The sequence below is a fragment of the Nitrospira sp. T9 genome, assembly GCF_052156535.1.
Taxonomy (GTDB): domain Bacteria; phylum Nitrospirota; class Nitrospiria; order Nitrospirales; family UBA8639; genus Nitrospira_E.
On record NZ_JBQKUP010000026.1, the window covers coordinates 1 to 57,671 of the forward strand.

Sequence of the window (57,671 nt, forward strand, 5' to 3'; positions counted from 1 at the left end):
ACTTTTTTGATACGCTCCCGTGCCAGAGGGATTCCCATTTCCCGCATCAAGAATATGGCCATCGGCTTGCAGCGTATTGAATGATGGGGTGGCAAAGTTGGGGGCCGTGCCATAGCCGTAGGCCCCATCCAGGAGGTAGGAGCGCTCATAGGCATGGGAGTGTCCCGCGATAACCAAATCAACGCCACCAGCTTCTAGAATGGGGAGAATGGTTTCGCGCATGTCGACCAGACGTCCCCCGGAGTCGGCAGCATTGTCCGAGTCGTGGCCTTTCGAATAGGGGGGATGATGCCAGAAAGCGATCACCCACTCCTGCCCGGTCGAAGCCAGATCATTTTGTAACCAGGTCACCATCGGCGAGCCCGGCGCCCGGCTATTGTCCATCGAATCCAGCACAATAAAATGCACATTGGCGTAATCAAAGGCATAGTAGGCCTCGGTGCCGGAGGCTACCCCTCCTGCTTGGCCGCTGGTCGGCAGGACATGAGCCTCGTAATAGGGGCCAATGCCAAGGGAAGTTGTGACCGACAGGGCCTCGTGGTTGCCCAGCGTCGGCCAAAGGGGCGTCTGGCGGAGAATATCTTGATAGATCGCAAAATGCCTGCTGGTGAATTCCGCGTCGGTGCCGCTTTCATAGGCGATGTCTCCCATGTGCAGGATAAGGTTAGGAGTAGGGGGATTCAGTGTGGTTTCGGTCAGCATCGCATCCCGCACATTCCGTTGGTTGACACTAGCGTCGCCGGAGTCGCCAAGCACCCATGCTCGAAAAGGCGTAGTCGACCCGACGGGGGGCGCCGTGACAAAAAAGTGATTGGTCGTGCCACCCGCTTGTATCCCGTCGCTCGCGGTGCCGACGTTATAGAAATATTTCGTGGCAGCCGTCAGGCCCGTAATGGTAACAATGTGATCCTTGACGTTGAGCCCGGTCCGGGTGACCGCCGTTCCGGTTGCCGTTTGGGTCAGGGAGCCGGACACCATGCCGTATTTTACCTGGCTATTGTCCGCTGAATTCAGGTCGGTACGCCAGACAATCGTAATGGAGGTGGGGGTGACAAGCTGTAGGTAAGGTTGCCGCACAACAGCTGCGGCGGCGGGCACCACAGAGGCCACCAGCACAAATAGTGCACAGCTAAGTGACACTATAAACCATTCTGATTTTTTTAAGTATTCCAAGTGCTTAATTTTCGGCGTGGGGGCTATTGGCAAGGGGCTATCGGCTCTCTAATGTTTTTAAAAGTTCATTGGCCTCGTCAAAATGCGGAGTCTTTTTAATGGCCACACGGAGATCATTTTTCGCCTCTTCAATTCGACCCATAGCTTGATAAACTTGAGCGCGAGCAAGTAATTGCATGGCTGTCTGGCGTTTTCCCAGTACCCGATTGGCTTCAGCTAATGCCTGTTCATTGGCGAGTTTGGCCTCGTCTGGTCGACCCATATGTTCTAGGATTTCTGCCCGTTTGAGGTGCCAGGATGTTTTTACTGAGGAGTCAGCGATCTCTTCGTCTACCAAGGCTAGCGCTTCACTGTATTGTTTTTGAATCATCCGCACACGAATAAGGCCTTTCTTTAGTAAGATGGCATCTCCCAGTTTGCCAAGACCATCCTGATATCCTGCCGCCGCATCCTCAAGCTTTCCCAAGGTTTCTTGGAGCTTCCCCCGAACAAGGTAAAGCTCAATTGTAGGTTGCAGCTGAATGGCTGAGGTGAAGTCGGTAATGGCCAGTTCGGTTTGACCGTTACGTGCATGAATGCTCGCGCGTTCGGCCAAGGCAAAGACTCGTTTCGGGTCTGACTCTTCCTGAAGAAAATAATCTAAGGCGCTTTCGGCTTCCTTGTCACGGCCCAAGGCAGAGAGAGTCAGTGCGCGTTGTAAGACAACAGTACGGTTCTCGCGGTTCAGCAGCCAGGCCCGTTCTAAATCAAGCAAGGATTCGACGTATTTCCCATTGGACCGATAGACTTGTCCACGACGAACTAGCAAATCCACACTATTTGGATCCTTGATCAATTTCTCAGTGATTTCCTGAATCTCCGGCTCAAGCCCTGAATGGGCGGTGGCCAGCTTAATGAAACTAAAACAGCCAATTGCCAGTGCTAAGCAGGTCATTCCCACGAGGCAAGATCTGTGTGGAGATCTGATTGTCTGGCCTATTTTTCCATCAAGGGGATTGAAACGTTTCGGTCTTTTATTGGTAACTGGGGTCATTTTGTTCATCTGTGGACCTCCTAATAAGTAGATCGCTTCATCTTGTGCTTCTTCAGAGTTGGAACCGTTTGGAAATTCGGTAGGGTCGGCGATTAACTTTTCATGGATTTGACGAGTCTCTCTCCAAGAATAATAGCCTCTTGGACTAAGGCAATCATCTTTTTGTAATTAGCTTATTATAAATTGTAAAGGAAGCCAAGCTTAGGAAGTAATACCTTTCTGAAATAAGTAATTCATGCGCAATGCCTCCTTTGCCCTATTTGGGCAGCTTCTGTTTGGAAGGAAGGTGGGTTAACCGTCGCGCTTGACTCAGTAGTTAGGCAATTGTGTTCACCAAATCACGGCCCTGACAAACCAATAACAACTATTATTGGGTGGCTCGAAGGATCCCCGGTTACATTTGGATCTCGTTGCGCTACACCTCAATGGTCAATGACGGCAACGAGGCCTCTCTGATTTTTTAACAGACCAACAACCTCCACCGTCCATGTTTCTTCTCCTATTGTTTATTAATACCAAGAGCAGAAATGTAAAGCGCTTTCCCTTCCATGTTCAATCCTGCAGGGCGAGCCAGCCACCCGGCACTGCTGAAATGCCAGGTAGAGAGGGGTAGCCGGCGGCATTCATATCCCCCCTGGCATATCGTGTTGTGATAGAAGATTCAGTGTCGCGTTCAAAAGCAAGCAAAATACATCTTTTTGTCCGCTCCAAACCACTAGTCTGACGTGGGGATTGCTGAGATCTGTTGGTAACCGAATGATTGCCGGAAATTCGGAAAGGAAAATCACAAGGAGAGCGCACATGTTTTATTTATCGTTTCTTCTGGGCAAATACCGGTATGATTTGGCCACCAATCAAAATCCGCAGTCCTGTCGCTCGGGGACATATTGACAGGCGGCAGAAATTATAGGTCTCACGCTCTCAGAATCTGTCCGCCCCCCAACCAGCGAAATCCGGAACAATTCAGATGTCTGGGCGATTATAGTTGTAAAAAAATACCGCCAATGGAGTCTAAGGGCTAATGGTGGATGACAAATACATTCCGTGCTGTTTTTTTTGTGTGCCAAAGAAAAAATGGTTTGGAGTAAGACGTTGAGTTAGTTGAATTTTCTGATATGATCTGATGAAAGGAACAAAAGATAAAATGTCTGACTCGCAGTGGTATCTCGTTCATAGTAAAGCCCGTCAGGAAGACGTCGCGGAGTTCAATCTACGATTGTTGGGGATTGAAACCTTTTGTCCGCGTTTACGGGAATTGAAATCCACTCGAAATAAGGCTCAGTGTGAGGGAGAGGTATTATTCCCAGGGTATTTCTTTGTAAGAGTTAACATGAAGACCGGATACCGGAAAGTGACTTATGCTCATGGGGTTCTGAGGGTGGTCAAGTTTGGTATGGGCCCCGCAGTTGTGGAAGAAGAAATCATTGACTCAATTAGGGAGAGAGTTCACAATGGATTTGTTCTCCCACCCCCTTCAGTTTCCTTGGAATCTGGACAAATAGTTCGTATTCATAAAGAGCCTTTTCATGGCTTTGAGGCAATTTTTGAGCAAGAACTGAATGGGACGCAACGGGTCGCCCTTCTTATGAAAACCGTGACATTTCAAGTTCGTATGGTTCTTGATCGCGATTGTGTGGTGTTGTAATGAGAATTTTATTGGCTAATTTGGCGATTGTGAGAATAAAGTGGTTAAAATAAGACCAATCCACAAATCTAGCCAATAGGTTTCTCCAAAAAACAAAATTATACTCCTCGATTTGTCCTTAGTTTTTGCTTCATGTTTGAAAACGCGTGCAAATTTATAGGCTAAGTATTCGCAAGGCTAATTAAAAAAACTTAAGGAACAAGCAGCTATTTCAGGGCATAGATCATTAGGATAGTTAATAAATTGAATTAGAAATGCTTGTAGCGTGCTTTCTAGGATACTCCCATTTGTCCTCATTGCGGTCTGAATAGTTTCGGTATTTGTTGGAGCGGGAACATTTGACGATAAGCAGATTAACCCAGTTAGCTGGGAATGGCGGCAGCTTGTCTATTTTTGGCAATGGCCTTGAGTTTTTATACCCCAAAACAAATAGTGAAGGCGTTTTATTAATGAACTAATAAATTTGATGAAATTGCCATTATTTAGAATTGCATTCCTGGTTTTCTGACTTTTTTTAGGAGAACTGAAAATGCCAAGCAGGAATTTAGAAAAACTGAAATGGATGGTTTGACGAAAATGCGATAAACATTTTCTTTTTTCTCCCCTGGAGAAGATTAAGGAGGACCTATTTTATAATTCATTCCCCCTATGATGGCCCCGGCCAAAGTGTCCGGGTATTATTCTTCCCCTGATTGTTTTTATTTTAAATGGCAAGAACGTCATAGGCATCCTTCATAAGGTCAATTCTGTCAGGGTTTTAGGGCTTAATAATTCTTCTCGAATTTGTTGTAGTTAGAAAATGGCAATCTCAGACTTTCTGGGCATTGGTGTCGGAATCATTGGCATGAATATAGCCCGACAACTGAAACGGCAATTTTCCGATGCGACCGTGACTGTTATTGAAAAGGAATCACTGTGGCGCTCACGCCAGTGGTCGGAATAGCGGGGTGTTGCATGCTGGTTTGTATTATTCGCCTGAAAGTCTGAAGGCCAAGGTTACTCGTCTTGGAAATAAACGGCTAACGGAATATTGTGAATCCAAGCAGATACCGATGAATAGGTGTGGAAAGCACGTTGTTGCCAAAGATTTTAGTGAACACCCAGCTCTTGACGAACTTCTCAGGCGAGGAAAAGTAACCGACATTAATTTACAAGCCATTACCGAGGAGGATGCCAAATTTATTGAGCCCCATGTGAAAACTTGCCAGCGAGCCCTGTTTTCTCCAACAACATCAATGGTGGACCCTACTTTTGGAATTAATGACTAGCGATGCCATACATGAAGGAGTAGAGGGTTCGTTGCGGGGTTCAGTATCTCAAGAAAACCCTGGAGGGAAATTTTGCGTCAGCCGGTGACTTTAAAGTCGGGTATCTCACTAGTGCGGCCGGTCTGTATGCAGACAAAATTGGAAAGGATTTCGGTTTTTTCCAAAAATTATAAATTCTGCCATTTTAAGGACTCTACCTCTACTCGGATGACCCAAAATGAGCCATCCGAACAAACATTAATCCAGTCCCAGATTTGCGGAATTCGTTTCTCGTAGTCCAGTCACTGGCACCTCGGAGTGAAAAGCTAAAATTGGACCAACGGCGATTCCTGCCTTTTGGCGTGAACAATATTAGGGAATTGAGAACTTTAGCGTTCAAGAGTGTGAATCTCACCTTAAGGAAGATGCATCTTTTAGGGTTTTCTAGCTTTGACTTTAAAAATCTGGCCTTTCAAGAATTGAGAAAATACTCCCGCAGCCATCTGGTCACTTTGATTTCTGCTTTGATCGATGGGTGCAGCCAGGGCAGTACTTCCTGGGGAAGACCAAGTATAAGAGCACACCTGATTAAGATGAAGGAGAAGAGCCTCCAAATGGATTTTGTCCTTGAAGGAGATAACAAATCCAAGCATATTTTAAATGCGGGCTCTCCTGGATTTACATGCTCTATCCCTTTTTCAAAATCAAAATATGTCGTTGAGAGAGTTCAGGTGTCTAAGAAAACCGCCTGAGAGCAATTATGGTTGATGCCGGAAACTCATGCCGAAGTGCATGGGAATGTGTTGAAATTTGATTGATTGCCTCATGTTCGATGGCAGCGAATGAATGAGGTCGGGATATACGGAATGCGTGGCTTCTGAGTTCTTTGGTTGTCCATTTTTTTAAGCACTTATGTGTTGTCCTAAGCTTGGGTGGTATTATTGACGAGAAAAAAAGAAAAGGGACAGAATTATGAAAGCTATTATTTTAGCAGGTGGATTTGGAACTCGATTTTCTGAGGAGACAGCCTTAAAACCAAAACCCATGATAGAGATTGGAGGGAAACCGATTCTTTGGCATATCATGAAAGTATATGCTGCGTATAATGTCACCGAGTTCATCGTGGCTTTAGGGTACAAGGCTGAGGTTATTAAGGAATACTTTTTAAACTTTTATGCTATCAATAATGATCTTACGATTGATTTAGCGAATGGAAAAACCACGATACATGACGGCAAACAGCCAAACTGGAAAATTCATCTTGTTGATACTGGAATGCAGACGCAAACTGGTGGAAGGCTCAAACGTCTTAAAAAGTGGTTAGGTGATGATGAAACTTTTTTGTTTACGTATGGTGACGGCGTGGCGGATCTTGATATTGAATCGGTGATTAAGTTTCATCATTCACATGGGAAACTGGCAACCGTAACCACTGTACGTTCACCAGCCCGGTTTGGACGAATCGGGTTTGAAGGAGATAGGATCTGTAACTTTCATGAAAAACCTGAATCAGGAGAAGGATGGATAAATGGTGGATTTTTTGTGTTAAATGGTAAGGCTATTGATTACATCCGAGATGATGAAACATCCTGGGAGAAAGAGCCGTTGGAAGGTCTGACCAAAGATGGACAAATGATGGGATATCGGCATTTTGGCTTTTGGTCCTGCATGGATACCTTAAAAGAGAAAAATTATTTGGATGAATTGTGGAATTCTGGACAAGCTCCCTGGAAGGTGTGGAAATGAGCATGATGTGGCGTGAAAGCCGGGTTTTAGTCACGGGCGCAACCGGCATTGTCGGTTCCTGGCTGGTGAAAAGCTTACTTGAAAAAGGCGCTTTTGTGGCCACCCTCGTAAGAGATTGGAATCCTCAGAGCGAGCTCATACGGAGTGGCGATGTTCAAAGAACGACGGTGGTTTCAGGAGAATTGGAAAATTATCAGGCTCTGGAGCGTGCCATCAGCGAGAATGATATCGATACGGTGTTTCATCTGGCGGCCCAGCCGTTGGTAGGGATTGCTCTGCGAAGCCCACTGCCTACGTTCGAAGCGAATATTCGTGGCACATATCATGTACTGGAAGCGTGTCGGATTCATAAAAACCTGGTCAAACGAATTGTCGTGGCCAGCAGTGATAAAGCCTATGGTGATGTTGAGGTCTTGCCTTATACGGAGGATATGCCGCCGTTGGGACGGTTTCCCTATGATGTGAGTAAAAGTTGTACCGACTTGCTCGCGCGCTCGTATAGCCAGACCTATGATTTGCCTGTCACGATTGCAAGGTGTGGCAATATTTATGGAGGAGGCGATCTGAATTGGAGTCGCATTGTGCCTGGCACGATTCGAAGCTTCTTGAAGCAGGAATGCCCCATCATTCGAAGTGATGGAAAATTTACACGGGATTACATCTTCGTCCTGGATGTCGTGCAAGCCTACATGCTTCTGGCCTTACATGCCCAGGAGGAGGGGGTTCGTGGTGAGGCGTTTAATTTTAGCGGAGAACGACCGTGGACGGTCCTGGATGTTGTGAGTGAAATTCAGATACTGATGGAGTGCCATCAGTTAGCCCCGATCGTGATGAATCAGGCCAATGCCGAGATCCGGGATCAATATCTCGACTCCAGCAAAGCCAAGAGAATTCTCAATTGGGCTCCCTTGTATAATTTGGGAAAAGGGCTGGCTGAGACGATTACATGGTATAAGGAATTTCTCGAGCAAAAAAGTACGACGAAGTGTTAATGAAGAAAAGCCCTACATTTGGCCCTGTTTATAATCTTCCTCCAAATACACAATACGTGGATGGTAGTTCGTTGAAATGATTCGTTTCTGGCGTGAATTGCCGCCGACCGAACAATTCCCGGTTTCCGGAGTGGAGGCGGTCGACTCATGAAGGGAAAACTATGAAAAATTCTCAGTCTTGTCGGTTTTGCGGTACGGTACTAGAGCATACGTTTCTTGATCTCGGGACTACCCCTTTTTCAAATTCCTATGTGAAAGGCGAATGCTTGGGTGAGATGGAGCCGTTTTTCCCATTGTATGCCTTTGTCTGTAGCCGGTGTCTTCTGGTGCAGTTAAAAGACTGTTCAAGCCCTGAGCGAATCTTTAGCGATTATGCCTATTTTTCTTCCTATTCTGACCTGTGGCTTCAACACGCATCCGCGTATACAGACATGATTCAAGAGCGGATAAAACTGGATGAACGCAGCCTTGTGGTTGAGGTTGCCAGTAATGACGGGTACTTGCTTCAATATTTCGTTAAAAAGGGTATCCCCGTTTTGGGAATCGAACCGGCGGAAAATGTGGCCAAAGTGGCTACGGAAAAAGGGATTCCGACACGAGTTTCATTTTTTGGGGAACGTTCGGCTCAATTGTTGGTTGAGGAAGGGAGACAGGCAGATTTATTGATTGGCAATAACGTCTTAGCTCATGTCCCGGACTTGAATGATTTTGTTTGTGGGCTTCAAACGCTGCTCAAACCTCAGGGTGTCATCACCATGGAATTCCCCCATGTGATGCGCCTCATGGAGGACAATCAATTTGACACGATTTACCACGAACATTTCTCGTATTTCTCTTTAGGTACCGTAGAACAGGTATTCCGGAAGCACGGCTTAATCCTTTTCGATGTCGAAGAACTCCCCACGCATGGCGGATCCCTTAGAATTTATGCTTGCCATGAAGCCGATCACACAAAGCCGGTCGAGGCCAGAGTGGCGGCCTTACAGGATCGGGAAAAAAAGGCAGGCTTACAAACCTTAGATCATTATCTTTCTTTTTCCGAAAAAGTTCATCATACCAAGAGGCAACTCCTTTCCTTCTTGATTGAGGCGAAGGAAAAGGGGAAGACTATCGTAGGGTATGGTGCTCCGGCCAAAGGGAATACCCTCTTAAATTATTGTGGAATTCGTACGGATTTCATTGATTACACGGTTGATCGTAGCCCCCACAAGCAAGGGCTTTATCTGCCCGGAACGCATATTCCAATCTATGCCCCCGATGCGATCAGGGAAACCAAGCCTGATTACCTGTTGATTCTGCCCTGGAATTTAAAAGAGGAAGTAATGCAGCAAATGGCGTGTATCCGCGAATGGGGCGGGGCATTCGTGGTGCCGATTCCGGAGGTCAGGGTGTATCCATGATTTTCACCGAATCAACAATCAAGGGAGCCTTCCTCATTGATCCGGAGCCGATTGAAGACAGTCGCGGGTTTTTTGCCCGAACGATGTGTCAACGAGAGTTTGAGGCCCATGGAATTACATTCAGCCAGGTGCAATGCAATCTTTCTTTTAATAAAAAGAAAGGGATCCTCAGGGGAATGCATTACCAATGTGCTCCGCATGAAGAAGCCAAGATTGTCTGGTGCGTCAAGGGTGCAATTTATGATGTGCTGATCGATTTGCGGCCTTTATCTCAAACGTATACTCAACATGCGGCGGTCGTTCTCACGGCGGAAAACCGGCGGATGCATTATATCCCGGAAGGATGTGCCCATGGATTTCAGACTCTAGAAGATAATACGGAGATTTTTTACCAGATCTCCGCGTTCTACAATCCTCGATGTGCCAAAGGGGTGCGGTGGGATGATTCTGCGTTTGGGATTCAATGGCCGGCCGATGAGCGGCTCATATCTGATCGAGACCTAGCTTACCCAGATTTTATCGAATCCCAACATTGAACACGATAAGGCTGCATGGTCATATGATTGATGAAATTTCAAAACACGTCGGACATGAGATGTATCAGTTTCTTGCTGAACTGTATCCCATCTGTCGGAGTATTACAGGTCATGGCGTTCGGGAGACCCTACAAGGAATTGCCCGCCATATCCCTGTGAGGATGCATGAGATTCCAAGCGGAACCGAGGTGTTTGATTGGACAGTGCCACAGGAGTGGAATATTCAGGATGCGTATATAAAAAATAAAAAGGGAGAACGGATTGTCGATTTTACGCAATCGAACCTGCATGTTGTCAGTTATAGTCAGCCCATTCACACCACGATGACGCTGGAAGAATTAAAACCCCATCTGTATTCATTGCCCGAACATCCTGATTGGATTCCCTACCGAACTTCTTACTACAAGGAAAGCTGGGGATTCTGTCTGACGCATCGGCAATTGATGGCGTTGAAAGAGGAGGAATATGAGGTATGTATCCATTCAACCTTAGAATCCGGGCATTTAACCTATGGTGAATACGTCATAAAAGGGGAAACTGAAGAAGAGATCTTGATCTCCTGTCATACCTGCCATCCATCCTTGTGCAATGACAACCTGTCCGGAATTGCCGTTACTACGTTTCTGGCCAAGGCGTTGAGCGGGCGATCTTTGCGATATTCTTACCGCTTTCTCTTTATTCCAGGTACGATCGGGTCCATCGCCTGGCTGGCGTTGCATGAAAACCACGTGTCCACTATCACCAATGGCATGGTGGTGACCGGTGTGGGAGATCCCGGAGCGTTAACGTATAAAAAGAGCCGGCAAGGCAATGCCGGGATCGATCGGGCCTTCACGCATATACTGAAAACCTCCGGGTTGGAACATACCATCATCGATTTCTTCCCCTATGGGTATGATGAAAGGCAATATTGTTCTCCGGGCTTCAATTTGCCCGTGGGCTGTTTCATGAGGACACCTCACGGAGAATATCCCGAATATCATACGTCGGGAGACAATTTAACGTTTGTCCAGCCTCAGCCGTTGGAAGAGTCCTTGATCTGTTGTATGAGGGCGTTAAATCTTTTGGACAGGAACAAAACATTCCTCAGTCAAAACCCCAAATGCGAACCCCGTTTAGGAAAAAGGGGCCTCTACCGAGCAATTGGTGGTGAATCGGAAGGCGCGAAAAGGGAGATGGCGATGTTGTGGGTGTTGAATTTTTCGGATGGAACGCATTCGCTCTTAGACATTGCCGAACGATCTGGATTAGAGTTTGAGGCTATTGACAAAGCTGCTGAATCGTTGGAAGAGCACGGACTCCTAAAGAAAGTCTCATTGTGACACGTCCAATGAATTCTCTGCGGACATCTAAGAGGGTGGAGGGGCAGTGGAGAGAAAAAACGACTTGTGCGATGGTTCAAATGAGAAATACTTCGGCAGGGTACCTCGATCACGCAAAGGATGGCCTTGTCCATGTGGTCGGGTGATGAGCGATGACCTCTCCTAATCAAAACCCCCTGGTGGAAACGACCACGTCATGGAAACCTTGCACCGTTATGGTCACCGGTGCCAGCGGCTTTTTGGGATCGCATTTGTGCCGTCATCTAGGCATGCGGGGTGGGGAGGTACATGCGATATCTCGATTTCAACGGGACCGTCAGAAAAGTGGACCCATCTGGTGGGAATCGAACTTGGAGGATGTTGGAGCGGTTCGCAGGTTATTCGACTCCGTAAAGCCCGACATCATTTTTCATTTATCCGGATTAGTCTCAGGAATTCAGAGCAAAGAATTAGTTTTGCCGACTTTCCACAGCCTGGTGACCAGCACGGTGAATCTCTTAACTGTTGCGGCGGAAGTGGGATGTCATCGCATCGTGCTGGCCGGATCCCTCAATGAACCACCGGATGATGGAGAGAGTATCCCCAGTTCACCCTATGCGGCTGCCAAGTGGGCGAGTAGCGGGTATGGGCGGATGTTTCATGCGCTCTATGGTACGCCCGTGGTCATCGTCAGGACCTTTATGACATATGGACCCGGACAGGAAATGCGCAAACTGATTCCTACGGTCGCACGTTCTCTGCTGAAAGGAGAATCGCCTAAACTTTCCAGCGGACAGTGGAAGGCCGACTGGATTTATGTCGATGACGTTATTGAGGGGTTTCTTGCCGCTGCTCAAGTGCCACAGATTGAAGGGGTTACGGTGGATTTGGGTTCGGGATCACTGGTGACTGTTCGTGAATTGGTTGAACGGCTGGTTGAGATAGTGGGGAAGGGGGCTCAACCTCTATTCGGTGTCCTACCTGATCGGGTATTGGAACCAGCGCGAACGGCCGAGGTTGCGAGGACATTTGAACAAATCGATTGGAAACCGAACGTCTCGCTTCAACGTGGATTGCAGCAAACGGTAGAATGGTATAAAGCGCAGCTTTCTGCCTCCAGAGATTCTCAACTTCCAGGGCATTCGAATAAATGAGGGTTTCCATGCTGTGGGTGTTGGGGGGCAGGTTTGCAGGTTCTCCATCAAATTATCTCTGCAAGAGGTTCCTGCCCTTTGTGAACAAAACTCTAAAATGCCAATGAGAAGACGGTGCAATTACTCATGAGGATTGTTCGAAGGTTTGGGAAAAAGGTACTGAAGCTTTTCCATGCAGCACTCGGGAAATTTCTAGAGGAGTTCAATTCGCCCTTTAAAACACAGGTGATATCCCTTCAGCCTGAAGGCCCACCTCGAGGTCATGTGCTTCTCTCATATAGAATTGAACTTTTTTCAACCAAACCAGGACAACCAATCCCTTACTATCACTATAACCGTCAATTGTCTGTCGTGATGGGAAGAACGTTTGCTGATCTCGGTTTTGCTGTTGATGTGATTAGTAATGAGAATAGGAGTTTTCTTCCTAAAAAGAAATATGATTTTTTTATCGATACCCGGATGAATTTTGAAAGACTGGCCCCTCTCCTGAATAAGGACTGTATCAAAATACTTCATGCGACGACGGCCCATCCCCATTTTAATAATTTCGCGGAAACGAAACGTCTTTTGGCTTTACAGGAAAGAAGACATGTAACCCTACGTTCGCGGAGATTCATGGCGCCAAGCTTTGCCATGGCCATTGAGTATGCAGATTGTGTGGTCGTTCATTGTGCATTTGGTGTCAAAAATTTCAAATATGCTAATAAGCCCATCTATCTGGTTCCGAATGCGGTTCCCTACAGATATCCCTGGTCGGATTCAAAGGATTTTGAGGCCTGTCGATTTCGATTTTTGTGGTTGGGAAGTGAGGGAATGGTGCACAAAGGTCTGGATGTGGTTTTAGAGGCATTCGCAGGGATGCCGGAATATCATTTGACGGTGTGCGGTCCGGTCTCAAGAGAAAAGGATTTTGAGCAGGCATATTTTCACGAATTGTATCATACGCCCAATATTCATACTCGTGGATGGATTGATGTTGAAAGTGCTGAGTTTAGGGATCTGACCAATCGCTGCCTTGGAATGGTCTATCCATCATGCTCTGAAACGAATGCCGGTTCGGTGTTGACATCGTTGCATGCCGGACTTATCCCAATCATAAGCAGTGAATCCGGTGTGGATGTGGGTAAGGACGAAGGTGTGATCCTTGATGATTGTTCAATCGAGTCAATTCGGGCGGCGGTTCGTCAAACTTCATCTCGTTCAACTCAGGAACTCAGGTGTATGTCCAGGAAATCATGGGAGTTTGCCCAAGAAAATCATACGATAAAAAAATTCGAGAAAAAATATCGAGACGTGGTAGAAACATTGGTTAGTGAATATAAAAAATAATTATTAGCATGTGATTGTGGTGGTTCGTGGAGTCCAAATGCGAAAGAGCCACTTATCAAAAGACTGTCGATAGAATTGAAAAGGATTGTAACGATATTGGAAATGGAATCAAAATTAAAACAATTGATTAAATCGATTCCAGGTGCCCGTTCTGCCTACCGATGGTTAGTGAGAATATTCAACCAAGTGTCTTCACGTATGAAATCCACGGAGGGCATATTCACTGAAATATATAAGGAAAATTATTGGAGGGGGAAAAGTAGTGTTTCCGGGCAAGGCTCAGATCTTGAGCAAACACAGACGATTGTGAAAGAACTGCCAATTCTCCTGAACGATTTAAATATTTCCACAATGCTGGATATACCCTGTGGCGATTTTTTCTGGATGAAAATGGTGGATTTGAAGAGTGTGCATTATACAGGAGCAGATATAGTTGGAGAATTAGTTGAGCGTAATCAACAATTATATCAGACGGATAATATCGTTTTCACCAAGCTCAATCTCCTGCGAAGTGACTTGCCCAAAGTTGACCTTATTTTTTGTCGTGATTGTTTAGGGCATTTTTCCTTTTCGAATATTATCATGGCGTTGAAGAACATGAGTCGGAGTGAATCATCCTATTTGCTCACAACCACATTTCCCGAGCGAAAGGCAAACTGCGACATAGTAACCGGCCAATGGAGGCCCCTGAATCTTGAAGCGGGTCCTTTCCATTTTCCTCCCCCCCAATCCCTTCTTGTGGAACATTGCACTCAAAAGACCAAAAAGGGGGAGTACAAGGATAAATCATTGGGGCTCTGGAAAATTAGTGATGTGGAAGAAATTTTAAAAAAAGGACTAGCCTCCTCCTTATTTTTGAAAGAGAAGATAGTGTACATAAATTTCCTGGCAATGGTTGCGTCCAGTGTTGGGATTTAACTGTGAGGGGGACAAAGGGCTAAAAATTTTATGCTCCCATACCCAGACAGGAAATTGAGCGTGATGCCCTTCTACAACCATGCTTCGGTGGAAGGATATGGCATTAATGAGGAAATTTAGACTGTCTCCAGTTCTATTTGTTGGGATAATCATCATGAGCCTGGTAATAGGGGCATTGATCTGGAGGGTGAGTTCTCCATACCTGGGGGTGGTCCGTGGCTTTTTAGGTTCGCAGGGGGAGAATGCTGGTTCCGGTCCCTGGTCGATTGGCATTTACACGGGTGTTTCCCCATTTGAATTGCATGATCCGGAAGACATCTCGAATCCCGTTCTTACGGCAAAGGATGTGACGGATGCCGATGCCAAATTTGTTGCCGATCCCTTTATGACCATCAAAGATGGTCGTTTTTATCTGTTTTTTGAAATGTTGAATCGTGCCAATAACCAGGGGGACATTGGGTATGCCGAAAGCGAGGATGGGAAAGAATGGAAATACAAGAACATTCTCATCAATGAACCGTTCCACTTATCTTATCCCTACGTGTTTGAATGGGAAAACAATGATTACTTAATACTGGAGAGCCATGAGGATCTCTCGATCAGGCTGTACCGGGCCAAGTCGTTTCCTGCGGAATGGCAATTTGTGAAAAGCATTTTCAATGGGGAGCATTATGTGGATCCCTCAATTTTTCGATATGAGAATGTCTGGTGGTTGTTTTATACCAATCCACAAAATGATGCCTTAAACCTCTATTATGCTGACGAGCTAATGGGGGATTGGAGGCCTCATCCGATGAATCCGATCATAAAATTAAATAAGCATATCGCCAGGCCGGGCGGAAGGGTTCTCGTTCATGAGGGTCGGATTTATCGGTTCACCCAAGATACTGAGCCACGTTACGGCATTCAGGTGTTCGCCTTTGAAATAGAAGAATTATCGAAAACCACCTATAAAGAGAAAATTGTTTCAGAAAAACCTGTCGTCACGATGTCAGGAGAAGGATGGAATGCGTACGGCATGCACCATGTCGATCCGCATTTCATGAATGGGCAATGGATGGCAGCGGTTGATGGAAGATGTGGACCCAGTTCCATACCGTGTAAGACCTATTCAGAAGGAAAAAAACTGGTTCAATAACCGGCTGATCGGTCGAATCCTGTCAAAAAATTTCGTATAAAATGCCCCGGTTGTTTTGGAATTTGGCTAACCCATTCTCAACCTTTTATCCCATACCATTTTTCAATGACCGCAGGGATGCGCGATATTGGCGGATCGGTTGTTGAACGGGCCCAGTCAGCTGCCCCTCTTTGTTCGGAGCTCGGATGGATGGGGGTTCCACATTAAAGTGTGAAAGTATGCCTGAACCCCCTAAGTAAAATGTATGCGGAATGGCAGTGAAACACGTGTAGCGATATAAGGGGAATCTGAAAAGCCTAAGGGTAGGAGCATTTCGGGACGATATATAAGGAAAATAGTCTGAAAACGCTACAGCAGAGATTGGGAAAAATTATCCCTCCAACCCTCCAAAGTTTCAGCCAGAGGGTTATCCCTGGGTGAGGAATTCGTAACTTCTCATATGATATGAGGAAAGGTTGATTCGATTGATGGTTTTGCCTAGCGTCGACTGAAGGTATTTCCATACGAATCTGCAGCGGATGGTTAATGCTCATCGGCTTCAAGATCTTAATTGATAGGAATGCCAGCAATATTCATAAATTAATCAATACCCAGTCCATATAAAGAAAGGAATGAATTATGCTTTTCTCATCTTGGTTGAGCAGCTAGGCCTCTTGTCCAAGATATCAGCTAAATTCGAGCGTGAAAATATTGAAAAACTGGATTAAAATTCTCCTCATTAATATTGGCGTGGTGATTCTAATTTTTGTCCTCGCCGAAATCGGGTTAAGGACATATTCTACCGTCAAATCTTGTCTGACAGGGCAATGCGATGGATCATTATGGACCAGGCTCAATTTTTTCCATGAAAATAGAATGCTTGGCCTTACCACCCACGATCCCGTCCTTGGGTATAAGCCCAATCCGGGTTTTAGTGGGATCATTCATCATCCACCCTTTTGGGATAACGTGCAGGTCTCTATTGACCGCCACGGTTTTCGTCGTAATGTCGATGGCAGCAATGTGAATGTGAGTGATCATTCCGGAAAAAAAGTGTTAACCGTGGGCGATAGTTTCACCTTTGGGGATCAGGTGCATAACTCTCAAACGTGGCCGGCTTGTTTTGCAAATAAAACAGGGCATGAGGTTTGGAATGGCGGAGTGGGTGGCTATGGAGCCGCCCAAGCCCTCTTGAGAGCGGAACAGGCCGTTGCCAATCATGGACCATTCGACACCCTTATTTGGTCGATTACGGTTGGACCAGATTTTCGTCGGGATCGATTAATGGTTCGGTCGAATTTTCCAAAACCGCATATCGCCACGGTGGAAGGAAAAACGTTGGTGGTGCCGCCAGAGGATTTTGATGCTTCCCCGGATTTTATGTGGGTCCTTGGATATTCGGTGATCCTGCAAAGGCATTTGTTGCCAATTTTTCAGAAAAGATGGAATTTTGAATATGACGGGAGATATGAAATTCCAGGGGAGAATGCTGCCGATATTGAAGAGATCATTGATTTTTCCTTTCAACGATTTGCTAATCTTACGGGGACAAAATCAAAGGTGGTCTTGCTACAGTATGGCCCTGGGATCTTTCTTGAGGAAGGTTTTGAAAGAAGGCAGCATGAACGAGGGCTTATTAAGAAATATGCAGAAAAATATGCTATTGAAATTATTGATTCATTCGATCAGATTTATGTTCCTGAAAAGAGGAATGAACTCTGGTTTGAATATAGGGACTATGGGCATCATACCCCCTATGGGAATAGAGTGGTTTGTGATGTGGTGTTTCATTGGCACGAAAAGAACAGGTCCGATGAATTTTAGCTATTACACTGCCCCAGATTATGGTATTCAGTTTATGCCTGGAAAAGCTTGAACCATTGAAAGGCAGCTTTTAAGCAAAGTCTGTTCATTTCCAAGAGGCAAATGTTAACAGCGAAAGGTTTTGACCGCCAGTAGTTGGAGCTCCGTCGAAGTTTATTCCACGAATAGTAGCCGTTAACGGAAATAAAAGTCTCCGATCCTTTATAATCAGATGACGTGGAAGGGCGAGAGCAATTTAAAATAAGAGTGTCGGGTTTGTTATCGTGAAACGAATCCAAATTCGTGCCAAAACGAAGGAATAATATGTTTGGAAGCAAAATGAAGAATACAGAAGAAACTGCATGCTCCAGTGCCGATGTCGTAACCATTATTGGACCTGATTCCGGCTGGAACATCATTAACTTTAAAGAGCTGAATGATTATCGAGATCTGTTTTATTTTCTCACCTGGCGCGATATTAAGGCGTTATATGCGCAGACTGTTTTGGGATTTTCATGGGCAATCATTCAACCTCTTGTGCAAATTTTGATTTTCACGGTTATTTTTGGAAAAGTCGCGGAACTGCCAACGGAGGGAATTCCCTATATTTTATTTTCAAGTGTGGCAGTAATCCCCTGGACGTATATGTCACAGGCGCTCACGCAATCGAGTCAAAGCCTCCTTCAGGGATCGAATATCTTGGGGAAGATTTATTTCCCTCGAATCATATTTCCCATTACACCCATTTTGGCGAAGCTGGTTGATTTTGGAATTTCCCTGTTCATTGTCCTCTGCATCATGTTGTACTTTCGCGTGTCTCCCACATGGAATCTCCTGCTTTTCCCCGTGCTGGTAGTCATGATGATGGCTGTTCCGTTGGGTATAGGATTGTGGCTATCTTCACTGGCTATCCGATTTCGTGATATCAAACAAGCCATGCCGTTTTTTATTCAAATGCTCATGTATACTGCCCCCATCGTCTATTCGGCATCATCGATACCGGAGGGATATCGGTTGCTGTACTCGTTCAATCCACTCGTAGGTGTCATAGAGGGATTCAGAGCGTGTTTGCTAGGTACCCCCATCCCCTGGCTGTACATATGGCCTGGAGCAGTGACAGCGGTCCTGTTGGTCATCAGTGGAGCGGTATATTTTAAGCGGATGGAGCGTATCATTGTGGATGTGATTTAAGGAACCAGACCAGTATCAGGAAAAACATGAATAATCGAAATCTCGCCATCAAAATTGAAAATATCAGTAAGTGCTACCGGATCGGATTGAAAGAGACCATCCAGGATAATTTATTTAACACCGTAGTGAATTTCATTAAAAATCCTCTCAAGAATTACCGGGTCTATCGCTCCCTCTATAAATTCGACGATGTGAATCCCGACCAAGATACCAATCCTCCCGATGTCATCTGGGCTGTCAAAAATGTCTCGTTTGAGGTAAAAGAAGGGGAAATTATCGGTATTATCGGGAGCAATGGCGCAGGCAAATCGACTCTTCTGAAAATTCTGTCGAAAATTACCTATCCAACCAGTGGGCAGGTCACGATTCGTGGAAGGATTTCAAGTCTTCTCGAGGTTGGAACCGGATTCCATCCGGAGCTGACAGGGAGAGAAAATGTCTACCTGAATGGCACCATTTTAGGCATGCGGAAGAAAGAAATCGACAGGAAATTTGATGAAATTGTGGATTTCTCCGGAATTGAAAAATTTATCGATACCCCTGTGAAACGGTATTCGAGCGGCATGAAAGTGCGCCTGGCGTTTGCCGTGGCCGCTCATCTGGAGCCGGAGATTTTGATAATCGATGAGGTGTTGGCAGTCGGTGACGCACGTTTTCAACAGAAATGCCTGGATAAAATGAAGGAGGTCGGTCACCATGGCCGCACCGTCCTGTTCGTCTCGCACAATATGCCGGCTGTCACCCGTCTATGTTCCAGGTCTATTCTGCTCGAAGGTGGGAAAGTGCGGGAGGATGGTCCAACTCATGAAGTCATCACCAGTTACATGAATTCCGATAAATGTACCAAAGCTGAGCGTAGATGGCCTAATGTCATGGAGGCACCTGGAGATGAAGTCGTTCGATTATGCGGAGTAAGAGTGCGGACACAAGATGGCCTGGTGTCGGACGTTGCGGATATTAGTCAACCTATTCGAATCGAGATAGAGTATGAGGTACTGCAACCAGGCTATGTGCTGCGGATCTATTATCATGTGTTTAATGAAGAAGGAATTGAAGCGTTTTTACCGCTTGAAAATGATCTAGCCTGGAGACAGAAGCGGCGCCCCATTGGGCGATACGTGAGTACGTCCGTAATCCCCGGGAATTTGCTTTCCGAGGGGAGATATTTTATCGGGCCGACCATAGGCACAGAAAATCCGTCGGTGAAGCGCCTGAAGGTTAATGATGTTGTGGCATTTCATGTGATTGATAGTATGGATGGTAATGGGGCTCGTGGTGATTCTGTCGGACATATCCCGGGAGTAGTCAGGCCCCTTTTAAAGTGGGAAACGCAATTTATTCCAAAAGAAGCACACGCAGAAAAGACCGAAGTCTAGACCGAGGAATATAACCTATTTATTTTCTCCCTAGGATTCGCTCCTTCTTCTATACTCCACTATGCAACTTGCCTTTCTATTCACTCCAGATAATCCGGTAATCCATAGCATTTCAAGGATGAATCACAGATATATTGATCTGATGGAAGCATCCGCTTGATCTTGCCGATCTCAAAAAAAATAGATTCGAAAATTAGAAGATGAGTTCTCATCAGTCATTCGTTTTTCAATTTATTAAGTTGCCGAGCGAGAAGAAGCGGCTTTTTTGTTTACAGCAAAACATTCTTGTTTTTGCATGGATGTTGTTTTTCGTAAAAGATTCCTTAACACCTATAGTAAGATTTGACCCAAAGACTTCTCGTGGCAGGTTGTTTGTAAAGCAGTTGCAGAGTTATCTAGGATTTGTGAAAAGAAATGTCAGATGTCTTAGTTATTTTTTGGGTTATAAGTTTCAATTGTTAAGTAGGAAAAAGGTTGTTGAATTGCCGTGCTATGGTCAAATATGTGTGCCCATTCATCAGGGGTACAAAATATTCGATTTTCATAAAGGGGTGGCAATCAAAGTATTCGATCACCATGTAAATTCTTCCGCTATTCGCGATGAAATTGACATATTGAAGGTGGTTTCCCGTATCGAATTTGCTTCTTCCATAAAAAAGTGGAGTATTGAGGAAAGATGGTATGAAGAAGAATATGTGAATGGATCTTTGGATTCCTCCTATAAGCCTTTGGATTCAGGAGCGTTATTAGAAAAGTTTTTCAATGAAATTCTTCAGCATTTGATAAGTTTGATGCTGTTTCAGGAACCAATTTCTCAAAACTCTGTAGAACATGCTCTGGATATGACCAGGGGATTACAATCAAAAATCTTGTCAAAGCCGGGATCCACTGGAGCGGAGTATCAAAAAATTACATCATTTATTGAGGACATCGTTCGTCGACTCCAAGCGGAAGGGAATTTCCCAATTTTTTGGGTGTTTGCCCATGGAGATTTTGTTCCAGCCAATATGCTGAATACCCAGCATGGAATGAAAATAATTGATTGGGAAGGGGCTGGATATCGGAGTGCATTGTTTGATTTTTACAGTTATTTTTTTTATCGACCCGCTTGTAGGGACGTGTCAGTAAGTGTGTTGGTTTCAGAAATACAGAAAGCATTGCCGATGGTCATTTCGGAATTAACCGCAAAGGCTCCGGAAGTTTCAAGCAGCCTGAAAGCGTTAGAAAAAAACTATCGATGGATTTATTATCTTGAGATGATGTCTCGATTAATAGATCGTGAAATGACAGATAATAACCTAAATGTGATGCATTATATCCAAGAATATCTGAAGGCTTTTTCCCTTTACGAAGAATTATATGCCAGCGAGAAGGAATGACATTCCGGAAATCTATGATAATGAATTTAATGACATTGCCAACATTCATCTTGAAATTCTTGTTCCTCGAGAGAATAGGATAGTACATGTGTGGCATAGCTGGAGAATTACGGTTTAATCAGGCGTTAGGGCCTGAAGCCGATTGGGAAAAAATTAGTGCTTTGATGGCACGTCGGGGACCCAATGACCAAGGAATCTGGACCGATCATCGGACTTGTACGATGGTCTTTCGCCGTTTGGCCATCATTGATTTAAGCATGAATGCCCACCAACCTATGACCGCTCCTAATGGTCGGTATACGCTCGTCTTTAATGGGGAGATATATAATTTTCAGCACTTACGGAAAGAATTAGAAGGTCGTGGAGTAAAATTCCGGTCAACCAGTGATACTGAAGTTGTACTGTACTCCCTGATGGAATGGGGAACATCTGCCTTAGAACGGTTTAACGGGATGTTTGCTTTAGGGTTTTTTGATTCAGTGAAAAAGCGATTGCTGTTAGCTCGGGACCATGCCGGGATGAAACCGCTCTATTATCTTAAGAGGTCTGAAGGAATGGTATTTGCGTCACAATATAATCAAATATTGGCGCATCCCTTGAGCCACAATCTTGAGGTGTCACCCGAAGCACTGGGTCTTTACTTGCGGTTGGCCTATATTCCTGCACCTTATGCCCTCATGAGGGATTCCCACATGCTTGAGCCTGGTTCCTGGGTCAAATTTATGGCGGATGGACAGGTAGAGAGGGGACGATATTTTAAGTTTCCACAGTACGACACACCGAAATTGAAAGGGCAGGAAGCATTGGAAGCGGTGGATTCGGCAATCACAGGGGCTGTGAAACGGCATTTGATCAGTGATGTACCGGTGGGAGCTTTCCTTTCCGGAGGTATTGACTCACCGCTGGTCGTCGCAAAAATGAGGTCGGTGAGTGCAGGGCCCGTTGAGGTCTTTACAATCGGAACCGGTGAAAAAGCCACGGATGAAACACAGGATGCCATGGCCTATGCGAAAGAGTTTGGGGTTAAACATAGGATTGAATGTATGGACCCTGCCAAAGCGGTTGATTTCTTGGATGATGTGATAGAAAGCTGTGGAGAGCCGTTTGGAGATTATTCTCTATTCCCTACCATGATGGTATCCCGCCTGGCCAGTCAAAATTACAAGGTCATGCTTTCCGGCGATGGGGGTGATGAATTGTTTTGGGGGTACACAAGTCGCTTTGGCTCCTTGGTGAGAAATGCAAGGGATTTTCGGTATCCTTTCTGGTGCCGTTGGGTGTGGCGGGGCTTGAAGAGAGTTCTGCAATATGGAAATTATAACCATCTCAATCAATCTTCCCTCGGAAGCTATCATCGTCTTATGCTCACCCATCTTTCTGAGAAATGGTTAAACCAAATTTTTCCTTCATTGCCCTCTTGGCCAAAGGCTTATACGGCTTTTGAATACCATAGTTGCGATCCATATCGTGCAGCACAATATTCGCGGATTACCGAATTCGAATGTCATTTACCTTATGTCTTGATGAAAGTGGATCGGGCAAGCATGTTTCATTCATTGGAAGTTCGGGTGCCCCTCCTCGATAAGGAGGTAATTGAAATAGCGGCACAAACGGACTGGCATCAGTGCCTTGATGTGGAGCACAAAATGGGGAAGATGGTTTTACGTCAGGTCTTATCCAAATATACTAAACAACAGACTCAAGGAAAGCGGGGTTTTGAGGTGCCTATGGGAGCATGGTTGCGTACTTCTCTCCGGGAAATGGTTGAGGAAAGTCTACTGAAACGAGATGAAATGTTGGGGGTGGAAGTAAATAAGAAAGCTCTTCGAAAACTATATGATCTGCATCTCGATGGTCGGAGCAATTATTCATGGGGGCTATGGCCTCTGCTCAGTTTATCCCTATGGATGAATAAACATTACCAGTAGCCAGCAAAAAACTTAGAAAAGCAAAGAAAATCCTATTAAGCCACCGACACAATTGGCTAAGTTGTCATCCTGAGCCAACGGCGAAGGATCTGTGCCCAGCCGAGAATCGGACGACTCGACGAGATCCTTCCTTTTTCCCAGGATGACCTTCTGGCAACTTTTTTGATAGATCGGGGCTGACTTCTGTCGGACGACGGAGAGGGTCAATCAATCAAAATTTGGAAATCCATTTTAGGTTCGGGTCACATGGATCATCGCCGACACATGCAGGAATGGCATTTGGTACATTTTCGGCTAAAATTGCATTTTGAGTAGCACTTGAGCTTACCGGTCAACTGACATTGAAGTTTTTACTCATTTGAAGAGGTCCAATATGCTCCATCAGGAAAAGCCCCTCGTCACGATTGCCATCCCAACCTACAATCGAGCCGGCACGTACCTGAAGCACACTCTGCGAAGCGCGATAGACCAATCCTATAAAAATTTAGAAATTATCGTTTCAGATAATTGCTCGCCTGATCATACCGAAAGTGTGGTGAACGAATTTAATGATCCTCGCATACAATATGTAAAACATAGTCAAAATATTGGCCATTTCAGGAATTTCAAGTTTTGTGTAGAACAAGCACGAGGAGATTATTTTTTACTATTACAGGATGATGATCTTATTGATGAGGATTTTGTTGATGCGTGTATGAAAACCGTTAATTATTCCCTTATGGATATTGGGGTAATCCGAACAGGAACTCGCTATATTGATCCGGATGGCAAGTGTTTAGGGGAATGGCCCAATAAAGTGGGTGGGCTTTCAACAGAAGAATTTCTTTTGGCGTATTTATCCTTTAAGACAGGTATTTATCTCTGCAGCACCTTATGGAATACGAAACGATTAAAGGAAATGGGCGGCATGCATTCCAAGCATAATTTATTCTTGGATGTCATGGCAGTCGCAAAGGTGTCTTTTCGGTATGGCCGAAATGATATTCAAGAAAGTAAAGCCAGTAACCGGAAGCATCCGAATGAAATGTCTTCCTCCGTGAAAACCAAAGAGTGGTGCGAAGAATCATTTCTGTTGGTAGATGTAATGTGTGATTTGGCTTCTGAAAAGAAGATGGCGTTAAGTTTAAGAAGAGCGGGAAGAAATTTTATCTTCAGGCATAATTATAATCTGGCCAAAAAAGAGAAGGTCATGAGCAACCGCTTGAAAGCCATTTTCCTGATTTTTAGGAAATGTGGGTATCTGTTTTCTATCAGACGGTTTTTAAAATATGCTGCTCTTGATGGGTGGAAGGCGGTAAAAAGAAAGATAAAGCAATTCATTAGCCCTTTGGGATATGCGACCTAGGGAAAGCCCAGGTATTCGATCCCAATACCTTGCGCCAGTTTATAAGGAGTGATATGACTTCACGAAACAAAATATATCCTACGGATATATTCTTTGGAAAAGGCCATAGAGAAGAAAGGATTTTTCAGTCGACTGATTTTTCACGCGTAAAATATTATGTTGATGAATGCTGCTCAAAATTGGTGGATATTCATAAAAACCACAAGTTGGAAATACATTTCCTGCAAGTTTCCGCAGAGGAGGGGGCCGGCCGCATTACCTTTTCAAGCTCGGGCAGAGTCTTAAGAGTGTTTAGTGGGAATGAATTTGGAATACTGTTGAAAGTTGAATATGAAAAAAAACTCTTTACGGTGTGGTTGCCTTCCGCTTCTGTAAAATGTCATTTCGACAAGTTTCAACGTATGTCAGCGCCAGAGGAACCATTTCTTCCCTGGCATTGGGAGGTGGATACAGGCATTCAGTTGCACCTGTTTCTTTTGGGAATGCCAGGCGAGCAAGCCAATGTTCCATATGTGTTGATCGAGGATGAGAATGGGGAATTTATCGAAACAATAAAATCTTTAAATACCGTTGAGCAATGTTTGTATCGAAAATCGGATTGGTTTTTTGCTAACAAACCCTCTGATATCTGGAAGTATTTGATCAACGGAAGTATTTATGATCCTCGTGGTCATAAAGGAATGAATAAGCGATATAAATGCCAGCAGTGTGCATATACATGGTGGAGTTATTTCGGTTTTTTGAATAGGGAGACCGGCAAGAAATTGTATGACGTCATGCAAAATGTCATTGCGTATTCTGTGTTATTAGACATGTCACCAAAGGGGGAATGGGGGCATGGGTTTTGGACCGATGAAATGGAAACCCATGCCCGATTTCATCTTGACGGCATTCATTTGCTCATTTCCCAACATGAAAAAACTGATGAGTCCATATGGGTAGAAGCCGCAGAACGTGGAATGACATTTGTGGTTGGACACCTCATGGAGCAACTTGACGACGGGAATCTATGGTTTTTGCACGATACAACGGAGTTTAAGGATAAACGTATACATTTTCAGTCTACTCTATTTGGGAAATCTTCTGGAAATTCGTTGTGCATCAATACACATGTCCAGGCATTAACCGTACTCTATCGCCTTAGGCATGTGATCCCTCAAAATACAATCTATGCTGAAATGTTGGAAAAGGGGGTAAATTCGCTGAAAAGAGTGTTGGAGCATCAACCGGCAGATGCACTCTATAAAATATTTCTATTCATGTGGATGAAATTACGAAAAAAATCACGGTCCAAGGCTGAAATAGTGATGCATGCAGTGCTGACAAGAGGTGTAAAAAAGGCTCTTTGGGCGGTTCGACGTCAGTTTCCCAGGCTTGCCTATCCTGGAGGATGGATTGATAGGGATTTAACTATTAGTTGTTTTTCTGAAAATTATCAGGTGACAAATCTTAAGGATTTTCTCACCTTGTATCAACAAATGCGATTAACATGGTTAGTGCCGTACATAAAAAATAATTTTGTTGTACTCAGGAAATTTCTCCTGCGATTAGGATTAACCAATGCGCTTGATTCCAGTCCTTATTACATTGAATTTATGGATGTACTGTATATGTATGACAGGTCTATTGAAAAAATCGATCCGGAAGAAATAAAGGAGGCCCAAAAAACCATTTTCCGGGAAACGGGCGGGTATTCGGTTGATTGTTCTGCTTCAGAGCTTGTCAGAGGTAAATGAAATGTTTCAAAAAGCAACAAGGCGAGGGATTTTTGTGTTGCGGTGTGAGCATTGAAGATCCTAAAACCGTTGGAATTATTTGGTATTCCTTTACGCATTTCCCCAAAATGGACCATAGTTCCAAACCGTCCATTTAGGTAAGAAGTGTCCCCAAAAAAAATATTCTAGGATAGACAATGAAAATTGCGTATATAGTGCGCCAATTTCCCTCTTCTACTCAAACATTTATTCAAAACCAAATTGTAGGAATGATGGAGGCTGGACTTGAGGTAAATGTTTTTGCCGGAAGAGCTAGGGACGTTATGAAAATTTCAGAAGACCTGGAAAAATATCACTTACAGGAACGTACCAGCTATCAAGTCATTCCGAAAAATAAAACTTTACGATTCGCCAAGGGATTGCATCTTATCCTGAAATATATTTTAAAATATCCCGTCCCAATATTGAGATCATTGAATGTTTTTCGATACGGAAGAACAGCCGCTTCATTGTCGCTTCTGTATCAAATTATTCCATTTTTGGGTAAAGGGCCATTTGACATCATTCATTGTCAATTTGGTACCTATGGCCAGGAAGGCTTAAATGTCAAGCAGGTGGTGGCCAAAACTGCCAAAGTGGTGACTTCGTTTCGCGGGTTTGATGCGACAAAATCGATCCATAAAAGCCCTGATTTGTATGGGAAATTATTTAGGGAAGGGGATCTTTTCTTGCCGGTCAGTAATTCCCTTAAAAATCTCATTGTCCAAAAAGGATGTGATGACGCGAAAATTGTCGTTTTACCCTCTGGTATTGATTGTCAAAAACTCAAATTCTCACCCAAGACGCTTTGCGAGGGTGAGCCAATACACGTGATGACCATTGCCCGATTGGTTGAAAAGAAAGGCATTGCCTATGCCATTCAAGCAATCGAAAAAATAGTCAGATCGGGAAGATCGATTCACTATTCCGTAATTGGAGAGGGCGAATTACGAGGTGACCTGGAGCGATTAATTGAGGAGAGAGATCTCAAGGAATATGTGCAGTTATTAGGGTGGAAAAATCATGAGGAAGTCATTCGATTATTGCAAGACGCGCATATACTGCTCGCCCCAAGTGTGACGGCTAAAGACGGTGATCAGGAAGGCATTCCCAATGCGATAAAAGAAGCCATGGCCTTAGGGTTGCCTGTGATTGGCACTCAACATAGTGGCATTCCCGAAATCGTGGAAGATGGTGTGTCAGGTTTTCTAGTGCCGGAACGCGATGCGAATGCCTTGGTCGATCGACTGTTGTTCCTGATTGATCATTCAGAAAAATGGCCGGATATGGGAAGAGCCGGGCGTGTGCGGATGGAAACGGACTATGATATAAAAATCCTAAGCGATCGGCTGGTGGCGTTGTATGAGCAATTATTGACGGTGCAGCCTGAGGGCTCGCAGCAATCCGTTTAAATCTGCGGGAATTACATCAACTGCGGTAGGAAAACCGCTGTCTCATAATCATTTAAGGCGAATAGGGTCTAAAGAAAGGTATGTTACAACCCAGCGCCGGCATTGCTACCAGTAGAGCATGCCTGCTGCTTAGTTGACCGTCAATTTTTTCGGCGAGGATCATTGGCATGGGGAAAATTCATATCAAATATTTTGCATTTTTACTTAGCACCCTTGTGGTCCTTTTCGTGCTATTAGAAATTATTTCCTATGGTGGGCTCTATGCGCTTTCCAAATTTAAACGCGTCCACTATGTCCCTATCCATTCAAAAGAGATGAGTGAACAGCACTCCAAAATTACGACTAAAATAATAAAGAATGAGTTCATGTATACACAAGTTGATAGTTTTACTGGCTGGTCCATAGCACCGAATAAAAACTATAGGGGGTATCGATCAAATTCTCAAGGACTTCGTGGAAACGAGGATTATAGTATGGTTCCCCCCTCCGATAGGATTCGTATTGCCACATTTGGGGATTCTTTTACCCATGGTGATCAGGTGGGGAATCACGAGACTTGGCAAAATTATATGGAACGAGCTAATCCGGAATTTCAGGTCTTAAATTTTGGCGTGCCTGGATATGGCACGGATCAAGCTTTTTTACGGTACCAATCTTTGGGAAAAAAATTCAATGCGGATGTGGTTCTTATAGGGTTGATGTCTGAGAATATTGAAAGGCATGTGAATGTCTATAGGCCTTTTTATGATAGTGGAACTTCTCTACCCCTTGCCAAACCCAGATTTACAGTTGTTGATGAAAAACTTACTTTAATACCGAATCCTTTAAGGACGCCAGGAGATTACAAGGCATTGCTGGATAAACCCCACGCTATGTTTAAACTATTGGGCGCTCAAGATTATCACTACCATGCGGGCTATCATGAAGGTCCTTTTGACTTTTTGGCTTTGGTTCGTCTTACCAAAATGATTGGAAACAAAATTTTTGAAAAAAATGACATTACCGACTTAAATGGTGTTTACAATGTAAAGTCAGAGGCGTTTAAGATTACAATTAAAATTTTCGAAACGTTTTACAAAGAAGTGTTGGATGATGGAAAAATTCCAATTATTGTTATTTTGCCTCACGAAGAGGATGTTATTCGTCTTAAAGCTAATAAAACAGTTCGCTACCAATCCATTTTAGAAAAACTCAATGCTCAAAATCTAAAGTATATTGATGCTCTGGGAGCTTTTAAAAATGATTCCATTCTTCAAAACTATCAAAGCTACTTTAAGGGCCACTATTCACCCAGTGGTAATGAATTAATATCTCAATTTTTAACAAAAGAAATTAAAACCATTCTAAAAGAACACCCCATAAATGAGTTGTTACTAGGAAAGGCTCGAGGAATTCCGAAGGTCAGAAATCGCATGAGTGAAGGAGTTTACGCCGGGAAAATCTTCCTTAGAAGAAAGTCTGGCTAGAACGGAATAAGGTTCAATTAAACAGCAGTTCTTGCTCATTAATGGAAAAGGACAAAATAGTTGCCACTCAAAAAACACAAAATTTTATTTCTGGCGTATTATTTCCCCCCATTAAATGGTATTGCCTGTGTGCGAACCTGGAATATCGCCAAATACCTCTCCCGTTTAGGTTGGGATGTTACCGTTGTGACGCCAGATCCTCATTTGTGGCGATTGGGGGACTCGAGCGAAATTGAGAATACAAATCTTGCGCTCAACAAAGAAGGCATCCAGCGATTATCTACAGGGCATGGCTGGCGGTTTCTTTCGCCTGGATCGTTGAATTGCGAGAATTCTGGAATCAAATGGTTTGTGGGAGCGGTATGTCGACAGATCGCCAGCAAGTGGAGGATTGATCGGGAGATCGGCTGGATCAATGAAGCCAAACGAGCCTGTTCAACCCTGGTAAAAGAGGACGTAGATATCATTCTGGTGAGTGGAAAGCCTTTTTGCTGCTTTCGATTGGCCAAATGGTTGTCGGATAAACTGAATCGGCCGTATGTCCTTGATTACCGTGATCCGTGGACAAATAATCCTCATGCGAAGCTTCAAAAATTTCAGAAAACCATCAATGAAGAGCAACAGCTTCTCCAAAAGAGTGCGGCTGTCACCATCGTTTCTCCTTCATGGGCATTGGATTTACAAAAACGATATGATCTCAAAGGCAAAGTTCACGTCATTTCAAATGGCTTCGACCCGGAAGAATTGAGCCAGGTACAACCTGTCCAATTTCCTTATTTCACCATTGTTTATGCTGGAAATTTCTATCCTCCCAAGCGGGTGATTGCCCCTCTCATGGCTGCTCTTAAGCATTTGAAGGAATTGAGGGGTGAAGAAAATGGAAAGTGGTTTTTACATTATTATGGGCAAATGGGAGACCATGTCAGAGAGGAAGCTGAGCGATGTGGGGTTATGGAAAACGTGAAACTCCATGGAAAAGTTCCCCGCAGTGACGCGCTAGCCGCTGTTGCCGGTGCCGATGTGAGTGTGGTGATTACTTCAATACCCGACAAGGTCACGATTGCCGATCAGGGAATGGTCACTGGGAAAGTCTTTGAGCCGCTGGGTTTGGGAAGTCCGATTCTGCTTATTTGTCCATTGGAGAGTGATGCAGCCCTGTTAGAGAATTGCAAGGGAGTACATGTTTTCCAAAAAGACAATATCGGTGGTATGGCTACTTATTTAAATAAACGTATTGAAGGTCAAGGTGAGGGAATAGTAGGGGGGGATCAGTACTCATGGGTTACGTTAAGCAATCAGTTGAATAATATACTTCTCAAGAGTCTTTAATTAAACGAAACCTTCCTCTGGTAATCCCCTAATTTCCGCACACACTTGATAGGGCTAGGATAGACTGGTTTTAAGGAGAGCAGAAAGTTCCAATGTGTAAAAATTTTGATATCAGTTGATAGGCAGTGCCAGATACCATTGGGCATGTGGTTTAATGCCGAAAGCATACCTGTCGTTATCCCCGCAGGTTGGTGGTGGGGATCCATTTGGCACCAACCACGGATGGATTCCCAGTAAACAATTGGGGAAATGACGAGGAAGAGGAAGCCCGGTTTACCGAAAGGCCTTTCGTTTTCAACATGAGGTGAATGTTGAATAAGATGCTGCTTTTATCATCTTTTTGAAGTATGACCATGAACTCTTCAACCACAGGCCTTTCTCAAGGAGTTAAACCTTCCGGCACCATCCAACAGCTGAAAAGAAAAGTTTCTGTTCAGCCAGGCAAGCTGGATAGGTTTATTCTGTTACAGGTGGCATGTTGCACCTTCCCGGCCTTGATTTTGATAAGGCTTGGTCAGTTAAGAGCCGGAAGTATCTGGTGTTTCATGTTGTTGTTTGCCTTTCTCGCACTGTATGGACTGAAAAGAAAAATTCCGGCGTTCGTGGCGTTAACCGTTGCGACATTGCCTGCTCTTTCGTATACCCGCGAATTCTTTTTCTATAATTCGGTGTTATTTGTGCTTGGATTGGGGTTAATTTTTTGGGTCGCCCGTTCTCCTAAAGAATTTTCAAGGCTTTGGGATAATCATCTCCTCAGGTGGTTTTTTATTGTTGGGACCGGATATTGGCTCATATCTGTGTTTTTGACGGGGCAATATTATTCCAATTTTCGTGTCATGGAGCTGCTGTGCAGTGTTGGGAGTATTTATCTTTTATCGCTCTACCCTAAATATTTGGCTACTGGTCTAATGGGTTTAAGTATTTCAATTTCCGCAGTGGCCATTGGGATGGTTGGACAGGGAGAACGTTTGGGAATGGCTGATATCGAGGGGGAGCAAATGGGAAACGCCATTACGTTTGCACTTCCTGTTGCCTTGGTCCTGCTTCTGGCTGTAGCAGATAATGCCAAATGGCTTTATTTGCAGAATTCAAAAATTGTCAAAAATGTCCTGATTGCCATGTGCGGGGTTTTATTGCTTTTATCTACTTCGCGAGGTGCCGGGCTTGTTGCATTTGTCGGTATCGTTGTGGCGGTTTTTTATCAGTCTCAACAAAGAAGGAAAATTTTCGTTGCGCTTTTCTTAATGGTATGCGTGCTCGCGGTATTTCTGCAAACTGAGAGCGGGGGAAAGGCCTCGGAGTGGTTTGAAAAGCTTACCGATTCCGAAAGGAACATGAAAACAAAGACCTCCGGACGTTCAGAGATGTGGTTCCTCTTTCCGAAAGTTTTAGCCGATTCTCCGATCTGGGGGGTTGGGCCTGGTCTTGGGAAGGAGGCCTACGCTCATTATTCATGGGTGGATAGAGAGGTGATGTTTAAAAAAGGACATGAAATGGCTTGGCATGCCGTATATATGCACGTCGGCGTTGAAACCGGTATGATAGGCTTGACGTTGCTCGCCATTTTTATGGGTAAACTGATTTTCAAAACCCTCCATTACCGAAGGTTAACTGGTCAGGTCATTCCTCTCATCGGGATTGTAGGGTATATGACTATTGGTCTCACCGTGACTGGGGTGGATGGAATTTCAGGCCTGTTTCTTGGGCTTGCTTTTTTGGGAACAATTCCTAATAAAAAAATTACTAAGGAATTTCAGAAACCTGTTCAAGTGGGCAAATCATCTAAGATTCATTCCTCGGTTTGACTTCTCTGTGGAAAATTTTCCTCGTGTTGGACCTTCAAGAATTTTTAATAGCCATGAATGGTGAAAAATTGTGACGGTAATTCTTCAGTTTGAACAAGTGATCAGGAAGACATCTAATCCAGAGGAGGAATGAGAAATAATAAGAAAAGGAATTATATGGATTTATTAATCGTGACAAACACTATTCACTACAGAATGGAGAAAACTCTATACGGCTATGGCCCCTATACTCGTGAAATCGACATTTGGGCTGACCTTTTTAATAAGGTGGTCATTGCTGCTCCGTTACGAAATCAGGCACCTCCAGCTGATTGTATTCCTTTCACCAGACACAATATCTCTCTTGTACCACAAATGGAAACTGGCGGGCTTCGATACAGAGACAAACTGTTACAGATTCTCGCGCTACCAAGACTTCTCTGGAATTTGAGTTGGGCCATGTCGAAAGTAGAAGCTATACATATTCGTTGCCCCGGAAACCTAGGGCTGTTGGGAGTGATTTTGGCTCCACTATTCTCCCAGTATTACATTGCCAAATATGCAGGTCAATGGGATGGTTTTAGGAAGGAACCCATCTTTACATGTCTGCAGCGGTTCATTTTGGGATCATGGTGGTGGCGTAAGGGGTTGGTAACCGTCTATGGGGATTGGCCCCACCAACCCAGGCAAATCATTCCCTTTTTTACCTCCATGATGACGGCCGAGCAAGTGCAGCATGGGACTGTCGTTGCAAAGAATAAGAGTCTGACATTTCCAGTTGAAATTTTGTTCGCAGGGCGACTCGCGCCAAGCAAAGGAGTTGATATTTTATTGCGCAGTCTCAAAATATTAATGAATCAAGGTTTTGCCTTTCGGCTTTCACTTGTGGGGGATGGGCCGGAGCGAATAAATCTTTTGAAGCTGACTCAAGAATTGGGTATTACGGGCCACGTCCATTTTATGGGTGCCGTTCCTTATAATGAGGTAATGTGTTGGTATGAAAAATCCCATATTCTCGTTTTGCCCTCTTTTCATTCTGAAGGTTGGCCAAAAGTGCTAGCGGAGGCGATGTGCCATGGAGTGGTCTGTGTGGGTACGGACCATGGTCTTGTTCCCTGGTTACTCCAGAACAGAGGAGTGGTCGTTCGCGTTGCAGATGTTGAAGCATTGGCAAATGGTTTAAGAGGTATCCTCCAGGATGTTGAGGGCTATAAAAACCTATCACAACAGGCCAGTGCCTGGGCGCATGGCTATTCTCTCGAAAAACTCAAGGAATCATTGGGTAATCTTTTTGAAAAACACTGGGGATACCAGTTGCCAGTTGTAAATTCAAATCTTCCTCATTCAAAAAAATTAAGGTGATTTCATAATGTCCGAGCCTTTAGCCGTCTTGCACATTACGGACACCATGCAAGCCGGAGGTTTAGAACGCGTGGCGGTGAATTTGGTCAATCTTTTGCCTCCAGACCGCTGCCGGGCGTTTTTGTGCAGCACGCGACGGGATGGCCCGCTCCTGGAAGGATTAGCCCCCCATGTGATGAGGCTCCCATTGCGGCGCCGGCATCGGTTTGATGTGCAAGCCATAACCAAATTGGTGAATTTTATTCGAGAGCAAAACATACAAATTCTTCATGCGCATGGGCCTTCACTGTTTATTGCTGTCGTGGCAGCCGTTTTTGCGCCCTTTCCTGCAGTCATCTGGCATGTTCATAGCGGCAGGTTGGCGGTCGGAGGGAGATCTACCTGGCCTTATAGACTGGTGGCCAGACGAATCAAGGGAGTATTTGCCGTCAATCAAGATCTCGCCGGCTGGGCGTGTCAAAAATTACACCTGCCCTCCAGTAAGGTATGGTATGTCCCGAATTTTTTAAGTGAGGATCATACAAGAAAACCAGAGGAAAATATAAATTTACCAGGCCGGGACGGCGGGAGGATTGTGTGTCTGGCAAACCTTCGTCCGTTGAAAGACCATCCTACCCTCCTGCATGCCATGGATCTTGTCATTCGACAGGCTTCCTATGCCCATCTTATTCTAATAGGGTCGACGAGTAATACGGTTTATCTTGAGAGTCTTCAAAAGTTGATATCAAAATATCAATTGGACAAGCATGTTTCCTTGCTTGGTCACAGAGATGATGTGACGAGCATACTCAATTCATGTGATATTGGTGTGCTCAATTCGATTTCTGAGGGCTTTCCCATGACCCTTCTGGAGTATGGGATGGCAGAACTTCCAACGGTTGCCACACGGGTAGGACAATGTCCTGAGGTATTAGATGAGGGTCGTGCCGGGATCTTGGTGCAACCCCGTTCACCATCGCAGCTCGCGGAAGCCCTGGTGGAATTGCTGCGATCGCCGGATCGACGTAAATACTTTGGCAAACAGTTAAACCTCCATGTACATGAAAAGTTTAACCAACACCATGTTCTAGAAAAATTCTGTCATTGTTATGAATCGATCTTGGGTGAGCAGAAAGATTGCATTCCTTCTGGTCTATAGCGTTGATGCAAATTCCAGATACTGTATAAAAGTTAGATGCAATTTTTGAACATCCCCATTTTTTAGGCTATCTCAAGTCCCTGCTTCCATCAAAAATCAAAAAGATTGTTCTAAAATTCTGGCACAGTTATTTTTTCTGAAGACCCTTTCTTTTTTGGCCCTCCCAAATTTAATCGGGAAGGCTTCCTACCCGTTTCGACTGAACTCCCTCTTAAAATCTTGCACTAGGAATTATTTTCCGTAGGAAAATACCGGAGGATTTTCCTTTAAGTGTAGGTCAGACCCTTCATGTTTGATAGAAACCCTTTGAACAAAATGTCCTATGGCATTGGACTATTTATCTATTGTTTAAAGGGTGTAGAAGTTTTTTTGTGAAGTTTTTTTGTTTAGGAACATATTTTGCTTTTCCACGATCTGAACGTTTGAGTGGATCCATCTTTTGGCAGGTCTTGTCGACCCTAAGCAGAGCATGGTTTGCGTTTTTTGAATATCCTGAATGGTAAGTGGAATTGTCCCGATTGTAGGTTCTCCGTCAGTGTTCATGTAACCGAAATCTTATTGCATTGTCTGAGCATCACTTATAGGCAAGCGGGAAGATTTTTTTTATGGTGAGAACAATGATGCTGGAATTTTTATTGTCATGTTGAAAATGTTTCCTACTTCATATCGTGTGCAGCTCTTTATCCTCCAAAGTTTTATCCCGCTTCATTTTTTTCCTTCTCCCGCTTCATTCCCATTTTCATTCCGCAAAATTGCAAATATCTTCAATTTTCCATAATTAGTGATTGGAAGATAGAAGTTCAGGGTTGTCTTTGAATCAATCAGGGGATTGTCTTGCGATCCTTGGGAAACCTTGGCCACAAAGAACCGAGAAATCGTACTTCGGTTCGAATGGGAGTTGAAGTGGATAGGTTGAAACGCAAAGCAGGAAGAGGGTGCCATGGGGATAACTAGATATAAGGAAACGTGTTCGCCCCACATGACAGAAAAGTTGTCAAAGAAGAAAGCCTGTCGTCAAAGTTGGTTTATTCAGATATCCGGACAATCCTAATTCTCCTGCGAACTCATCCTTCACTACGTTTTCAACCAGCAGAAAGTTCATGAAAAATCGCACTTCTTTAAAACTGGAGAGAAAAAAAATGCAAAACCAAAGGAACGGACTATCGGTTAAAGAAGGCCTAACTGCCAATAATATTCAGAACACAATGTCTCATAGAGGGGCCTTCCTTCAAAGGTTTCCCAAAAACGACGTAAAGACTTTCACAAAATCAATCATGCATTTGTTTTCCTGCATGTTCCTCAATAAAATGTTGAGTTACATTCCGTTCTTAGCCTTAGCAATTTTAGTCCCTTGCTCACCTGTTTTATCTGCATCACTCAGTATTTCGAATCTGACCGTGGCCAGTGGGCAAACGTATGTCGTACCCACCTCCGGCCTCCAGGTCGGGGGTACGGTGTATCGTGACCGCAGCTATACCTTTAAGACGGTCCCTTCCACCGTGCAGGGAGCCGCGTATATCCAAACCGCCAACAATGACAAAGCGGGGACCAATTCGAACTTCCTTAGCTTTTCGGTCAATCAACCGGTATCGGTGTATGTCGCCCATGGCGATCGTATTACATCGAAACCCTCGTGGCTGAGTAGCTTTACCGATACCGGCGCAAACCTGGTGACTTCCGATGCAACCTTCAGCCTGTTTGTGCGGGCCTTTCCCGCCGGCACCATTACCCTCGGGGGCAATGCGAGCGGTGGATGTTGCAGCATGTATTCCGTCATCGTCCAAACAGCGGGTAGTACGACTACCTCAGCGCCCTCCACAGGCACTGGGAGCAATACCAGTACATCGCCATCTTCCTCTTCACTTAGTCTTTCGAACCTGACCGTGGCCAGTGGGCAAACGTATGTCGTACCCACCTCCGGGCTCCAGGTCGGGGGTACGGTGTATCGTGACCGCAGCTATACCTTTAAGACGGTCCCTTCCAGCGTGCAGGGAGCCGCGTATATTCAAACCGCCAATAATGACAAAGCGGCGACCAATTCGAACTTCCTTAGCTTTACGGTCAATCAACCGGTATCGGTGTATGTCGCCCATGGCGATCGCATTACATCGAAACCCTCGTGGTTGAGTAGCTTTACCGATACCGGCACGAATCTGGTGACTTCCGATGCAACCTTCAGCCTGTTTGTGCGGGCATTTCCCGCCGGCACTATTACCCTCGGGGGCAATGCAAGCGGTGGATGTTGCAGCATGTATTCCGTCATCGTGAAATCTGGGAGCGGGGGGACCACCACCACGCCTACCACCACCACGCCTACCACCACGCCTACCACCACGCCACCACCCTCCTCGTCATCCAGTAATTCAAATGGGAATACCTATTTCGTGGCTGCGAGTAATGGAAACGATGGAAATTCAGGAACGCAATCAGCCCCGTTTAAAACGCTTGAGAGGGGATTTGGTGTTTTATTGCCAGGTGACACTCTGTATGTCAGAGGTGGTACTTACCAAGGATTTTACTCTACTTTGAAGATTCCAAGCGGCAATTCCTGGTCCCAGCCTGTGACCATCAAAGCGTATCAACAAGAAAAAGTGGTGCTCACAGCGCCGCCACATAAGTCCGTTGTAATGTTCACTTCTGGAAGCCATTATATAATCTTGGATGGATTTATTATGGATGCAAAAGGAGGTGATTCGGCCATAGGGACTGGAGTCAATAGTCATCATATTAGGATTCTTAATGGTGAGGCTAAGAATGGCTACAAATCAGGGGTGAATGCACATTCAGGCTCAAGTTCCTTTGAGTTCATTAATCTCCGGATACACCATAACGGAAGTAATGACTTTGATCATGGTTTATATCTTTCAACAAGTAATCATCTTGTGAAAAATTGTGAGATCTATCAAAATTCAGGCTGGGGTGTGCACATCTACAGTGGTGGGGGCAATAATCCAAGCAACAATCTCATTTTGAACAACAAAATTTATGACAATTCCAGATCGGGAAGAGGAGCGGGAATCGGACTTTATAGTGGGAGCGGAAATTTCCTTGTCAACAATCTTATATGGGGCTCCCACGTCACGGGGATAGATGTGAATTCGGGGGGGTCGGGAAACGTGTATAACAATACTATTTATAAAGGAACCTATGGGATTTTACTGGGAGATAGTAGTTCCGCAGTCAAGGTCTATAATAATATTATCAGTTTGAGTTCCTCTCATGGGCTTGTGGTAGCGAAAAATTCGAAGAACTCACAAATCAAAAATAATCTCATCTATGGGAGTGGAACGAAGGATTTAACCAACCACGCCTCTACCACTTCCACGAGCAAAAATTTGGAAGGAAATAATTACAATCCTAAATTTCAAAATCCTGGCAGCTTTGACTTCCATCTTCAAAGCGGAAGTCCAGCCATTGATGCAGGATTAAGTTTAAGTGAAATAGTCAATGATTTTGATTACAATTCAAGGCCCAAAGGTAACAGCCACGATATTGGAGCCTATGAAAGGCCATAAGAATTAGTCTAAACATCTAAATTTACTAAGTTTTTCTTGAAGTGAAATTTTTGTTTATTCCATTATTTCTGTATGAAGGTCTTGGGTAGGCTCCTCTAATTATCAAGAGAAGGAGCCTATCCACTCCTCCACAAAAGATAATTTACTTTTTTTGGAAAAGGATGGGATGCTTATCTAAGAAATAATATAGAATCAATCGCGACACACTTGTTGGACCGCCTCTTCTTTGAACTCATCGGCAAATCGCCCCTTCTTCATACCGTATCCTCCCATGATTTAAATTAAAGTCTAGTAGTGTCTCCTGATTCGGAGGAAGTCCACTTTTGTCTTTTGATTACAGATGCTTGAATTCTTTATAATAATTAAAGATTGTTGGTGTCGAGGAATTTGGCCTAGTTTCTATCGAACTTCAAGAGAGAAATACAAAACTAAAGTTTTGGCTGATTCTGTCGAATCTTCTTTCAGTGTGACAGCAATCGGTCATTCTTTATCTTTTGGAGGGCTGAAATGAGACATTGGAATAATCATGGATTAATAAAGCTTTGTCTCGCTTTTGTATTGGTGCTGAGCGTGGAGTTACTCATTATTGGGAATCCAAGCGATGCCATTTCTAAAGAATATTTTGTCGAAGCGAGCAATGGAAATGACAAAAATCCAGGGACTATTGAAAAGCCTTTTCTGACTCTTGAGAAGGGAGGCAGTATACTTAATCCAGGAGATACCCTTTATGCGAGGGGGGGGACTTACACAAGGACCCATTCCATGTGGAATCCTGGGAGCGGGAATTCCTGGGAAAATCCAGTCACGATTAAGGCTTATAAAAATGAAAAAGTGATTGTGAAGCCATTACCTGGGAGCCCTGTCTTTCAGTTTGAAGACGGTAAAAGATACATTATCATGGATGGTTTCACCATTGATGCTCAAGGTGGGACTTATGGAATATGGTCTGGTGAGGGAAGCCACCACTTCCGTATTCTCAACAGTGAAGTCATGAATGGCTCAAAAACGGGAATTATCACCAGTAAGTATTCTGAATATCATGAGTTCATCAACCTTAAGGTACATGATAATGGGTCAACTGATTTGGATCATGGTTTTTACATTTCAACCAGTAAACATCTAGTAAAAGATTGTTTGATTTTTCGCAATTCCGGATGGGGCGTGCACATCTACAGTGGGAGTGGAAACAGCCCGAGTTATAATAAAATTATAAATAACAAAATCTATAACAATAATAGATCAGGGCAAAGAGGACGTGGGTTAGGAATATATTCAGGGACCCAAAATGTGGCCATAAACAATCTTATTTGGGGGAATCTTGATGGTATTCATGTAGACTATGGTGCATCAGCCACAAAAATTTATCATAATACAGTTTATGCAGATGACCGCTATGGAATATGGCTGGGGAGCAAAAGTGACGCCGCACTGGTGAAGAACAATATTATTTATATTCCCAATGCTTCTTATGGCCTGATGATCTCCCAGGGGAGTGGTGCCTCTATTGTTGAAAACAATCTCATTGTTGCGAATACGCCTGTTGCCCAGAAGGAACCGAAGGCGAACCTTAGCGGAAATCTTGTTGGGAATAGTTACAACCCTGGATTTGTGGATGCCACCAACCATGATTTCCGTCTCACTAAAGTAAGTTCCGCCATAGGAAAAGGCCTTGTGATTGCCGAAGTTGAAACTGATTTTGACGGTGTTCAAAGAAATCTTAAAGGCCCATCCGATATTGGTGCTTATGCTTTTGGCGCCTCATTAGCACCACCAACTAGTCTTGAAATAATTTCTCATAGATAAGATGAAGTAAGTGAAGCTCGCCCCAGCAATCTGGGGGCATCTTTAAAATGTTATGTCTAATCACATTTGCGAATTCCCCCCTCAGCAAGCTGGTTGATCCTGCGCTGTTTTTTTGAATCTGCGTCAAGACCTACAGCCCTTTCTCACCCATATTCAAAAGAAGTACACCACATATTCCTTTGTCAGGAGGTTGTGTATGGAAGAAAGCTAAAGGCATTATGATCTGAAAGAAGGGACCCTCATCTATTGAACAAGAAATTCAAAGTCACGACCGGCTAGAAGGTTTCCAACCGGTCGCACCGGATTTGCTCAAGCTGGATTCTCGCGCCGAGGCACCGAATCAGAGATGGACCAGTAATATAAATTTAATATAGCCCGACTATGGGTGGCTCTATCTCGGCTTCCGGTAGATTGGTATACGAGTTATCGTGGGCTGGGCAATGAATCGATGAATGTCGCAATAATTGGTGTGTGCCGTCTGAGCATGAACCTGTTCCGGCTCGGCTTTTCGAAATGAAAATTTCTTCACTCTGATCGGCAAACAGTACTGCGCAAAGCGCCATGAGCGGTTGATTAACAGCATCGGACAGTACTATAGCAGGGGGGGCGCCGAGCGACCTGTTACGATGACGCTGTCAAAAATGGTTTCTTTCACATGCTGAAGGTCGATTTTTTCCACCAATACCGATACGTGACGCGGCGCATGGCGTAATCTAGCATTTTTTAGTACGAAACCTATTGCAATCGGCAAAAAAGGCATTCGGCGACCTGCACAAATCCCGATGCTATTTGAGGGGCCAGCTTAACCCTGGGTTTCATGTTAGGGGGAAGTTTAGGTGTAATTTAAGCTATTGTTAGATATAGACAGCCGGATTATCAATACAGATCGACCAGGTCAAAAATACACTTTTGAGTTTCGGGTAGGCTGATTTACAGGGAAGTTATAGCGAAATGTCTGCTGGAAAGTTGAAAAGACGCGCGTCTCCGCTGGCCATGGGCGTTGCGGGACTTCCACCACAACTACCACGGAGAGACGCTATGATAGAAGGAGTGGAGCTGAACGATTGAAGACGAACGGATGGGCTGATGGTGTTTATGCGATCGAGTGGCCGCGGCCTGAATGCGGCAAATTTGAACACGGAGGTAAACGAGGTGATGGCCTCTTCTGGGGAACAGCGGGATGAGCTGACTCGAGCCGTGGTGGTCCGCACTGGCCATTATCCGGGGTAGGACATTCCGACGGGAATTGGAACAGTGCCGGTGCAAGTGCCCAAGATGCAGAGTCTGCAGGGCCACCCTGTGACCCTCCGCTCGGCATAGGTTCCCCCGTATGTTCGCAAGAGGGCGAATCGGAAAGCTGCCATTCCGTGGCTCTCCTTTAAAAGCCTTACTGGGCCCAGACCCTAACGCCTCACCGATAGCACGGGATCGATTTAAGCAAGCCTGACGGGCCGAGGATGAGGTCTGGCATCAGTGCCGAGTGGATGCGAAGCAGGGGTTCTATATCTGGATCGATGGGATTTAGAGTGGCCTCCAGGCCGAGCAGCACCGGCTGTGTGCTTTGGTGTTTATCGACATGAACGCGCAGGATCAGAAGCATTGCTTGGCGATTGCAGACGGGGAAGGTGAGTTGTCCTAAACACTCTAGGCAAGCCCAAGTTAATCTAAAGTTAGGAATGTTTTAGCGGAATCTTAAAAGATCAAAATTGGTATGGCTGAATCTCAAAAATTGCGTGTCCTAGCCGTGACAAACCTCTATCCTTCTCAAAGGTTCCCTACTTCCGGCACCTTTGTTGAACAACAGATTTGTGGTCTCCGAAAAGTAGGTTTGGATGTGGAAGTATTATTTGTTGATCGGAAGCAAAATGGGATTAGGGAATACTTCCATCTGGGCCGACGAATTCAGCAGAGTTGTAAGGAATTTTCTCCGGATATTGTTCATTCAATGTATGGAGGAATTATTGCGGAAACAATGACGCGGGTTATTAGGGATAGGCCCACGGTTGTCTCATTTTGTGGATCTGATTTACTTGGTGAAAAATTATCTGGGTTTTTAAGAAATGGAATTTCTGGTCTGGGAGTACGGGCTTCCTGGAAGGCGGCAGAACGCTCAAATGGAATTATTGTAAAGTCCAGGAATCTCTTGGATGCATTGCCCAGGGGTATTCCAATGTCAAAGGTAAAAATAATTCCTAATGGTGTTAATTTGGATCGTTTTAGACTCCTTGATCGAGATGAATGTCGTGAGCAATTAGGTTGGACCTCCAAGTATTTTCATTTGCTCTTTCCTACAAACTCAGGTGATCCTTGTAAACGGTATTTTTTGGCGAAAGCCGCCATAGAAATTATCCGGAAAAAAGGAATACAAACTGAGCTTCATCAGCTCTGTGGGGTGCCTCATAATGAAGTGCCTCTTTGGCTTAATGCCAGTGACGCAATAATTCTTACTTCTCTCCATGAAGGATCCCCAAATATAATAAAAGAAGCGCTTGCCTGTAATTTGCCTATCGTTTCGGTCGACGTAGGTGATGTTAAGGAACGTATACAGAAAATTGAAGGATGTTATATTGCAATGCCAGACCCTGATGATTTGGGGGAGAAACTGCAGTTGGTCCAAGCTGGAAAGCAAAGAGTATCAGGGCGATGCAGCATGCAGGAGTTGTCCCTTGAGAAGGTTGCAATTCGTCTAAGAAATCTCTACGAAGAGCTATTATAGGATTTATTGAAACAGGAGCGGTATATTATTATGCAGCATTCTGCTGGAAAGAATGTATTGTGCATTTAATCATACTAACCCAATACTTTCCACCTGAGGTTGGGGCACCACAGGCGCGACTTTCAGAGTTATGTCGTCATTTTGTCCAGCGCGGTCATTCTGTCACGGTGTTGACAGGCATGCCTAATTATCCCCAAGGGAAAATTCTCGACGGATACGGTGGAGTCATTCGACGCGAAACTTCTGAGGGGATGGATATTATTCGGACTTTCATTTATCCGACACAGAAAGCTAACTTTATCTATAGGTTAACCAATTATTTTTCGTTTGCCCTGTCGTCAGCTTTCCTGGGTGCCTTTGTTCTTCCTCGAGCCGATTTCTTGTTTGTCGAAAGTCCCCCGCTTTTTTTGGGGTTGTCCGGATTTTGGTTAAGCAGGTTGAAGCGGACGCGAATGATTTTTAATGTCTCAGACCTCTGGCCTGAATCGGCGGTGGAGTTAGGAGTATTGGATAGGAATAGTTTTGCATATCAATTAAGCGCACGATTGGAAAAGTTTTGCTATCAGCAGGCATGGCTGATAACGGGCCAATCCAAGAGTATCATGGAGGACATTCGGACCCGCTTTCCTGATCGTCCGACTTTTCATCTTTCTAATGGCGTCGATACCAAAGTGTTTCATCCCGACAGAAAGACCCAAGAAGCCTCCGAAGCTATAGGCAAGGGCAAAAACTGTATTGTGTTATATGCCGGGTTACATGGCCTGGCTCAAGGTTTGGAACAAGCACTGGCTGCGGCAGAACTGCTTCGGACAGAGGACAATTTGAAATTTGTGCTTATTGGCAGCGGCCCCACGAAAAATTCCTTGGTTGAGCAGGGCAGACAGAGTAATTTGAATAACGTATGTTTTCTGGATTCCCGCCCGGCCCGGGAAATTCCGGCGTTGGTGGCCTCCGCTGATATTGTATTGGTGCCACTAAAGATGTATATCACTGGAGCGGTCCCCTCCAAGTTATACGAAGCCATGGCTAGCGGACGTCCAGTGATATTGGTTGCGGGTGGCGAAGCAGCAGAAATCGTGCGCGACCATCAAACTGGAATGGTGGTAGAGCCGGGAGATGTCGCCAGCCTGGTACAGGCCATTCAGGCTCTGTATACCCAACCCGACCTTCGTAAGACCTTAGGGGAGAATGGTCGTCGAGTGGCTGAACAATACTTTGATCGGACCACCATTGCCGCGCGTTTCATTGATCATTTGGAAACTTGCTTATGATTAAGGTTTGTCGACCCATTGGGTTATTTGGATTTTTTGGCCTTAATGGCTAAGGCTCGGTTAGTTCTTACCGATTCAGGTGAAATCCAGGAAGAAACCACGATTTTGGGAGTGGCTTGTGTCACGCAATACCGAGCGTCCTATTACTATAGAATCAGGAACGAATCGGCTGGCAGGAGTTACCAGGGGAAGGTATTATCGGGGCGGCCAGAGATGCTCTCTCTCAAAAATCCTTACACGCCGTATCACCCACGCTTTGGGACGGAAAGGCGGCCGGTCGGATTGTTGATGTGTTAGAAAAAGAACTGTGGGGACAACTAGACGATCAGTTTTGACATGTTTTGCATTCCAAAAGATGATAATTCCTCAACTTCATGCGAAGCGGCAGAAAGAGATTTGATATCTCTGATTCAGACCAGTCATTTGTGGCGTCGGTGGCTTGCTGATTTCCTACCTTGTTTTCTGTAGAATTTCCTCCCTTTGTGATATTCTAGCCGATTGAAGCCGGCGCTTCTTTATACATGATTGGAAATGGCATAGTTATACTTTCTACTTTGCAGCCCGACTTTTGGTGAAAACCTCTAGGCCTTTGAATCGTTCCCGACAAACCTCTGTCAACCTGCGTTTTGAAATTTTTATCCCCGAAGCACATCAAAGTGTAAAATAAAAGGGGAGGTGCGGGGATCAAGAGGACCCCCTCACTTGGTGAAGGGAATTTGTGCTGTGCGTATGGCCTGTCATCGTTTGAGGGTTTGTAAGGTGGATATCATCGATTCAAAGAAGGATGATAGGTTCAGGAAAAGGCGAGGGAGATAGGGCTAGTAGATTTTGCCTGGACAGTGTCATGGTGAACTTCTTAACGAACGCATTGAAATCTAGATCTAATCCCAATATTTAGATGTCCGTAAAAAATTCTTTTTTAGGGTCAGTCGTGAAGTTGGGATGCAGGTGGTGCTATGGATGATCAATTCTCTGCTACCGAAAAAGTTGAAGAAGCTCGGATTCAAGCCGCCTATGCCAAGCGGCCAAAGAATACTTTTTATTCGTGGTTTAATCCAAGCTATGTTTTCATGGTGCAGGAACAAGAACGGCGAATGCTGGTTGCTCTGAAGCAACATGGGTTTGGTTGTTTAGATAACATGAAAATTCTTGAAATTGGCTGTGGAAGAGGGTATTGGCTTAGAGAGTTCATTAAATGGGGCGCCAAGCCCAAAAATATTACCGGAATAGATCTTCTTGCAGATCGCGTAGAAGTGGCCAGGAGGCTCTGCCCTGAAGGAGTAGAAATTGAATGTGGGAGTGCGGGGAAGCTTGGTTTTAGAGACGGGTCCTTTGATCTCGTTCTCCAGTCTACAGTTTTTTCTTCCGTACTCGATCCCTCTTTGAGGCAACAAATTGCCCTGGAAATGCTCCGCGTTATAAAGGGAAATGGTGCTATTCTTTGGTATGACTTCCATGTGAATAACCCTAGAAACCCTGATGTTCAGGGTATAAACAAACGGACAATCAAGCAGCTGTTTTCGGGCTGTCGGATTGAACTTCGACGCATCACTCTGGCTCCCCCTCTTGCAAGGTTCCTTGCGCCCTATTCCTTGTTGGCTTGTTACCTTCTCGAACAATTTAAAATATTCAATACTCATTATCTCGGAGTTATTCGTAAGGGATAGGCATGCCTATAATGAAAGATGCTGTGGATCGGGTTGAGGTTCATCAAAATTAGTGTTGAGGTTAACGAGTAGAAATCCATCTCTCTTCACTTTTAAAACAGTTGATTTTAAAATTTGCCCTATTTTCTTATTCATCGATCGAGGTAGGACAGGATGAACCAATTTTTACCATTTCATGTTCCTGATATCGGGGAGGAAGAAATTCAGTCGGTGGTCGAGACTCTTCGTTCGGGGTGGTTAACCACAGGTTCAAAGACCAAGCAGTTCGAGGCGGAATTTGCGCAGCGGGTAGAGGCTCGACATGCTGTGGCCCTGAATTCCTGTACGGCTGCTTTGCATCTTGCCCTTGAAGCCGTTGGCGTGACCGAAGGCGACGAGGTCATTGTGCCCACCATGACCTTTGCCGCCACCGCAGAGGTGGTGCATTACCTCAAGGCGAAACCGGTGTTGGTGGACTGCCGGGCTGATAGCTTGAATATTGATGTAGGCCAGATTGAAAAAGCGATCTCGCCGAGAACAAAAGCGATCATACCTGTTCATTATGCCGGTCAGCCCTGTGAAATGGATCGCATTCTGGAGATTGCCAGAGTTCATCATCTGAAGGTTATTGAGGATGCTGCCCACGCTCTTCCGACCCGTTATCGTGGACGGATGGTCGGGTCGTTGGGAGATATTACGTGCTTTTCTTTTTATTCAACCAAAACGATCACCACTGGTGAAGGGGGGATGGCCACGACTGACAATGCCGAATGGGCAGAGCGGATGCGAATTTTAAGTCTGCACGGCATATCGCGGGATGCCGTGAATCGATATACCCCTGAGGGCACCTGGTATTACGAGATTTGCTATCCTGGGTATAAGTATAATCTGACGGATGTCGCGGCAGCACTGGGAATTCCCCAGCTACACAAATGCGACCGCTTTGGAACGATCCGCCAGCGGTACGCCGCTCTCTATAATGAAGGTTTTAAGGGTATTCCGGAAATTACGATACCCCACGTGGCCGACGATGTGGAGCATGCCTGGCACCTCTACGTCATTCAGTTGGACCTGGAACGGTTGCGGGTCGGACGGAACGAAATGATCGATCTTCTGAAGAAACAGGGCATCGGAACCAGTGTGCATTTTATCCCCTTGCATCTTCACCCCTATTATAGGGATAATTACGGGTATCTCCCCAATGATTTCCCTGTGGCTAGTTCCGTATTTGAACGCATTATATCTCTCCCAATTTATCCTAAAATGACAGAAATCGATATCCAAAACGTCATTGAGGTGGTCGCAACGCTTATCAAAGAGCACAGGCGATAAGTAATCGAGACATTGAGACTCAGATTCTTGAAGCTATCTAGTGGATACATGGTTTGTTCCCCCCCTCCTTATGGTGGTAGCTCTCCTTTTCCATCTAAATGGAAAATGACAGAGACCGAAATTCACATTCCAGCGAAGTGGTTACAATGTTCATTCAGGAGTATCGGTGATGACTAAGCGTGTTGTTGACACTCTTGGTGCGTTTTTAGGATTAGTGGTGTGTACCCCCCTCTTTGTCGTGCTCGCCCTCCTTATCAAAATGGATTCCCGAGGGCCTGTCTTGTTTCGACAGGTGCGCGTGGGTCGTGGATTTCGGCCGTTTTGTCTGTATAAGTTTCGCACGATGGCAACGGACGCCTCAAAAAAGGGAGGGGAGCTGACCATCGGTGAAGATCCTCGTGTGACCCGCATCGGACGATTTTTGCGTCAGTTGAAACTTGACGAGCTCCCGCAGCTGTTCAATGTCTTGATAGGGGATATGAGTCTGGTGGGTCCACGTCCTGAGGTGGCCTATTATGTCGAAAAGTTCAAAGAGGACTATCACGATGTTTTGACGGTCCGACCTGGTTTAACAGATCTGGCTTCTCTGAAGTATATCGATGAACAGGGTATGCTCGGAAAGGTGGAGAAACCCGAAGATGAGTATACGAATACGATCCTGCCGGAAAAAATCCGTTTAGCTAAATTATATATCGAGCATGCCTCTTTAGCTTTTGACCTTGCTGTCATCGCCCAGACGTTATTGCAACTGCTGGGCTTACGAAGTGTCATTTTAAAGGTCACGGATCGTGATAATCATGATGAAGTGGCTTTTCTTGAAGGCTCGGCAATTTTCCATTTTATCACCAAATATCGCCGACCCATTATTATTACGTTGGATCTGGCACTGATTGTGTTGGCCTATTATTTGGCGTTCTGGCTGAGATTTGACGGTCATATTCCGGAAGACGCCAGCCAACTTTTGCTCAAGACTTTGCCAGGGCTGCTTGTGATTCGTGGGATTGCCTTTATGATCTTTCGCCTCAATGAAGGGCTGTGGCGGTATATTAGTATCTGGGATTTAAAGAAAATTACGGGTGGGGTGTTAGCCGGTACCATTGTGTTTTATGGCCTCGTCAAATGGGGGTTTGGTCTCACCGGCTATCCCAGGTCCATTTTTATCCTCGATAGTATCCTGTTGATCGGGTTCCTTTGTGGAATCCGGCTTGCTGTTCGAATCTTTCGAGAGCGAAAGATCTTGCGAAAGACGAAACGAGTTCTCATTATTGGGGCTGGCGATGCGGGGGAAAATATCGTTCGGGAAATGCAATCACATTCCACCTCCTCCTATACGCCCATTGGATTTGTGGACGATGATGTCTCTAAAGTGAGCAAACGCATCCATGGTATCAAAGTTCTAGGCACACGCCAGGATCTGTCACGCATTCTTCACACGCACAAACCTGAGGAAGTGTTAGTAGCCCTTCCTGGGACGAATTCAGCAGTCCTTCGAGATATTACCGCATTGCTGGCCCCCTTTAACGTGCGCATCAAAACCCTCCCGAACTTGGGCGATATCCTGGAAGGCAAAGTCACGATCAGTCAAATCCGGGATCTCGCAATTGAAGACCTGCTTCAGCGTCCCCCCGTGGGGTTGGATCCTCAGCCAGTGCGCAATTTAATCGATGGGAAGCGGGTCTTGGTGACCGGAGCTGGCGGATCTATTGGTTCGGAACTGTGCCGCCAAATTGTCGCGCTGGCTCCCAAAGCCCTTATCCTATACGAACGACACGAGAACAGCTTATATGCGATCTCGGGGGAGCTGACCGATCAGGGTAATTCCGGTGTGGTTCATGAAGTGCTGGGAGATATCACGGATGTTCCCCGACTCCACGAGACATTTAAAACGTACCGTCCGGAGATAATCTTCCATGCGGCGGCTCACAAGCATGTACCGTTAATGGAGGCGAATCCGGGGGAGGCGTTCAAAAACAATATCCTGGGGACCCGTTTAGTGGCCGAAGCGGCCGCCCACTTCGGTGCCGAGCATTTTGTGTTGATTTCGACAGATAAGGCTGTGAATCCTTCCAGTGTAATGGGAGCGACCAAACGGGTCGCGGAATTGGTTGTCCAGGCCATGGCGAGTCAGAGTCAGACTCGATTTCTGACCGTACGCTTTGGCAATGTCTTGGGCAGTAATGGCAGCGTTGTACCCCGCTTCCAAAAACAGATTAAGGCTGGCGGGCCGGTCACAGTCACGCATCCGGAGGTGCGCCGATACTTTATGCTGATTCCGGAAGCAGTGATCTTAGTATTGCAGGCTGCAGCCCTTGGCGAGCAAGGGGCGATTTATGTCCTGGAGATGGGTGGACAAATTAAACTGGTGGATCTTGCGCGAAACCTCATCCGACTCTCTGGCCATGTTCCGGAGAAAAATATTCCCATCCAGTTTATCGGTCTTCGCCCCGGGGAAAAACTCGAAGAAGAATTGGTTGGGGAATGTGAGCAAGCTGTGCCTTCATCTATTGATAAAATCCTCCGTATTCAATCGGGACAATCCCTTGATCCGGCATTCCTGAATAATATCTTGAGCAAGCTGGAGGACGTCCAAATATTGGGTCATTCACCCTCGGTTATTGAGCTTCTTCAGCAGTTGGTGCCGACTTTCCATCGACCTGAAATTTTGGAAATGGCAGCGATGAGTGAGGAATATCAAATTCATTGATGAGGGGCCAGTGAAAATCTCACAAGGCGGTTTCAAGTGGTGGGTGATTATGTGTTGAGCTGCTATTCTTTTTGAAACCGATTAGGCCTAAATTTGCGGTTATTCTAAATTTTCAGATTGTTTCATCCGAGAGGGAAGTAAGGTTCAATCTTAATGAGTCTTGATAGAAATCAGTTTCATCAGTTATCATTTATGGTTAGGATAAAGACTAATATGGATAAATGTACCTAAGCTAATAATGGTATGCCGAAGGTTCATCGTTATTCCATGTGAAATATATAAATGCTTGAAAAATAAATATATTTCAATGTGAACAGAGAGATTATTTTTTCAATTACTCCTCTGCCCAAAATGTTTCCTCCTGCATGTGCATGTAAGTGAACATGAGAGTATCTACAGAGGATTTGCTACTGATGAAGGAATTTAAGAGGATGAGAATTTTAATTGTTGTGGCGACTTTTATTCTTCTGTGTGGGTGTAATTCAGGATGGAAGGGAATGAAAACCGTTGATGCTTCAAGTTTGGAACCCAATGGTTATCCTGCTCTTTCTGGAAAAACTACGAATGTTGAACGTCCCTCTAAGGTTCAGGGGAAAGAGCAGAAACAAATTAGCATTGATGATCCGCGTTATATCATTCAACCAGGCGACCAATTAAGCATAAAATTCTTTTTTAATCCAGAGTTAAACGAAGAAGACTTAGTTGTGCGGCCTGATGGACATATTTCCCTCCAATTGGTGCATGAAGTCAAGGCCTCAGATCTGACGCCCGCGCAGCTCAAAGGCGTTTTGGAGAAAAAATACGTTGGGCAACTAAAAAATCCCGAGATTGCCGTCATTGTTCGTTCAATTCGAGAGCCTTATAGAATCTATGTCGATGGAGAAGTCAAGACACCGGGGGAATATGAAATGGTGGGATCGCTAAGTGTATTGCAAGCAATTGCGCGTGCCGGGGGTATGAAGGAAGACACGGCAAAGAAAAGCGATGTAAAAGTCATACGAGAGGATCAAGATGGTCAGAGGTTTGTCATAAATGTAGATTTGGATGGGGCCCTCAATGGAGGTGATCTGAGTCAGGATATCCGACTGCTTCCGTCTGATATGGTCTATGTGCCCAGATCATTTTGGTAGGTTTGCAAGTGTAAAATTGTTTCCTGCATTTCCAGGCTCAACCCTTTTCTAGATTAATGAGTTTATTAGCATTAACAAAGATTTGTTTTGAAAAGGGATGAAAGGAATACCGTGGATATTACAAAGATTCATCAATTAGCTTTTCGACCTTTCTACGGACATAGTCTGATTATGGCGATCATATCGCCTGTATCACTTGCAATCCTTCTGTTTGGGGGGATTCTCGCCCACCAAATTTCCTCTTATGCGGACACTGGATCAGGAACCGTAGTAAACGCTTCAGACCCGATAGATAATAAAAAATCTGACAATGAAGTTTTTTCGATTATGAAACAACAACTCCGCTCTTATCAACAGAGTCTGGAGGAATCGGAGGGGCGTCTTCAAGATTTTCAACGGAAGCATGGAATAATTTTAATTGAAACCCAAATGAATCATCTTCTTGAACAGCGTAAATCTTTGGACAATTCATTAAAAGAGGCCGAAAACAAAGTAAAGGGCTTTCAAGAGAAGCTTGCCTGGATCCAGGGGCAAATTAGCCAGATTCCTCCTGAAGTTCCTCTTTCGAGTTCGGATAAAGAGGGAGGGCTTGTTGGTGGGGCTAAGAATAATTTACTGAGCCTCCAATTAAAGGAGCAGGAATTATTGAACAAATATAACGAAAACAACCCTCATATTCAGTCTCTTCGAAGGGAAATGGAATTGATTAATCAGTTCATTGAGGAGCAGAAAGTGTTCTCCACCGGCAAGAACCCCCTCTATCTTGAGATGGAAATGCAATTATTTCACACGCAAGCTGAGCTCGTCTCGGCTGAAGCCCAAGCTGGAGTGATCAAACAACAGATTGCTGAAGTGGATAAGGAACTGAATAGGCTAAGAAATTTGGGGCCTGAACTCGATGAACTGCGGCGCCAAGTCACGGCAGATGAAAAAAATTATATTAATTACCTCACAAAAGTAGGGAAGACCCCACCACAGGATTATCAAATTCAGGTTGGGGATCAGCTCGATATAAAATTCTTTTTTAATCCGGAACTCAATGAAACCGTTCTGGTCCGTCCTGATGGGCGTATTGCTTTGCAGTTGGTCGGTGAAATCACTGTTGTTGGACATACCGTAGAACAAATTCGAGCGATATTAATCAAGACGTATTCCGGGCAACTCAAAAATCCTGAAGTAGCCGTCCTTCTTCGATCAACCAATGTGCCTGGGGAAGAAACCGGGACCACATCAGCCCTAGGAACTCCTGGAGGCAAATGAGATATGGAAACTGAATACTCTGAAGCGGGAGATGGTTTTCCTTACCCTCTAGGAAGTGTACGAGATATTCTGACCGCTCTTTTTAAACATAAAACTAAGATCGTTACTGTTTTTTTATTAGTATTTGGAATTGTCGCAGGCTATGTTTTTACATTAGTCCCTCTCTATGAAGCTCGAACCAGTCTGCTTCTGAAGATTGGAAGGGAACATATATTCCGTCCTGAAGTAGGAAAAGATAATCAAATTGTTGAATATAATGAGGCTGCTGCGCTTCAATCAGAGATAGAAATTATTTCTAGTAAAGATCTCATAAGACGGGTCGTGAGTACTTTAGGCATTGAAAAAGTCTATCCGGAATTTTTAGATCCTTCACTAGAGATTAACAACCCTTTAGAAAAAGGTGTTTCAACTTTTTTGAAAAATCTATTGCCCATCCCGGTCAAGGGTTCGAGTGTGCTAGAAATATCGTATTTAAATCCACGACCTGAGGTAGCAGCTGAAGCACTCAATCTCCTTGTTGATTTATTGAAAGAGAAGCATCTTCAAGTGTTTAGCGACCCGAAGGCTTCATTTTTAACGAATCAATTAAATGACTACCAGGAAAAATTGGAACGGTCGGAAGCAAACCTTCAGGCTTTTAAGCGTAAGCATGATCTTTCCTCCCCTCTTGTCGAGCAACAACGCCGTCTTCTGGATCAGCGTGCCACCCTAGATAGTGACTACAAAACAACTAAGAACAAGCTGCAAGGATTGGTAGGTAAAATCGCTTCACTTGATAGCCAGATGAAAACCATTCTCGAAAATATTTCTGTTTCAACCGTGGAAGAAGGGGGAAATCTGGAAAAGGCGAAAGCGGAATTGTTTGCTCTAAAACGTGAGGAACAAAAGCTCTTAGCCAAGTACACCGAAACTAGTTTTCCTGTTTTGAACCTTCGGACGGAAATTGACCAGGTGGAACAGTTTATTCTTGCCGAACAAAAAAACGAGCGCGCCAATACCATAGCAAGTGGAAAGAAGGCGATGTACAGCCAGCTTGAAAAAGAGAGGCTGGGAGCCGTATCTGAATCAACGACCCTTCAGGCAAGCAGTCAGGTGATTGCCCTTCAAATCGAGGACCTTGACAAAAAAATCCAGAGGCTTGACGAATTAAATAAAGAACTGATTGTTTTGGAGCGGCAGAGAGCAGCAGATGAGCAAAATTACAATTTGTATCTTACTCGAGTAGAGGAAGCGAATGTATCGGAAGAAATGGACCGACTTAAAATGGCCAACATTAGTGTGATTCAACGCGCAGAGGTCCCAGGGGGGCCAGCGGGGCGTTCACCAACACTGCTTGTATCTTTGGGAGCGATTTTGGGGATATTGGCTGGAACCGGATTTGGACTTCTTTTAGAGTACTTCCAGGGGGCCTATACTCGTCCGGAACAAGCGGCAAACGATTTAAACCTTCCCCTCCTGGCTACTTTCGGTCAAAAGCAATAGACAGAAATTTATCACTATGTATCTAGCGTTTTACGGTCTAAAAAAAGAACCATTTCATACGACTCCTGACCCAAATTTCCTTTATCTGAGCCCCAGCCATAAGGAAGCAATGGGGGCTATTATCTATGGAATTGAGAGAAGAAAAGGTTTTGTCGCTATTTATGGCGAAGTCGGCGTAGGAAAAACGACCATTATTCGTGCGTATCTTGAAAAGACGAGTGACCGAAAACAAAAAACAGTCTACATCCTTAATCCGGTTTTGTCATTTCACGGGCTTCTGACCGACATATTTCGAAGCCTTGACCTTGTTCCATCTCAGGATGATTCGGCGGAGATGGTCAATCAACTTCAGGAAGCATTGATTCAAGAATACCGGTCGGGCAGCACGGTAGTGCTGGTCATTGACGAAGCTCAAAATATGCCGGTTAAAACATTGGAGCAGTTACGGCTGCTCTCTAATCTGGAAACATCAACAGACAAGCTCATTCAAATTGTTTTAATCGGGCAGCCGGAATTAACAACATTACTGAATCATCCTACCTTGAAGTCCTTGAACCAGCGCATTGCCCTTCGTGCAACGATACAGCCGTTGCAGCCCAAAGAGAGTCAAGCCTATATTGAACATCGGATTGCACTGTCTTCATCCACTGGTACGCCTTTATTTACGCAAGGAGCCATGAAACTGATTATTCGCGAGGCTCAAGGCATTCCACGGAGAATTAATATTCTTTGCGATAACGCCCTGATCACTGGATATGGCAGGCAACAAAAACCCGTTTCTGTAAGCGAGGTGCGGGAAATCCTTGCTGACATGGAAGGTTCCCGTTCATCTTATCTTGTGAAGTGGGCGGTCGGTGTTGCCGTGGTCATACTTTTGGCAATCGGGGGTTTTTTATTAAGCCCGATATTCCTTCCTGGAAACGTGGGAGTATCCCAAATAGGCCTGAGCGAACGTGACAGCCAGAATGCGAGGGCGACCTCCTCTGAAAAAATGTCTCAGGAAAACATTGGTCAACTTGAAGAGCAGTCAATCCCTATGGCCTCATCTGTCTCTCAAATTGAAAGACCCATTCCTCATGCGGATGAAGGGGGAGTGGATTCCGGTATGACGAAAAGATCCGTCGAAAAGGTAATAGAAACAACCAAGTCTGATGGTAAACTCAGGGATCACAGGGAAGTAGTTTTAAGGCCAAGCCAGGGTTCTCCAATTACCAGAGCGGTCAAAGAAGGGGATAATTTGAGTCAAATTGCCAATGAAGCCTATGGGTCCTCAAGCCGGCAATATGTGGAATGGCTCCGTCGGCATAACCCACAAATCAGCGATCCCGATATCATTCTTCCAGGTCAAAAAATTGTGTTACCTGAGTACGTGAAAGAATAAGACAACATTATGAGTAAAATTTACGATGCTCTGCAGATTGCGTATGGAGAAAAGCTGGCTGCCGGCAATGAAACAAAAAAGGAGCCAATTGAAGTTCCTTCTGTGTCGATCCCGTCCCCTTCTTTATTACAAGTTAGAAATACCACGTCTTTCCCAAGACTTTATAACGAATCCGAATTGATGGTCATGGCACAAAATATTGCCGCACTACTTCCAAGTCCTGACAAAAACGTCATTCAGTTTATCGGGTCAAGAAGGGGAGAAGGCACCTCCACCCTTGTTCGGGAATTTGCTCTGGTTTCCTCTCAGCATAGCAATAAACCTGTTCTTCTTGTCGAAGCAGATCTCATGCAGCCTTGTCAGTATCAGGCATTCGGGATTGAGGCTAAAACTCCTTTGGATCATGTATTAAAAGATGGGAAAGCGCTTGATGGTGTCGTTTCTCAGGTTGACCAATCGAATCTTTTTCTCGCGACATTATCTTCTAAAGTTCAGTCGGCTCTTACGACACGCACTTTTTACAACCCTACTGATATGTGGAAAATTGTTCGTGAACAGTTTTCCCTTATACTCATAGATTCTTCTCCGGCCAATGTCACCGCAGATAGCTTGGCGCTTTGTGAAACTGTTGATGGTATTGTGCTGGTGGTCGAGGCCGAACAAACCCGTTCGGCTGTCGCAAAAAAAGTCAGAGATCAGATTCTTATGCAGGAAGGAAATCTTCTTGGCATGGTATTTACGAAACGACATTTATACATCCCGGAATCTCTCTATAAATTTATTTAGATTTTTCTTTTTTCTAATTCTGCTTTTTTCTCCTCAATTGTGTGATGACCTATTTCTACCTCCATTATTTCCTTTGAGAAACACATCCTCAGTACTTTCCTATTCGGACGTCTTCCCTTTCCAACCTTTCAAATTTCCGTCATTGGTCTTGGAATGCCTTCCCAATTATAAAATGATCATGTTGGAATAGGTGCCACTTTATTGAAATTACCGAACCTATCTTTTAGGGGGCAGAAGACAGAAACACATCACGCCGTAGGAAAATGTAACATCCAAAGATCAGGCTGACTAGATTCATGGTTGTCCGGGTGGAATGGAATCCTTCGATTACTTGGGTCGTCAACTCACTGAGGCAGCCGAGACCAAGATAGAGTAAGTAACCCCAGAATGCCCATAAGGTTTTTTTTAAAAAACCATATCCCAATACCCAATGGACAAACTGGTGTTGGTATTTCACCAATTCTCCTGCCCATCCGCTGAATGTAGTTCCGAAAACCTTGAGTGCATAGTGAGGGTAGCTTGCTATCCACACTAAATCCAAGGTGCCTGCCAGGAGTAAAAGCATCCCAAGCATTTGGATATCCCGTCCCTGGCTCAGGAAAGATCGGAACGGATGGTTCTGAACAATCATCTCCAAAAAATAAGTTCAACGGAGGGAGCGTTCTCACATATGGGAATACACTTTTTTTTAGCAATAAATGAATGATTGGTTCTTTGAGTAGCAATAATATTAAGAAACGATCTTAGATTTAGGAAGATTGTAAGGTGTTTTCTATATCCTTCACGATTTCTGACGACAGTGGCTTCTGTCTAGGATCATACCGGGCAATGACAGTTCCTTTTCGGTTGATAAGGAATTTTTGAAAATTCCATGTGATCTCACCTTTAAAGTTGGTGTCTTCGGTGAGATAGCGATAGAGGGGATGCTTCTGTTCTCCAATCACCGTGATCTTACTAAACAAGGGGAATTCCAAAGAATACTTGGTATAGCAAAATTCGGCGATTTCTTTGTTGTCTCCAGGTTCCTGTTTGCCAAAGTCATTTGCGGGAAAGGCTAGAATCGTAAATCCCTGATCACGGTATCGTTCATATAATGTTTGCAGTCCGGCATATTGCGGCGTATTCCCACAAAAGCTTGCCGTATTTACGATCATAATGACCTGTCCTTTGAACTCGTTGAGAGAGCGTGGTTTATTCTCAATATCTTCCATGGTGAAGTCGTAAATCTGTGAAGCCGTCTTATCCTTTGTGATATCAATTTTTGACGGTTGTTGGTCTGAAGGGCTGACTTGAGGGGGAGGTTCATTCGCAACGGCTTCTCCTATTGAGGTGGTATAGTCTTGGCCACATCCGCCAAAGGCTATCAGGCCACTCAAGCTGGCTAATAGTGCATAACGCGGAGCAAATGGATTGGAGTATGGCATGTTAGACCTCCTCAAATGATCGACAATCAGACCTTTTCTGATTTCAGTGTAATCCTCAATTTCAGGTCAAGGCAATTGGCCTGGATAAAAATGTCAACAATGTCACCTTGTGTTCGGATTTTTCCTAATAAACACACACAGGGTTCGAGGGAAAGCCGAAGACATCGGTGTTTGAAAATATAATCGGAGAATTCATGAACCAACGTTTCTCTATAGTTCAATGCATTTTGATCATCATATCGTTTTTAGTCCTTTCGGCTGAAAGGAAAAGGATGAAACCTTAGACAATATGCCGTGAGGAGAGGCTATGAAATAGGGTAGAGGCATGCAAGGTGAAGGAAGGAAACATCATAGTCATGAGCC

43 protein-coding genes are annotated in these 57,671 nt (G+C 44.7%); 39 read left to right on the top strand and 4 right to left on the bottom strand.

Going from position 1 to position 57,671, the window contains the following annotated elements:
• Together ACTRXD_RS03440 and ACTRXD_RS03445 are read right to left on the bottom strand one after the other, a co-directional pair.
• On the bottom strand, positions 1-1,140 hold a 1,140-nt coding region (locus ACTRXD_RS03440; protein ID WP_442430443.1), incomplete at its 3' end, for a metallophosphoesterase.
• Between the two features lie 70 nt (positions 1,141-1,210).
• Positions 1,211-2,215, bottom strand: coding sequence for a tetratricopeptide repeat protein (locus ACTRXD_RS03445; protein WP_442430444.1), 1,005 nt, complete (start codon positions 2,213-2,215; stop codon positions 1,211-1,213).
• Positions 2,216-3,350: 1,135 nt separating this feature from the next.
• Here ACTRXD_RS03445 and ACTRXD_RS03450 point away from each other — a divergent pair.
• The 39 genes from ACTRXD_RS03450 (at position 3,351) to ACTRXD_RS03640 (ending at position 55,884) form a co-directional block, all read left to right on the top strand.
• Positions 3,351-3,851, top strand: coding sequence for a transcription termination/antitermination NusG family protein (locus ACTRXD_RS03450; protein ID WP_442430445.1), 501 nt, complete (start codon positions 3,351-3,353; stop codon positions 3,849-3,851).
• Between the two features lie 799 nt (positions 3,852-4,650).
• Positions 4,651-4,794, top strand: coding sequence for a hypothetical protein (locus ACTRXD_RS03455; RefSeq protein ID WP_442430446.1), 144 nt, complete (start codon positions 4,651-4,653; stop codon positions 4,792-4,794).
• A gap of 4 nt (positions 4,795-4,798) precedes the next feature.
• On the top strand, positions 4,799-5,119 hold the full coding sequence (locus ACTRXD_RS03460; protein WP_442430447.1) for an FAD-dependent oxidoreductase: 321 nt from the start codon (positions 4,799-4,801) through the stop codon (positions 5,117-5,119).
• 404 nt (positions 5,120-5,523) lie between these two features.
• Entirely contained in the window at positions 5,524-5,850 is a 327-nt protein-coding gene (locus ACTRXD_RS03465; RefSeq protein WP_442430448.1) for a hypothetical protein, read from the top strand.
• Positions 5,851-6,070: 220 nt separating this feature from the next.
• The gene (rfbF, locus tag ACTRXD_RS03470; protein WP_442430449.1) at positions 6,071-6,844 is read left to right on the top strand and encodes a glucose-1-phosphate cytidylyltransferase; all 774 of its coding nucleotides are present in this window, start codon (positions 6,071-6,073) and stop codon (positions 6,842-6,844) included.
• Positions 6,841-7,836, top strand: a complete 996-nt coding sequence (locus ACTRXD_RS03475) for a GDP-mannose 4,6-dehydratase (protein ID WP_442430450.1) — start codon at positions 6,841-6,843, stop codon at positions 7,834-7,836. Before rfbF ends, ACTRXD_RS03475 begins: the two co-directional genes overlap by 4 nt.
• Before the next feature lie 161 nt (positions 7,837-7,997).
• Positions 7,998-9,236: a methyltransferase domain-containing protein gene (locus tag ACTRXD_RS03480; RefSeq protein WP_442430451.1), complete on the top strand. Its 1,239-nt coding sequence runs from the start codon at positions 7,998-8,000 to the stop codon at positions 9,234-9,236.
• Complete coding sequence (rfbC, locus tag ACTRXD_RS03485) at positions 9,233-9,772, top strand: dTDP-4-dehydrorhamnose 3,5-epimerase (RefSeq protein ID WP_442430452.1); 540 nt, start codon at positions 9,233-9,235, stop codon at positions 9,770-9,772. The genes ACTRXD_RS03480 and rfbC overlap by 4 nt, the downstream gene beginning before the upstream one ends.
• Positions 9,773-9,795: 23 nt before the next feature.
• On the top strand, positions 9,796-11,094 hold the full coding sequence (locus ACTRXD_RS03490) for a DUF4910 domain-containing protein (RefSeq protein ID WP_442430453.1): 1,299 nt from the start codon (positions 9,796-9,798) through the stop codon (positions 11,092-11,094).
• Between the two features lie 152 nt (positions 11,095-11,246).
• Complete coding sequence (locus ACTRXD_RS03495) at positions 11,247-12,227, top strand: NAD-dependent epimerase/dehydratase family protein (RefSeq protein ID WP_442430454.1); 981 nt, start codon at positions 11,247-11,249, stop codon at positions 12,225-12,227.
• Between the two features lie 615 nt (positions 12,228-12,842).
• Entirely contained in the window at positions 12,843-13,556 is a 714-nt protein-coding gene (locus ACTRXD_RS03500; RefSeq protein WP_442430455.1) for a glycosyltransferase, read from the top strand.
• Positions 13,557-13,658: 102 nt separating this feature from the next.
• A complete protein-coding gene (locus ACTRXD_RS03505; protein WP_442430456.1) occupies positions 13,659-14,474 on the top strand; it encodes a class I SAM-dependent methyltransferase in 816 nt (271 codons plus the stop codon).
• 154 nt (positions 14,475-14,628) lie between these two features.
• On the top strand, positions 14,629-15,612 hold the full coding sequence (locus tag ACTRXD_RS03510) for a glucosamine inositolphosphorylceramide transferase family protein (protein WP_442430457.1): 984 nt from the start codon (positions 14,629-14,631) through the stop codon (positions 15,610-15,612).
• 855 nt (positions 15,613-16,467) lie between these two features.
• Positions 16,468-17,415 carry an SGNH/GDSL hydrolase family protein gene (locus ACTRXD_RS03515; RefSeq protein ID WP_442430458.1) on the top strand — a complete coding sequence of 316 codons (948 nt, stop codon included), beginning with the start codon at positions 16,468-16,470 and terminating at the stop codon, positions 17,413-17,415.
• A gap of 318 nt (positions 17,416-17,733) precedes the next feature.
• Positions 17,734-18,585, top strand: coding sequence for an ABC transporter permease (locus ACTRXD_RS03520; RefSeq protein WP_442430459.1), 852 nt, complete (start codon positions 17,734-17,736; stop codon positions 18,583-18,585).
• Positions 18,586-18,611: 26 nt separating this feature from the next.
• On the top strand, positions 18,612-19,961 hold the full coding sequence (locus ACTRXD_RS03525) for an ABC transporter ATP-binding protein (RefSeq protein ID WP_442430460.1): 1,350 nt from the start codon (positions 18,612-18,614) through the stop codon (positions 19,959-19,961).
• 506 nt (positions 19,962-20,467) lie between these two features.
• A complete protein-coding gene (locus ACTRXD_RS03530) occupies positions 20,468-21,340 on the top strand; it encodes a phosphotransferase family protein (protein WP_442430461.1) in 873 nt (290 codons plus the stop codon).
• Positions 21,341-21,426: 86 nt separating this feature from the next.
• A complete protein-coding gene (gene asnB, locus ACTRXD_RS03535) occupies positions 21,427-23,268 on the top strand; it encodes an asparagine synthase (glutamine-hydrolyzing) (protein WP_442430462.1) in 1,842 nt (613 codons plus the stop codon).
• Between the two features lie 373 nt (positions 23,269-23,641).
• On the top strand, positions 23,642-24,613 hold the full coding sequence (locus ACTRXD_RS03540) for a glycosyltransferase family 2 protein (protein WP_442430463.1): 972 nt from the start codon (positions 23,642-23,644) through the stop codon (positions 24,611-24,613).
• Between the two features lie 53 nt (positions 24,614-24,666).
• A complete protein-coding gene (locus tag ACTRXD_RS03545) occupies positions 24,667-26,349 on the top strand; it encodes a hypothetical protein (protein ID WP_442430464.1) in 1,683 nt (560 codons plus the stop codon).
• Between the two features lie 251 nt (positions 26,350-26,600).
• The gene (locus ACTRXD_RS03550) at positions 26,601-27,779 is read left to right on the top strand and encodes a glycosyltransferase (RefSeq protein ID WP_442430573.1); all 1,179 of its coding nucleotides are present in this window, start codon (positions 26,601-26,603) and stop codon (positions 27,777-27,779) included.
• 167 nt (positions 27,780-27,946) lie between these two features.
• A complete protein-coding gene (locus ACTRXD_RS03555; protein WP_442430465.1) occupies positions 27,947-29,245 on the top strand; it encodes an SGNH/GDSL hydrolase family protein in 1,299 nt (432 codons plus the stop codon).
• A gap of 60 nt (positions 29,246-29,305) precedes the next feature.
• On the top strand, positions 29,306-30,574 hold the full coding sequence (locus ACTRXD_RS03560) for a glycosyltransferase (RefSeq protein ID WP_442430466.1): 1,269 nt from the start codon (positions 29,306-29,308) through the stop codon (positions 30,572-30,574).
• Positions 30,575-30,927: 353 nt separating this feature from the next.
• Positions 30,928-32,379, top strand: a complete 1,452-nt coding sequence (locus tag ACTRXD_RS03565; protein WP_442430467.1) for an O-antigen ligase family protein — start codon at positions 30,928-30,930, stop codon at positions 32,377-32,379.
• Positions 32,380-32,535: 156 nt separating this feature from the next.
• A complete protein-coding gene (locus tag ACTRXD_RS03570; protein ID WP_442430468.1) occupies positions 32,536-33,720 on the top strand; it encodes a glycosyltransferase family 4 protein in 1,185 nt (394 codons plus the stop codon).
• A gap of 7 nt (positions 33,721-33,727) precedes the next feature.
• Positions 33,728-34,858 carry a glycosyltransferase family 4 protein gene (locus ACTRXD_RS03575; protein ID WP_442430469.1) on the top strand — a complete coding sequence of 377 codons (1,131 nt, stop codon included), beginning with the start codon at positions 33,728-33,730 and terminating at the stop codon, positions 34,856-34,858.
• Positions 34,859-36,165: 1,307 nt separating this feature from the next.
• Positions 36,166-38,373, top strand: a complete 2,208-nt coding sequence (locus tag ACTRXD_RS03580) for a right-handed parallel beta-helix repeat-containing protein (protein WP_442430470.1) — start codon at positions 36,166-36,168, stop codon at positions 38,371-38,373.
• A 507-nt stretch (positions 38,374-38,880) separates the two neighbouring features.
• Positions 38,881-40,176: a right-handed parallel beta-helix repeat-containing protein gene (locus ACTRXD_RS03585; protein ID WP_442430471.1), complete on the top strand. Its 1,296-nt coding sequence runs from the start codon at positions 38,881-38,883 to the stop codon at positions 40,174-40,176.
• Between the two features lie 1,711 nt (positions 40,177-41,887).
• A complete protein-coding gene (locus tag ACTRXD_RS03590) occupies positions 41,888-42,892 on the top strand; it encodes a glycosyltransferase (protein WP_442430472.1) in 1,005 nt (334 codons plus the stop codon).
• Between the two features lie 59 nt (positions 42,893-42,951).
• Positions 42,952-44,163 (top strand): glycosyltransferase family 4 protein, encoded by a 1,212-nt coding sequence (locus tag ACTRXD_RS03595; RefSeq protein WP_442430473.1) that lies wholly within the window; start codon positions 42,952-42,954, stop codon positions 44,161-44,163.
• A 45-nt stretch (positions 44,164-44,208) separates the two neighbouring features.
• Entirely contained in the window at positions 44,209-44,460 is a 252-nt protein-coding gene (locus ACTRXD_RS03600; RefSeq protein WP_442430474.1) for a hypothetical protein, read from the top strand.
• Between the two features lie 659 nt (positions 44,461-45,119).
• Complete coding sequence (locus tag ACTRXD_RS03605; RefSeq protein WP_442430475.1) at positions 45,120-45,830, top strand: class I SAM-dependent methyltransferase; 711 nt, start codon at positions 45,120-45,122, stop codon at positions 45,828-45,830.
• A 153-nt stretch (positions 45,831-45,983) separates the two neighbouring features.
• Positions 45,984-47,141, top strand: a complete 1,158-nt coding sequence (locus tag ACTRXD_RS03610; RefSeq protein ID WP_442430476.1) for a DegT/DnrJ/EryC1/StrS family aminotransferase — start codon at positions 45,984-45,986, stop codon at positions 47,139-47,141.
• Between the two features lie 169 nt (positions 47,142-47,310).
• Entirely contained in the window at positions 47,311-49,845 is a 2,535-nt protein-coding gene (locus tag ACTRXD_RS03615; protein ID WP_442430477.1) for a polysaccharide biosynthesis protein, read from the top strand.
• Positions 49,846-50,276: 431 nt separating this feature from the next.
• Positions 50,277-50,975 (top strand): polysaccharide biosynthesis/export family protein, encoded by a 699-nt coding sequence (locus ACTRXD_RS03620; RefSeq protein WP_442430478.1) that lies wholly within the window; start codon positions 50,277-50,279, stop codon positions 50,973-50,975.
• 327 nt (positions 50,976-51,302) lie between these two features.
• The gene (locus tag ACTRXD_RS03625) at positions 51,303-52,235 is read left to right on the top strand and encodes a polysaccharide biosynthesis/export family protein (RefSeq protein WP_442430479.1); all 933 of its coding nucleotides are present in this window, start codon (positions 51,303-51,305) and stop codon (positions 52,233-52,235) included.
• A gap of 3 nt (positions 52,236-52,238) precedes the next feature.
• A complete protein-coding gene (locus ACTRXD_RS03630) occupies positions 52,239-53,717 on the top strand; it encodes a GumC family protein (protein ID WP_442430480.1) in 1,479 nt (492 codons plus the stop codon).
• 109 nt (positions 53,718-53,826) lie between these two features.
• Positions 53,827-55,098 (top strand): AAA family ATPase, encoded by a 1,272-nt coding sequence (locus ACTRXD_RS03635; RefSeq protein WP_442430481.1) that lies wholly within the window; start codon positions 53,827-53,829, stop codon positions 55,096-55,098.
• Positions 55,099-55,107: 9 nt separating this feature from the next.
• Positions 55,108-55,884 carry a hypothetical protein gene (locus ACTRXD_RS03640; protein WP_442430482.1) on the top strand — a complete coding sequence of 259 codons (777 nt, stop codon included), beginning with the start codon at positions 55,108-55,110 and terminating at the stop codon, positions 55,882-55,884.
• Between the two features lie 223 nt (positions 55,885-56,107).
• Here the strand turns inward: ACTRXD_RS03640 and ACTRXD_RS03645 are convergent, their stop codons facing one another.
• Together ACTRXD_RS03645 and ACTRXD_RS03650 are read right to left on the bottom strand one after the other, a co-directional pair.
• A complete protein-coding gene (locus tag ACTRXD_RS03645) occupies positions 56,108-56,458 on the bottom strand; it encodes a hypothetical protein (protein WP_442430483.1) in 351 nt (116 codons plus the stop codon).
• Between the two features lie 175 nt (positions 56,459-56,633).
• Positions 56,634-57,308, bottom strand: coding sequence for a glutathione peroxidase (locus ACTRXD_RS03650; RefSeq protein ID WP_442430484.1), 675 nt, complete (start codon positions 57,306-57,308; stop codon positions 56,634-56,636).
• Positions 57,309-57,671 lie beyond the last annotated feature (363 nt).

Excerpts from the sequence above, each read along its gene's own strand:
- ACTRXD_RS03445 (WP_442430444.1), bottom strand. The coding sequence starts at position 2,215 with ATGAACAAAATGACCCCAGTTACCAATAAAAGACCGAAACGTTTCAAT.
- ACTRXD_RS03450 (WP_442430445.1), top strand. The coding sequence starts at position 3,351 with ATGTCTGACTCGCAGTGGTATCTCGTTCATAGTAAAGCCCGTCAGGAA.
- ACTRXD_RS03455 (WP_442430446.1), top strand. The coding sequence starts at position 4,651 with ATGGCAATCTCAGACTTTCTGGGCATTGGTGTCGGAATCATTGGCATG.
- ACTRXD_RS03465 (WP_442430448.1), top strand. The coding sequence starts at position 5,524 with ATGCATCTTTTAGGGTTTTCTAGCTTTGACTTTAAAAATCTGGCCTTT.
- rfbF (WP_442430449.1), top strand. The coding sequence starts at position 6,071 with ATGAAAGCTATTATTTTAGCAGGTGGATTTGGAACTCGATTTTCTGAG.
- ACTRXD_RS03475 (WP_442430450.1), top strand. The coding sequence starts at position 6,841 with ATGAGCATGATGTGGCGTGAAAGCCGGGTTTTAGTCACGGGCGCAACC.
- ACTRXD_RS03480 (WP_442430451.1), top strand. The coding sequence starts at position 7,998 with ATGAAAAATTCTCAGTCTTGTCGGTTTTGCGGTACGGTACTAGAGCAT.
- rfbC (WP_442430452.1), top strand. The coding sequence starts at position 9,233 with ATGATTTTCACCGAATCAACAATCAAGGGAGCCTTCCTCATTGATCCG.
- ACTRXD_RS03490 (WP_442430453.1), top strand. The coding sequence starts at position 9,796 with ATGATTGATGAAATTTCAAAACACGTCGGACATGAGATGTATCAGTTT.
- ACTRXD_RS03495 (WP_442430454.1), top strand. The coding sequence starts at position 11,247 with ATGACCTCTCCTAATCAAAACCCCCTGGTGGAAACGACCACGTCATGG.
- ACTRXD_RS03500 (WP_442430455.1), top strand. The coding sequence starts at position 12,843 with ATGGCGCCAAGCTTTGCCATGGCCATTGAGTATGCAGATTGTGTGGTC.
- ACTRXD_RS03505 (WP_442430456.1), top strand. The coding sequence starts at position 13,659 with ATGGAATCAAAATTAAAACAATTGATTAAATCGATTCCAGGTGCCCGT.
- ACTRXD_RS03510 (WP_442430457.1), top strand. The coding sequence starts at position 14,629 with ATGAGCCTGGTAATAGGGGCATTGATCTGGAGGGTGAGTTCTCCATAC.
- ACTRXD_RS03515 (WP_442430458.1), top strand. The coding sequence starts at position 16,468 with ATGCTTGGCCTTACCACCCACGATCCCGTCCTTGGGTATAAGCCCAAT.
- ACTRXD_RS03520 (WP_442430459.1), top strand. The coding sequence starts at position 17,734 with ATGAAGAATACAGAAGAAACTGCATGCTCCAGTGCCGATGTCGTAACC.
- ACTRXD_RS03525 (WP_442430460.1), top strand. The coding sequence starts at position 18,612 with ATGAATAATCGAAATCTCGCCATCAAAATTGAAAATATCAGTAAGTGC.
- asnB (WP_442430462.1), top strand. The coding sequence starts at position 21,427 with ATGTGTGGCATAGCTGGAGAATTACGGTTTAATCAGGCGTTAGGGCCT.
- ACTRXD_RS03540 (WP_442430463.1), top strand. The coding sequence starts at position 23,642 with ATGCTCCATCAGGAAAAGCCCCTCGTCACGATTGCCATCCCAACCTAC.
- ACTRXD_RS03545 (WP_442430464.1), top strand. The coding sequence starts at position 24,667 with ATGACTTCACGAAACAAAATATATCCTACGGATATATTCTTTGGAAAA.
- ACTRXD_RS03550 (WP_442430573.1), top strand. The coding sequence starts at position 26,601 with ATGGAGGCTGGACTTGAGGTAAATGTTTTTGCCGGAAGAGCTAGGGAC.
- ACTRXD_RS03555 (WP_442430465.1), top strand. The coding sequence starts at position 27,947 with ATGGGGAAAATTCATATCAAATATTTTGCATTTTTACTTAGCACCCTT.
- ACTRXD_RS03565 (WP_442430467.1), top strand. The coding sequence starts at position 30,928 with ATGAACTCTTCAACCACAGGCCTTTCTCAAGGAGTTAAACCTTCCGGC.
- ACTRXD_RS03570 (WP_442430468.1), top strand. The coding sequence starts at position 32,536 with ATGGATTTATTAATCGTGACAAACACTATTCACTACAGAATGGAGAAA.
- ACTRXD_RS03575 (WP_442430469.1), top strand. The coding sequence starts at position 33,728 with ATGTCCGAGCCTTTAGCCGTCTTGCACATTACGGACACCATGCAAGCC.
- ACTRXD_RS03580 (WP_442430470.1), top strand. The coding sequence starts at position 36,166 with ATGTTGAGTTACATTCCGTTCTTAGCCTTAGCAATTTTAGTCCCTTGC.
- ACTRXD_RS03585 (WP_442430471.1), top strand. The coding sequence starts at position 38,881 with ATGAGACATTGGAATAATCATGGATTAATAAAGCTTTGTCTCGCTTTT.
- ACTRXD_RS03590 (WP_442430472.1), top strand. The coding sequence starts at position 41,888 with ATGGCTGAATCTCAAAAATTGCGTGTCCTAGCCGTGACAAACCTCTAT.
- ACTRXD_RS03600 (WP_442430474.1), top strand. The coding sequence starts at position 44,209 with ATGGCTAAGGCTCGGTTAGTTCTTACCGATTCAGGTGAAATCCAGGAA.
- ACTRXD_RS03605 (WP_442430475.1), top strand. The coding sequence starts at position 45,120 with ATGGATGATCAATTCTCTGCTACCGAAAAAGTTGAAGAAGCTCGGATT.
- ACTRXD_RS03610 (WP_442430476.1), top strand. The coding sequence starts at position 45,984 with ATGAACCAATTTTTACCATTTCATGTTCCTGATATCGGGGAGGAAGAA.
- ACTRXD_RS03615 (WP_442430477.1), top strand. The coding sequence starts at position 47,311 with ATGACTAAGCGTGTTGTTGACACTCTTGGTGCGTTTTTAGGATTAGTG.
- ACTRXD_RS03620 (WP_442430478.1), top strand. The coding sequence starts at position 50,277 with ATGAGAATTTTAATTGTTGTGGCGACTTTTATTCTTCTGTGTGGGTGT.
- ACTRXD_RS03625 (WP_442430479.1), top strand. The coding sequence starts at position 51,303 with ATGAAACAACAACTCCGCTCTTATCAACAGAGTCTGGAGGAATCGGAG.
- ACTRXD_RS03630 (WP_442430480.1), top strand. The coding sequence starts at position 52,239 with ATGGAAACTGAATACTCTGAAGCGGGAGATGGTTTTCCTTACCCTCTA.
- ACTRXD_RS03635 (WP_442430481.1), top strand. The coding sequence starts at position 53,827 with ATGGGGGCTATTATCTATGGAATTGAGAGAAGAAAAGGTTTTGTCGCT.
- ACTRXD_RS03640 (WP_442430482.1), top strand. The coding sequence starts at position 55,108 with ATGAGTAAAATTTACGATGCTCTGCAGATTGCGTATGGAGAAAAGCTG.
- ACTRXD_RS03645 (WP_442430483.1), bottom strand. The coding sequence starts at position 56,458 with ATGCTTGGGATGCTTTTACTCCTGGCAGGCACCTTGGATTTAGTGTGG.
- ACTRXD_RS03650 (WP_442430484.1), bottom strand. The coding sequence starts at position 57,308 with ATGCCATACTCCAATCCATTTGCTCCGCGTTATGCACTATTAGCCAGC.